Source organism: Streptomyces sp. NBRC 110611 (genome assembly GCF_001590865.1).
In the GTDB taxonomy this organism is placed as follows: Bacteria; Actinomycetota; Actinomycetes; order Streptomycetales; family Streptomycetaceae; genus Streptomyces.
Map to the genome: position 1 here is coordinate 3,814 of NZ_BBUY01000001.1, position 54,968 is coordinate 58,781.

The 54,968-nt window shown below is 70.7% G+C and carries 55 protein-coding genes and 1 pseudogene; 22 read left to right on the forward strand and 34 right to left on the reverse strand.

Annotated features, from left to right (window positions below; genetic code table 11):
• The 6 genes and pseudogenes from AZE13_RS37710 to AZE13_RS00050 form a co-directional block, all read right to left on the reverse strand.
• Positions 1-690 (reverse strand): annotated as a pseudogene (locus AZE13_RS37710) (hypothetical protein); the annotation flags it as partial.
• Positions 687-2,144 carry an ATP-binding protein gene (locus AZE13_RS00030; RefSeq protein WP_066925107.1) on the reverse strand — a complete coding sequence of 486 codons (1,458 nt, stop codon included), beginning with the start codon at positions 2,142-2,144 and terminating at the stop codon, positions 687-689. The pseudogene AZE13_RS37710 and the gene AZE13_RS00030, both read right to left, overlap by 4 nt.
• A 22-nt stretch (positions 2,145-2,166) precedes the next feature.
• On the reverse strand, positions 2,167-3,720 hold the full coding sequence (locus AZE13_RS00035; RefSeq protein ID WP_398780093.1) for an SCO6880 family protein: 1,554 nt from the start codon (positions 3,718-3,720) through the stop codon (positions 2,167-2,169).
• 17 nt (positions 3,721-3,737) lie between these two features.
• Positions 3,738-5,051 carry a hypothetical protein gene (locus tag AZE13_RS00040; RefSeq protein ID WP_066925113.1) on the reverse strand — a complete coding sequence of 438 codons (1,314 nt, stop codon included), beginning with the start codon at positions 5,049-5,051 and terminating at the stop codon, positions 3,738-3,740.
• Positions 5,041-5,898, reverse strand: a complete 858-nt coding sequence (locus tag AZE13_RS00045) for a hypothetical protein (protein ID WP_066925117.1) — start codon at positions 5,896-5,898, stop codon at positions 5,041-5,043. The genes AZE13_RS00040 and AZE13_RS00045 overlap by 11 nt, the downstream gene beginning before the upstream one ends.
• 616 nt (positions 5,899-6,514) lie before the next feature.
• Positions 6,515-6,823, reverse strand: a complete 309-nt coding sequence (locus tag AZE13_RS00050; protein WP_046930918.1) for a hypothetical protein — start codon at positions 6,821-6,823, stop codon at positions 6,515-6,517.
• Between the two features lie 450 nt (positions 6,824-7,273).
• On the opposite strand from AZE13_RS00050, the gene AZE13_RS00055 reads away from it, so the two are divergent.
• Both AZE13_RS00055 and AZE13_RS00060 read left to right on the forward strand, forming a co-directional pair.
• Complete coding sequence (locus AZE13_RS00055; RefSeq protein WP_066925121.1) at positions 7,274-8,278, forward strand: NlpC/P60 family protein; 1,005 nt, start codon at positions 7,274-7,276, stop codon at positions 8,276-8,278.
• Positions 8,279-8,492: 214 nt separating this feature from the next.
• A complete protein-coding gene (locus AZE13_RS00060; protein ID WP_066925124.1) occupies positions 8,493-9,254 on the forward strand; it encodes a phosphatase PAP2 family protein in 762 nt (253 codons plus the stop codon).
• A gap of 145 nt (positions 9,255-9,399) precedes the next feature.
• On the opposite strand, the gene AZE13_RS00065 is transcribed toward AZE13_RS00060, so the two are convergent.
• The gene (locus tag AZE13_RS00065) at positions 9,400-10,989 is read right to left on the reverse strand and encodes an FAD-binding oxidoreductase (protein ID WP_066925127.1); all 1,590 of its coding nucleotides are present in this window, start codon (positions 10,987-10,989) and stop codon (positions 9,400-9,402) included.
• A 227-nt stretch (positions 10,990-11,216) separates the two neighbouring features.
• Positions 11,217-11,402 carry a hypothetical protein gene (locus tag AZE13_RS00070; RefSeq protein ID WP_066925129.1) on the reverse strand — a complete coding sequence of 62 codons (186 nt, stop codon included), beginning with the start codon at positions 11,400-11,402 and terminating at the stop codon, positions 11,217-11,219.
• A 188-nt stretch (positions 11,403-11,590) separates the two neighbouring features.
• Here AZE13_RS00070 and AZE13_RS00075 point away from each other — a divergent pair, with 188 nt between their 5' ends.
• Complete coding sequence (locus AZE13_RS00075) at positions 11,591-12,502, forward strand: hypothetical protein (protein ID WP_066926979.1); 912 nt, start codon at positions 11,591-11,593, stop codon at positions 12,500-12,502.
• Between the two features lie 129 nt (positions 12,503-12,631).
• On the forward strand, positions 12,632-12,925 hold the full coding sequence (locus AZE13_RS00080; protein ID WP_147264577.1) for a hypothetical protein: 294 nt from the start codon (positions 12,632-12,634) through the stop codon (positions 12,923-12,925).
• 13 nt (positions 12,926-12,938) lie between these two features.
• Here AZE13_RS00080 and AZE13_RS00085 read toward each other — a convergent pair whose 3' ends face one another.
• Positions 12,939-13,355 carry a metal-sensitive transcriptional regulator gene (locus AZE13_RS00085; protein ID WP_066925132.1) on the reverse strand — a complete coding sequence of 139 codons (417 nt, stop codon included), beginning with the start codon at positions 13,353-13,355 and terminating at the stop codon, positions 12,939-12,941.
• A gap of 194 nt (positions 13,356-13,549) precedes the next feature.
• On the opposite strand from AZE13_RS00085, the gene AZE13_RS00090 reads away from it, so the two are divergent.
• Both AZE13_RS00090 and AZE13_RS00095 read left to right on the forward strand, forming a co-directional pair.
• Complete coding sequence (locus tag AZE13_RS00090; protein WP_066925135.1) at positions 13,550-14,170, forward strand: DUF47 domain-containing protein; 621 nt, start codon at positions 13,550-13,552, stop codon at positions 14,168-14,170.
• 9 nt (positions 14,171-14,179) lie between these two features.
• Positions 14,180-15,178 (forward strand): inorganic phosphate transporter, encoded by a 999-nt coding sequence (locus tag AZE13_RS00095; RefSeq protein ID WP_066925138.1) that lies wholly within the window; start codon positions 14,180-14,182, stop codon positions 15,176-15,178.
• Between the two features lie 137 nt (positions 15,179-15,315).
• Here the strand turns inward: AZE13_RS00095 and pstB are convergent, their stop codons facing one another.
• The 4 genes from pstB to pstS form a co-directional block, all read right to left on the reverse strand.
• Positions 15,316-16,092 (reverse strand): phosphate ABC transporter ATP-binding protein PstB, encoded by a 777-nt coding sequence (pstB, locus tag AZE13_RS00100; RefSeq protein ID WP_066925141.1) that lies wholly within the window; start codon positions 16,090-16,092, stop codon positions 15,316-15,318.
• A 33-nt stretch (positions 16,093-16,125) separates the two neighbouring features.
• A complete protein-coding gene (gene pstA, locus AZE13_RS00105; protein ID WP_107288203.1) occupies positions 16,126-17,205 on the reverse strand; it encodes a phosphate ABC transporter permease PstA in 1,080 nt (359 codons plus the stop codon).
• The gene (pstC, locus tag AZE13_RS00110) at positions 17,202-18,266 is read right to left on the reverse strand and encodes a phosphate ABC transporter permease subunit PstC (RefSeq protein WP_258527506.1); all 1,065 of its coding nucleotides are present in this window, start codon (positions 18,264-18,266) and stop codon (positions 17,202-17,204) included. Before pstC ends, pstA begins: the two co-directional genes overlap by 4 nt.
• A gap of 104 nt (positions 18,267-18,370) precedes the next feature.
• A complete protein-coding gene (gene pstS, locus AZE13_RS00115; RefSeq protein WP_066925144.1) occupies positions 18,371-19,495 on the reverse strand; it encodes a phosphate ABC transporter substrate-binding protein PstS in 1,125 nt (374 codons plus the stop codon).
• Positions 19,496-20,166: 671 nt separating this feature from the next.
• Between pstS and AZE13_RS00120 the strand changes: the two genes are divergently transcribed.
• A complete protein-coding gene (locus AZE13_RS00120) occupies positions 20,167-21,255 on the forward strand; it encodes an NlpC/P60 family protein (RefSeq protein WP_258527507.1) in 1,089 nt (362 codons plus the stop codon).
• 444 nt (positions 21,256-21,699) lie between these two features.
• A complete protein-coding gene (locus AZE13_RS00125) occupies positions 21,700-23,190 on the forward strand; it encodes a PP2C family protein-serine/threonine phosphatase (RefSeq protein WP_066925150.1) in 1,491 nt (496 codons plus the stop codon).
• 391 nt (positions 23,191-23,581) lie between these two features.
• Here the strand turns inward: AZE13_RS00125 and AZE13_RS00130 are convergent, their stop codons facing one another.
• The 5 genes from AZE13_RS00130 to AZE13_RS00150 all read right to left on the reverse strand — a co-directional run bounded on the left by AZE13_RS00130 (position 23,582) and on the right by AZE13_RS00150 (position 27,410).
• The gene (locus tag AZE13_RS00130) at positions 23,582-23,923 is read right to left on the reverse strand and encodes a DUF2516 family protein (protein ID WP_181690244.1); all 342 of its coding nucleotides are present in this window, start codon (positions 23,921-23,923) and stop codon (positions 23,582-23,584) included.
• A 243-nt stretch (positions 23,924-24,166) separates the two neighbouring features.
• Positions 24,167-24,859, reverse strand: coding sequence for a hypothetical protein (locus tag AZE13_RS00135; RefSeq protein WP_066925153.1), 693 nt, complete (start codon positions 24,857-24,859; stop codon positions 24,167-24,169).
• Positions 24,860-24,891: 32 nt separating this feature from the next.
• On the reverse strand, positions 24,892-25,374 hold the full coding sequence (locus tag AZE13_RS00140) for a helix-turn-helix domain-containing protein (protein WP_066925156.1): 483 nt from the start codon (positions 25,372-25,374) through the stop codon (positions 24,892-24,894).
• A 22-nt stretch (positions 25,375-25,396) separates the two neighbouring features.
• Positions 25,397-26,020 carry a DUF2752 domain-containing protein gene (locus tag AZE13_RS37420; RefSeq protein ID WP_066925159.1) on the reverse strand — a complete coding sequence of 208 codons (624 nt, stop codon included), beginning with the start codon at positions 26,018-26,020 and terminating at the stop codon, positions 25,397-25,399.
• 367 nt (positions 26,021-26,387) lie between these two features.
• Entirely contained in the window at positions 26,388-27,410 is a 1,023-nt protein-coding gene (locus AZE13_RS00150) for a putative protein N(5)-glutamine methyltransferase (protein WP_066925162.1), read from the reverse strand.
• Positions 27,411-27,742: 332 nt separating this feature from the next.
• Here AZE13_RS00150 and AZE13_RS00155 point away from each other — a divergent pair, with 332 nt between their 5' ends.
• From AZE13_RS00155 to AZE13_RS00170, 4 genes are all read left to right on the forward strand, one after another.
• Positions 27,743-28,195, forward strand: coding sequence for a hypothetical protein (locus AZE13_RS00155; RefSeq protein ID WP_066925165.1), 453 nt, complete (start codon positions 27,743-27,745; stop codon positions 28,193-28,195).
• Complete coding sequence (locus tag AZE13_RS00160) at positions 28,192-28,509, forward strand: winged helix-turn-helix domain-containing protein (protein ID WP_066925167.1); 318 nt, start codon at positions 28,192-28,194, stop codon at positions 28,507-28,509. The genes AZE13_RS00155 and AZE13_RS00160 overlap by 4 nt, the downstream gene beginning before the upstream one ends.
• A gap of 259 nt (positions 28,510-28,768) precedes the next feature.
• Entirely contained in the window at positions 28,769-29,782 is a 1,014-nt protein-coding gene (locus AZE13_RS00165; RefSeq protein ID WP_066925169.1) for an aldo/keto reductase, read from the forward strand.
• Between the two features lie 121 nt (positions 29,783-29,903).
• On the forward strand, positions 29,904-30,314 hold the full coding sequence (locus AZE13_RS00170; RefSeq protein WP_066925172.1) for a VOC family protein: 411 nt from the start codon (positions 29,904-29,906) through the stop codon (positions 30,312-30,314).
• A gap of 116 nt (positions 30,315-30,430) precedes the next feature.
• Here AZE13_RS00170 and AZE13_RS00175 read toward each other — a convergent pair whose 3' ends face one another.
• Positions 30,431-30,844: a VOC family protein gene (locus AZE13_RS00175; protein ID WP_066925175.1), complete on the reverse strand. Its 414-nt coding sequence runs from the start codon at positions 30,842-30,844 to the stop codon at positions 30,431-30,433.
• A gap of 140 nt (positions 30,845-30,984) precedes the next feature.
• On the opposite strand from AZE13_RS00175, the gene AZE13_RS00180 reads away from it, so the two are divergent.
• Complete coding sequence (locus tag AZE13_RS00180) at positions 30,985-31,572, forward strand: TetR/AcrR family transcriptional regulator (protein WP_066925178.1); 588 nt, start codon at positions 30,985-30,987, stop codon at positions 31,570-31,572.
• Between the two features lie 54 nt (positions 31,573-31,626).
• On the opposite strand, the gene AZE13_RS00185 is transcribed toward AZE13_RS00180, so the two are convergent.
• The 4 genes from AZE13_RS00185 to AZE13_RS00200 form a co-directional block, all read right to left on the reverse strand.
• Positions 31,627-32,193 (reverse strand): NADPH-dependent FMN reductase, encoded by a 567-nt coding sequence (locus AZE13_RS00185; RefSeq protein ID WP_066925182.1) that lies wholly within the window; start codon positions 32,191-32,193, stop codon positions 31,627-31,629.
• A gap of 333 nt (positions 32,194-32,526) precedes the next feature.
• Entirely contained in the window at positions 32,527-32,973 is a 447-nt protein-coding gene (locus AZE13_RS00190) for an ankyrin repeat domain-containing protein (protein ID WP_066925185.1), read from the reverse strand.
• 141 nt (positions 32,974-33,114) lie between these two features.
• A complete protein-coding gene (locus tag AZE13_RS00195) occupies positions 33,115-34,086 on the reverse strand; it encodes an asparaginase (protein ID WP_066925188.1) in 972 nt (323 codons plus the stop codon).
• A 140-nt stretch (positions 34,087-34,226) separates the two neighbouring features.
• Entirely contained in the window at positions 34,227-34,772 is a 546-nt protein-coding gene (locus AZE13_RS00200) for an ABC transporter substrate-binding protein (protein WP_066926985.1), read from the reverse strand.
• 571 nt (positions 34,773-35,343) lie between these two features.
• On the opposite strand from AZE13_RS00200, the gene dtd reads away from it, so the two are divergent.
• Positions 35,344-35,769, forward strand: a complete 426-nt coding sequence (gene dtd, locus AZE13_RS00205; RefSeq protein ID WP_066926987.1) for a D-aminoacyl-tRNA deacylase — start codon at positions 35,344-35,346, stop codon at positions 35,767-35,769.
• A 32-nt stretch (positions 35,770-35,801) separates the two neighbouring features.
• On the opposite strand, the gene AZE13_RS00210 is transcribed toward dtd, so the two are convergent.
• The 3 genes from AZE13_RS00210 to AZE13_RS00220 all read right to left on the reverse strand — a co-directional run bounded on the left by AZE13_RS00210 (position 35,802) and on the right by AZE13_RS00220 (position 38,084).
• Entirely contained in the window at positions 35,802-36,782 is a 981-nt protein-coding gene (locus tag AZE13_RS00210) for a YgfZ/GcvT domain-containing protein (RefSeq protein ID WP_066925191.1), read from the reverse strand.
• Between the two features lie 111 nt (positions 36,783-36,893).
• Positions 36,894-37,394 carry a Fur family transcriptional regulator gene (locus AZE13_RS00215; protein WP_079123546.1) on the reverse strand — a complete coding sequence of 167 codons (501 nt, stop codon included), beginning with the start codon at positions 37,392-37,394 and terminating at the stop codon, positions 36,894-36,896.
• 102 nt (positions 37,395-37,496) lie between these two features.
• Complete coding sequence (locus tag AZE13_RS00220; RefSeq protein ID WP_066925194.1) at positions 37,497-38,084, reverse strand: FABP family protein; 588 nt, start codon at positions 38,082-38,084, stop codon at positions 37,497-37,499.
• A gap of 271 nt (positions 38,085-38,355) precedes the next feature.
• Between AZE13_RS00220 and AZE13_RS00225 the strand changes: the two genes are divergently transcribed.
• Complete coding sequence (locus AZE13_RS00225; RefSeq protein ID WP_066925196.1) at positions 38,356-38,721, forward strand: DsrE family protein; 366 nt, start codon at positions 38,356-38,358, stop codon at positions 38,719-38,721.
• A gap of 7 nt (positions 38,722-38,728) precedes the next feature.
• Here the strand turns inward: AZE13_RS00225 and AZE13_RS00230 are convergent, their stop codons facing one another.
• The 7 genes from AZE13_RS00230 to AZE13_RS00255 form a co-directional block, all read right to left on the reverse strand.
• The gene (locus AZE13_RS00230; protein WP_066925199.1) at positions 38,729-39,016 is read right to left on the reverse strand and encodes a DUF3099 domain-containing protein; all 288 of its coding nucleotides are present in this window, start codon (positions 39,014-39,016) and stop codon (positions 38,729-38,731) included.
• A 273-nt stretch (positions 39,017-39,289) separates the two neighbouring features.
• The gene (locus AZE13_RS00235) at positions 39,290-39,577 is read right to left on the reverse strand and encodes a DUF1416 domain-containing protein (protein WP_066925202.1); all 288 of its coding nucleotides are present in this window, start codon (positions 39,575-39,577) and stop codon (positions 39,290-39,292) included.
• 34 nt (positions 39,578-39,611) lie between these two features.
• Positions 39,612-40,457 (reverse strand): sulfurtransferase, encoded by an 846-nt coding sequence (locus tag AZE13_RS00240; RefSeq protein WP_066925205.1) that lies wholly within the window; start codon positions 40,455-40,457, stop codon positions 39,612-39,614.
• A 261-nt stretch (positions 40,458-40,718) separates the two neighbouring features.
• Positions 40,719-40,826: a putative leader peptide gene (locus AZE13_RS39185; RefSeq protein WP_398780068.1), complete on the reverse strand. Its 108-nt coding sequence runs from the start codon at positions 40,824-40,826 to the stop codon at positions 40,719-40,721.
• A gap of 164 nt (positions 40,827-40,990) precedes the next feature.
• Entirely contained in the window at positions 40,991-41,692 is a 702-nt protein-coding gene (locus AZE13_RS00245; RefSeq protein WP_066925208.1) for a DUF2993 domain-containing protein, read from the reverse strand.
• Positions 41,693-41,823: 131 nt separating this feature from the next.
• Entirely contained in the window at positions 41,824-43,293 is a 1,470-nt protein-coding gene (locus AZE13_RS00250; RefSeq protein ID WP_079123547.1) for a hypothetical protein, read from the reverse strand.
• Positions 43,294-43,303: 10 nt separating this feature from the next.
• Positions 43,304-43,609: a MoaD/ThiS family protein gene (locus AZE13_RS00255; RefSeq protein ID WP_066926989.1), complete on the reverse strand. Its 306-nt coding sequence runs from the start codon at positions 43,607-43,609 to the stop codon at positions 43,304-43,306.
• A 201-nt stretch (positions 43,610-43,810) separates the two neighbouring features.
• On the opposite strand from AZE13_RS00255, the gene AZE13_RS00260 reads away from it, so the two are divergent.
• The 7 genes from AZE13_RS00260 (at position 43,811) to AZE13_RS00290 (ending at position 53,642) form a co-directional block, all read left to right on the forward strand.
• Positions 43,811-45,544, forward strand: coding sequence for an ABC transporter ATP-binding protein (locus tag AZE13_RS00260; RefSeq protein WP_066925214.1), 1,734 nt, complete (start codon positions 43,811-43,813; stop codon positions 45,542-45,544).
• A 185-nt stretch (positions 45,545-45,729) separates the two neighbouring features.
• Positions 45,730-47,625: an ABC transporter ATP-binding protein gene (locus AZE13_RS00265; RefSeq protein ID WP_066926992.1), complete on the forward strand. Its 1,896-nt coding sequence runs from the start codon at positions 45,730-45,732 to the stop codon at positions 47,623-47,625.
• Positions 47,626-48,055: 430 nt separating this feature from the next.
• On the forward strand, positions 48,056-48,922 hold the full coding sequence (locus AZE13_RS00270; RefSeq protein ID WP_066925217.1) for a response regulator transcription factor: 867 nt from the start codon (positions 48,056-48,058) through the stop codon (positions 48,920-48,922).
• 24 nt (positions 48,923-48,946) lie between these two features.
• Positions 48,947-49,972: a LacI family DNA-binding transcriptional regulator gene (locus AZE13_RS00275; protein WP_066925220.1), complete on the forward strand. Its 1,026-nt coding sequence runs from the start codon at positions 48,947-48,949 to the stop codon at positions 49,970-49,972.
• Between the two features lie 165 nt (positions 49,973-50,137).
• A complete protein-coding gene (locus AZE13_RS00280) occupies positions 50,138-51,352 on the forward strand; it encodes a S1C family serine protease (RefSeq protein WP_066925223.1) in 1,215 nt (404 codons plus the stop codon).
• 86 nt (positions 51,353-51,438) lie between these two features.
• Entirely contained in the window at positions 51,439-52,176 is a 738-nt protein-coding gene (locus tag AZE13_RS00285; RefSeq protein ID WP_066925227.1) for a response regulator transcription factor, read from the forward strand.
• Entirely contained in the window at positions 52,173-53,642 is a 1,470-nt protein-coding gene (locus AZE13_RS00290; protein WP_066925230.1) for a sensor histidine kinase, read from the forward strand. The genes AZE13_RS00285 and AZE13_RS00290 overlap by 4 nt, the downstream gene beginning before the upstream one ends.
• A 14-nt stretch (positions 53,643-53,656) precedes the next feature.
• Here the strand turns inward: AZE13_RS00290 and AZE13_RS00295 are convergent, their stop codons facing one another.
• Positions 53,657-54,958, reverse strand: coding sequence for a DUF2993 domain-containing protein (locus AZE13_RS00295; RefSeq protein ID WP_258527509.1), 1,302 nt, complete (start codon positions 54,956-54,958; stop codon positions 53,657-53,659).
• Positions 54,959-54,968: the final 10 nt, after the last annotated feature.

The window sequence follows — 54,968 nt, forward strand, 5'->3', positions numbered from 1 at the left end:
GGCGGGCGGGTTCCCGGCGGTCGCCGGTACGGGCGTCGCGGGGGCTTCGGTGGCGGTGTCCTGTGCCGTTTGCCCGGCCTGCCCGAGAGTCCCGGCCTGCCCGACGTCTCCGGCCTGCCCGATGACTCCGGACTTCCCGACGTGCCCGGCCTCGCCGAAGCCACCAGCCTCGCCGAAGCCCCCGGCCTTGCCCAGGCCACCGACCTTGCCGAGGCCCCCGGCCCCGCCGCGGCCGCCGCCGGCCCCCCGGGGCTTCGCCCGCCGCGCCGCCCGTACGGCGCGGTAGCGGGCGATCGTCCCCAGGGCGAAGAGGGTCAGCACCAGCAGCACCATCACCTCGCCGATGAGGATGCCCCAGAACAGGCCGTAGCCGGGGAGCTGCCCCCTGGGGGTGCCGGGCCAGGCCGCGGCCATGTCGTGCGGTGCGGAGACCAGATGCCGCAGCGCCATCGGCGTACCGGGGTAGTCGACCCCGTCGGGCCAGGCGCCGTGCGCGAACAGACCGGCCAGCCCGGTCGCCGTCCACACCAGCAGGGTCAGGCCCAGCAGGAAGGCGAGCAGTCCGACCAGCAGGGAGTCGGGGATGCCGCGCTCCCGGCCGCCGGACGGCCGGTCGTGGTAACCGTCGCCTGCGCGCCGCCGGTCGTGGCCGCGGCTCTCGCGCCGTTCGTCGTCGTATCCGCGTCTCACGCCACCGTCTCGCTCGACTCGTCCCGCCATCTGCGCTCCATCGCGAGGGCCTCGGCGCGCGCCTCGGCCTCCGCGTCCGCCGCCGCCTCCAGGGCGTGCGCCTCGTCCGTCGGCACCGGGGCCGCCTCGGTCATCGCCCGGTCGGTGTAGACCAGCGGGCGCTCGGCCTCGGTGACCAGGTGTTTGACGACCTGGACATTGCCGTTGACGTCCCAGACCGCGATACCGGGGGTGAGGGTCGGGATGATCTCGACCGCCCAGCGCGGCAGGCCCAGGACCTGCCCGGTGGCCCGCGCCTCGTCCGCCTTCTGGGCGTAGATGGTCCGGGTGGAGGCCATCTTGAGGATCGCCGCGGCCTCCCGTGCCGCCGCGCCGTCGACCACGTCGGAGAGGTGGTGGACGACCGCGACGAACGACAGGCCCAGCCGCCGGCCGAACTTCAGCAGCCGCTGGAAGAGCTGGGCCACGAACGGCGAATTGATGATGTGCCAGGCCTCTTCTACCAGGAAGATGCGTTTCTTCCGGTCGGGCCGGATCCAGGTGTGCTCCAGCCACACGCCCACGATCGCCATCAGGATGGGCATCGCGATGGAGTTCCGGTCGATGTGGGAGAGGTCGAAGACGATCAGGGGGGCGTCGAGGTCGATGCCCGCGGACGTCGGCCCGTCGAACATGCCGCGCAGGTCACCGTCGACCAGCCGGTCGAGGACCAGCGCCACGTCCAGGCCCCAGGCCCGTACGTCGTCTATGTCGACGTTCATCGCCTCGGCCGACTCCGCCTCCGGGTGCCGCAGCTGCTCGACGATGTCGGTCAGGACGGGCTGGCGGTCGGTGATCGTCTCGTTCCCCTCGGCGGAGCCGAACTCGTTCAGCACAGCGGCGTGGGCGACCTTGAGGGCGAAGCCGGAGCGTTCGTCCAGGCCGCGGCCCATGGCGACCTCGATGATCGTGCGCAGCAGGGCCAGCTGGCCGGTGGTGGTGATCGACGGGTCGAGGGGGTTGAGGCGGATGCCGCCGTTGAGGGCGGCGGTCGGGTCCAGGCGGATGGGAGTTATCCCCAGCTGACGGGCGATCAGGTTCCATTCGCCGACGCCGTCCTCGCCCTGCGCGTCCAGCACCACGACCTGCCGGTCGCGGAACCGAAGCTGCCGCAGGACGTAGGTCTTCTCCAGCGCGGACTTGCCGTTGCCGGACTCGCCGAGGACGAGCCAGTGCGGGGCCGGCAGCTGCTGCCCGTACAGCTGGAACGGGTCGTAGATATAGCCCTTGCCGCTGTAGACCTCACGCCCGATGATCACGCCGGAGTCGCCGAGGCCGGGCGCCGCGGTCGGCAGGTAGACCGCCTGGGCCTGGCCGGTGGAGGTGCGCACGGGCAGGCGGGTCGTCTCCACCTTCCCGAAGAGGAAGCCGGTGAACGCCTCGGTGAGCGCTCCCAGCGGATCGAGCGTGGCCATGTCGTGCGCGCCTCCCAGCGGCTTAGCGGCGGATCCCGGTCGCGAACGGCAGGGTGTTGACGAACGCCCGGTGGTGCTCCCGGTCGCACCACTCCAGCTTCAGATAGGACTTGCCGGCCGAGGCGCGGATGGTGCGCTTGTCGCGGGCGAGCGCCTCGGGCGAGCGGGAGGAGACCGTGAGGTAGCCGACGAGGTTGACGCCCGCCGCGCCGGACGCCAGGTCCTCGCCGCGCTGGTCCACCCGCCCGTGGTGCGCCACGTCCCGGGGGTCGACCACCCGGTTCATCTTCGCCGCCCGGCTGGCCTCGGCGTCGTCGTTGGTCTTCTCCGTCAGCATCCGTTCGATCGCGACCTCGGTGGGCTCGAGGTCCATGCAGACCGCGACCGTACGGATCACATCCGGGGTGTGCACCAGGAGGGGCGCGAGGAAGTTGACGCCCACCGGGGTCAGCGGCCACTCCTTGACCCAGGCGGTGGCGTGGCACCACGGGGCGCGGGTGGTCGACTCCCGGGTCTTGGCCTGGAGGTAGGTCGGCTCCGTCGCGTCCAGCTCGGCCGGCCAGGCGTTGCGCTTGCTCATCGCCTGGATGTGGTCGATGGGGTGGTCCGGGTCGTACATGGAGTGCACCAGCGAGGCGAGCCGGGCCGGTCCGAGGGGCTGCCGCACCCGGATGTCGGCCTCGGCGAGCCGGGCGCAGATGTCGGTCAGCTCACGGGCCATCACCACGGCCAGCCCGGCGTCCCGGTCCAGCTTCCGGCGCAGCAGCCCGCCCTGGTGCATCCGCGCGGCGCGCGCCATGGTGTGCGCCTCGGCGGCCAGCTCGCGGGTGTAGTGCATACAGGCGACGAGGTAGGCCCGGTGCTGTTCGCTGCTGGTCGACACCATCGACTGCAGCTGGTCGTAGGAGTCCCGCAGCCAGCGGGGCGCGTGGGCGTCGCCGCGCTGGGCGACGTCCTTGGCGTGCGCGTCCGGGTCGGCCGGCAGCGTACGGGCCAGCATCTGCAGCCGGGTCACGAAGCCGTCGCCGTTGGCGACGTGCTTGAGCAGCGTCCCGAACCGGTCGACCAGGGCTTCCTGGTCCTCGCTGTCCCGTAGCCCGACGCCCGGGCCCTCGATCTCGATGGCCGCGGTCACCGTCCGGCGGTCGGCGTGCAGCAGCACCGCGATCTCGTCCGGCCCGAACGGGGCCGACAGCCAGGTGATCCGCCCGATGCCGGGCGGCGGTCCGATCTCCACCTCCCGCCCGTCCAGCCGGGTGCCCGCCTCCGCGGCGCCCGAGCGGTAGACCGCGCCCTGCCGGACCGTACGGCGGAAGCTGCGCCGGATCTCGAACCACCGGTAGAACGTACGGCCCTTGTACGGCACGTAGACGGCGGCCAGCCCCAGCATCGGGAAGCCGGTGAGGGTCACGATCCGCAGCGACAGCACGGGCACCAGCAGCCCGCACATCATGCCGAGGAACGCGCCCGCGATGATCAGCGCGATCTCACCGGTCTCGCGGTTCTTGCCGACGATGGCGTTGGGCCGGGCGCGGCCGATCAGGTACGTGCGCCGTGGCGTGATCGGGTGGGACATCGAGTGGGACTGGGTGCTCAACGCCCGTCACCTCCTGCTGTCTTGCCGGTGCGGGCGCTGCTGCCGGAGCCGGGCTTCGTACGGGGAGCGGGGGCGGCGGGGGACGGGGCGCCCGAGGCGCGCGAGCTGTGGGCCGCGACTCCGCCGGACACCGCGTCGGCCGGCCGGGACGGGCCGCCCTGTCCGCTCTGCGCCTGGGCGCCGCCGTCCCCGTCGGACCGGCGGGAGCTGTGCGTCTTGATGCCCTGCGACACCAGCGCGGCGGGGGAGCTGAGCACCGCCGCCGCGGCGTTCTCCGCGCCCCGGCTCATGCGGTTGTTGCGGGACGCCGCGATCTCGTCGCCGAAGCCGGGGACGAAGCGGTAGATCACCGCGCTGGCGAAGATGGCCAGCAGGATGATCGCGAGGCCGGAGACCACGGCGGAGATGGCGTTCGGGCCGGAGTTGCCGGACAGCGCACCGGCGATGCCCAGAACGATGACGATGACCGGCTTCACCATGATCACCGCGATCATGATGCCCGCCCAGCGGCGCACATGCCCCCACATGTTCTTGTCCACCAGCCCGGCGTACACCACCGTCCCGAGCAGCGCCCCGACGTACAGCAGCGCGGCCCGGATCACCAGCTCCAGCCACAGCACGCCGGCGGCCAGCACGGAGACCAGCGACACCACGATCAGCATGATCGGCCCGCCGCCGATGTCGGTGCCCTTGGTGAGCGCCTGCGCGAACCCGCCGAAGAACGTGTCGGTCTGCGCGCCCGTGCCCTTCGCGATGATCTCGGTGACGCCGTCCGTCGCCGAGACGACGGTGTACAGGATCAGCGGGGTGAACGCGGACGCCAGCACCGTCAGCCACAGGAACCCGACGGCCTCGCTGATCGCCTCCGTCAGCCGCACCCCGCGCACCGCCCGTTTGGCCACGGCCAGCAGCCAGAGGACGAGCGTGAGGACGGTGGAGGCGGCGAACACGACGGCGTACTGCCGCAGGAACGTCGCATTGGTGAAGTCCACCTGCGAGGTCGCGTTCACCGCGTCGGACAGCTTGTCGACGATCCACGCGGCGGCCTTGGCACAGCCTTTGGCGAGGGAGGACAGGGGGTCGAGGGGGTTGTTGTCGAGGGGGTTGGTGGGGGCCTTGGGGGCCGAGCCGCTGTCGCCCGACTGGCAGAAGTCCCTGGCGCGGCCGGGGACCAGGTCGCAGACCCCGGAAGGGGAGGGGCTGGGCGTCGGCGGTGCGGCCAGCGCGCGGGTGGCCAGCAGGAGGACCGCGGCCTGTACGGATGCCAGCACGGCGGCGACGGTGAGGGCACGCCTCGGATTACCGCGCATAAGTGAACCCTCCGTACTGCTCCACGGCCTTGGCGATCTGGTCCGCACTGGACGTCTTGTCGTCCCCGTTGACCGGGGCCGGGCCGTCCTGCTGGGAGAAGCCCGCGACCTTCCAGTCCCCGTCCGCCCACTTCAGCTGAAGGCGCAGGGTGAACCAGTCGGTCGTCACCGGGGTTGTCGACTTCACGCCTGCCGTGCCGAAGAGCCCCGTGCACCACACTTCGAGGTCCGCGGTGTCGCCCTGGAGCTTCACGAGTTTGGTGCCGACGGGGACGGTGCGGGAGATGTAGGTCATGCCCTGAGCCGCGTTGCCCTCGGCGTCGAGCCCCAGCTTCTTCAGGAAGGCCGTCGAGTAGGCGGCGTCGAGCCTGGTCTGCATCTCACCGGCCTTGGCGGGGACGAAGACCTGCTGGACGATCGCGTGGCGTTCCTTGGGCTTGAGGATGTTGGCGGAGACCAGCGCCACCGCGTAGTTCGCCGCCGCTGATTCCGCGCCCTGCTTCGTCCGGGGGAACCCCGCGGCGATCCCCCCGCCCTTGCCGCTGACCGGCTTGGTGCCGGTGGGTGCCGTCGGCTGGGCGGCCGCGGCGTCGGCGTCCTTGGGGGCGCCGGCGGAGGGGGACTCGTTGTTGCCGCTTCCGCTGCGGTTGGCGAACGCGATCGCCGCGAGCAGCAGGACGATCACCCCGACGATCGTGACGAGGTTACGGCTGGACAGCCCGGACCGCGGCCGCCGCGGCGAGCCGTAGAGGTCGCCTTCGCTCTCGGGAAGTCTGGTCCGGGTCTGGCCCGTCCCGGTACCACGGTGGCCGTCGCCGCCGTAGCCGCCGTCCTCACCGGTACTCATCGCGCCTGTGCCCCCTCTGCCTCTGCCGCCGTCGCCGTCGGTGTCGTCGTTGTGCCGCCCTCATATGACCGTAGCCGCGTGGGCGGCGGCTCGGGTGCAGTGGTACGAGTACATCTCACCGTGACGGTTCCTCAGGTGCGGTATGGCGAAGGCGAATGGGGGACTCCGGGTGGTTTGTGATCATTGCCCGCTCCGCATCCGCTGTCGCCCTCTTGCGCCGTCCGGCGCCTGCCTGCTCCCTCCGGAACCACCTGTCCCCGCACAGCGGGCCGCCCAATCGGTCCGCTGGTGGCGGCGGTGCCGCGGGCATGGCGCGGACCCCGTCGGGCCGGGGTGAGGGGGCGTCAGCATGGGGCCTCGGCAGGGGAGGTGCGGCCGGGTGGGCGGCCGGGTGGGAGCGAGTGGGGGCACGGGACGGCGGAGAGAGGCGGGGAACAGGTGGGCGGGGCGCATGGGGGACGGCGCGGGGACGGACGCATGCCCGGGTGCGCGGGCGGTGCCGCGGCAGGGGGTGTCGCGGGGGCGGGCCGCGGTGATGGGGTGGTGGCGGTCACCGGGGGCAGGGACCGCCACCCGGGCCGCCGCCTCGGGCCGGCCTGGGCCGCCGTCCCACCGCCTAGACCGCCATGCCGTAGACGATGGTGAACAGCGTTCCCAGGGAGCCGATGATGAAGACGCCGGTCAGACCGGCCACGATCAGGCCTTTGCCCTGTTCGGCGCTGAAGGTGTCGCGCAGTGCGGTGGCGCCGATGCGCTGTTTGGCGGCGCCCCAGATGGCGATGCCGAGGCAGAGCAGGATCGCTACCGCCATGACCACTTCGACCATCACACGGGCTTCGTTGCCCAGGCTGCCGAACGGGCCCCAGTCCGGGGCGATTCCGCCGATGATGGTGGTGATGTCGCCCTTTTCGGCCGCAAGGAACATCTGTGACATGTGCGCCATGTGTGAACTCACCGCCCTCTCATGGGTAGTTGACCATATTGACCATGTTGGCTATGGGATGGGTCGGGGGGTTGGATGTGGGGTGACTGTGAGGTGGAGGGATATGTCGTCGATCCCCGTCGGATGCGGCACGGGTTTCGGTCTCTATCTTGTCCGACGGAGGCGCCGGAGGCACCGTCAGAAGCCGACTCGGAGCCTTTCTTTGACGCCTTCGAAGTCTTCGGCCGGGGATCCGAGCGGGATTCGACCGGGGAAGCGGGTGCGCCAGTGGGTGCACGCCGCCCATTGAACTGATTACTCTCACCGTGTGTATCACGAGTGATAACCCTGAGCAATGATCATCGGGGTGGCGGCGACGGTATCGGGTGCGGGGATCGGCCGAGCGGCCGGAAAGCAGCGGTGAACCGGGCCTGAATGGGGGAGGGTTGTGGCGTGCGGAAATTCTGGGTGGCCGGCGGGCTCGGGGCGGGGATGCTCTTCTGCCTGCTCGGGCTGCTGGTGATCGGTACGTACGTGGCGGCGGCCGGGCTCGCCGGTGCCGGCGGCCGGGCGGTCGGGCTGGCGAAGGGCGCGGTGCCGGCCGCGTACCAGTCGCTGGTGCAGAAGTGGGGGACGCTCTGTCCGGCGATAAACCCCGCGCTGCTGGCGGCCCAGCTCTACCAGGAGAGCGGCTGGAACCCGAAGGCGCAGAGCCCGGCGTCCGCGCAGGGCATCGCGCAGTTCATCCCGGGTACCTGGCAGACCCACGGCATCGACGGGAACGGCGACGGCCGGCGGGATGTGTGGGATCCGGCGGACGCGATCGCCTCGGCGGCGTCGTACGACTGTGAGCTGGCCGGCTATGTGAAGAAGGCGTCGGGCGACGCCACGCACAACATGCTCGCCGCGTACAACGCCGGGGCCTACCGCGTCCTCCAGTACGACGGCGTGCCGCCCTACCGCGAGACCCGGAACTACGTGAAGACGATCACGACCCTGGCGAAGAGCTTCGAGGCGCCGACCGCCCCGGTGGCGCCGTCCCGGCAGGCCGCGGGCGCCATCTACTACGCGCAGGACAAGCTCGGCACGCCCTATCTGTGGGGCGGGAACGGGACGTCCGAGCAGGGCGGGCGGTTCGACTGCTCCGGGCTGACCAAGGCCGCGTACCACTCGGTGGGCATCGAGCTGCCGCGGGTGGCCAACGACCAGTGGAACGCCGGACCGCACCCCAAGCGGAGCGAGCTGCTCCCCGGGGACCTGGTGTTCTTCGCGCACGACCTGAACGATCCGAGGTCGATCCACCATGTGGGGATCTATGTCGGCGGCGGGTACATGATCAACGCCCCCTACACCGGTGCGGTGATCCGCTTCGACAAGATCGATACGCCCGACTACATCGGTGCGACCCGGGTCACATCGGATGGCGCAAAAGCGCTCCCGACCGCCGACGCTGCGTGAAAATTGGCTCTGAACTGCGGCGATGAGCCAGGATGAGTCAAGCTTCGATAACGTCCTGGTGATCATCCGGTGGAGAGTGGAACGCCCGGGCGGCCGATCACGTTTCCTAAGCGTGGTGACGTAGCAGCGCTCGCAGCAGCACACGCTCGACGACCACGGGGGCCGACAGCAGACGAAGGCGCTCGCGCGCGCGAAAGATAAGGGGCCGCGGCAGATGGCTGGACTCGCACTCGAGGGGCCGAACCCCGACGTCGACGTGCTCGACGGCATCAACGGCCTCGCGAAGGACGCCCCCGCCTGGGTCAACAGGGCCATGGAGTACATCGGCGAGTACGGCATCATCGCCGGCCTCGCGGTGCTGTGTCTGATCGCCTGGTGGTTCGCGCGCCGCAGGCCGGACGCGCCGTCCGCGGTCGCCGGTCTGGTCTGGGCGCCGCTGGCCGCCGGCGTCGCCCTGCTGGCCAACATCCCGATCCGGGCGTTCGTCGAGCGGCCACGGCCGTTCAAGGACCATGCCGGGCTCGAGGTGCTGATCCCCGGCAAGAGCGACTTCTCGTTCGTCAGCGATCACGCGACGCTGACGATGGCGGTCGGCGTCGGGCTGTTCATCGCCCACCGGAAGTACGGCCTGATCGGGATCGCGCTGGCGCTCGCCGAGGGCTTCTGCCGCGTCTACATGGGCGTGCACTACCCGACCGATGTGATCGGCGGATTCGCGCTGGGCACCGCCGTCGCGCTGCTGCTCGCGCCGCTCGCCCAGGCGCTGCTGGTCCCGCTGACGACCGCGATCGGCCGGTCGAAGGCGGCGTGGCTGGCGTGGCTGGTACGGGCGCCGGGCGTGGTGGTGGACGGAGCCGGCGACGGCGACGGTGCGGCCGGCCGCACCGGACGGGACGCCGAGGGCGGCCCGGTGATGGCCGCGGGGACGGCGGTGCCCCACGGGCACAAAGGACGGGACAAGGACCTGGCGGCCTGAGGGCCGGCCGGGACGGGAACCCGACTGACGGATCGACCGGGACGGCCCGGGCCTGTGGAGGCCCGGGCCGTCGCCGTGTCCGGCTGCGGTGTCCGCTGCGGTGTCCCGGCTGCCGTGTCCAGTCGCCGCCGCGTCCCGCGCGCGCTCAGAGCGCCTGCGGGAAGGTGCTGAACAGCCGCTGCGGGTCGTAGGCCTTCTTCACCCGGGCGAGGCGGTCGGCGGCGGCCCCGTAGTAGGCGGACTTCCAGTCGGTCAGACCGGGGTCGGCGTAGTTCTGGTACGCGGCGCCCGACGCGTACCGGCGCATCGCGTCATGGAACGCGTTCAGCCATGCCGTGCGGGAGGCCGGCGAGCCCTTCTCCGGCCAGGACGTCAGGTACTGGGCGAGGAACCGGGAGCCGCGGTGCACAAAGGCGGTGTCGGTACGGCCGACCCGGTTGATCGCACCGCCCAGCGCCGTCAGTGCCACATTGCCGGCGATGCCCTGGCGGCCGCCGCGCTCGATCTGCTGCAGCATGGCCTGGATACCGGCCGCGGGCAGCGAGCGGTCGTAGAAGTGCGAGCGGGCCGCGTACGTCTCCCGGCCCAGCTTCCCGTCGCCGGTGTGCCCGGGCAGCGAACCCGGCATATGGCACTGCGCGGACGACTTGGACGAGCAGCCCGCATAGGACTCCATCGCGTCCAGGTAGCCGGTCGGCGTGAGGCGGACGGACTTCGCGGGGCCGGGGCCGCCCGGCTGGTCGGCGAGCTTGTCGAGGGCGTTCTGGAGATCGGCCTTCGAGCCCAGGGAGAAGGCGGCCACGGAGACGCCGGGGGTGCCCCCGGGCCGGGCGTCGAGGTGGCAGGCGGACCAGATCTCGTCGGCCTGCGCCGGCCCCCACCGCTGCCAGGAATCCACCACCTTCGCCGCCTTGGCCCACGGCCAGGTCAGGTACGCCATCACCGCGCGCGGCGCCGGATGCGTACGGAAGCGGAGCCCGGTGACCACACCGAAGTTGCCGTTGCCGGCCCCGCGCAGCGCCCAGAACAGGTCGGGGTGGTGCTTGGCCTCGCAGTCGACGGTCTTGCCGTCGGCCGTGACCACGGTGGCGCCGACCAGGCTGTCGCAGGTCAGGCCGTAGGCGCGGGAGACCACGCCGTGGCCGCCGCCGAGGGTGAGGCCGGATATGCCGACGGTGGGGCAGGAGCCCCCGGGTATCGTCACGCCGTGCGCCGCCAGCCCCTGGTACACGTCGATGAGCTTGGCGCCGGCCCCTATGCGGGTGATCCCGCCGGACGGCGCGCCGACCTCGGCGAGGGCGGAGACGTCGATGATGAGCCGCCCGTCGCCGCTGGACCAGCCCGCGTAGGAGTGGCCGCCGCTGCGGATGGCGACCGGGGTCGCCGTACGCCGGGCGAAGGCGAGGCATTCGGCGATGTCCGACGGGTGCTCGACGTAGGCGACGGCCGACGGCTTCAGCGTGTCGTAGCGGGTGTTGTAGAGGCGGCGGGCGGCCGCGTACGCGGCGTCCGAGGCCCGTATCAACTGCCCGTCCAGGCTCTTGCCGAGCGCGGTCCAGCCGGCCTCGGTGGCCTTGCCCCGGAGGGCGGTGGTGGCCGCGGCGTTGGTGCCGGACGCGGTGCCGGCGGCGGAGGCGGAGGACGCCGCGCCGGTCTTGGTGTCGCAGCCGGTGACCACGGCGGCCGAAGCCGCCGCCAGTCCGGTGCCGGCCTGCAGGAGTGTGCGCCGCTTCACTGGGATGGGTCCCCCTCGATGTCGTACCCACGGCACCGGGTGGCGCGGCCGCTGCTTCCCCCGCAGGCCGCCCGCCCGGCATCCGCCGCGCTGTCCGGAACTGTCCGATTTCGCTCTTGCGTTCCGCGCCGAGGCGGTGCCGTTGCTTGTCTGACTACCCAGATGCCGAACGGGTGTTGGGGGTTCCAGGAACGGACTTCCGGATTCCTTCGGTGCCGGCCGGGCGTTCAGTCCCGCGGGCGCTCGGCGGCGGATCCGGCCCCGGTCCCGGCGTCGGCCAGGTGGCGCTGTGCGTCCGTCCGCGCCTGGGAGCGGGCGCGCCGGGCCGGCCCCCGCCAGCCGCAGGCGCAGTGGGCCGTGCAGAAGGAACCGCGCTCGGCGGTGGAGGTCGCATGGGGGGCTTGGTCGGGCACGCGTCCACGCTACGTGCCGCGGGTGCCGTTGCGTGACGAGGCTTCGTAACGGTCGTTGAACGGATCGGTCGACGGAACGTCAGGTGCGGTGAACGTCAGGTGCGGTGTGGGCGGAACGTTCGACCCTCCCGAGCGGACCGGCCGCCCAGGCCGGTTCCGAAGACAGCGGCCGAGGGGGCTCGTACGCGATGGTGGTGCAGGGCAGACGGGGCGGCGCGGCGGCCGTGGCCGTGGCGTGCGGGACGGGCCTGGCGATGGGCCTGCTGGCGACGGGCTGTTCCCCGGACGGTGCCGCGGCCGACGATCAGGAGTCGTCCGGCCGGACCGCCGACGCGGCCGCCGCGCGCGTCCGCGACAGCGCCGACGCCCTGATCCGGGCCCACTCCGCCGCGGTCCGTACGGCCCTGGAGACGGTGAGCGGCGGCACCCGCCTCGCCATCCGGGGCACCGGCGGCTACGACTTCACCACCAGCAGCGGGCAGCTGCGGGTGGTACTGCCCGATCCGGCGGGCGCGCCCGGCGGCGGCCGCCAGCCGATCACCGAGATCCTCGCGCCCGGCGCGCTGTTCATGAAGAACCGCGGGGCGGGGGTGCCCGCCGACAAGTGGGTGCAGGTGGAGACGGTCTCGCTGGCCGACGGCAATCTGGTCACCGGCGGTGCCACCGACCCGCTGGCCGCCGCGGAACTGCTGCGCGGCGCACGGGAGGTGACGTACCTGGGCGAGGAGCGGCTGGATGGTGGTGCCGGTGGTGACGGTGGCGACGGTGGTGTCGTCGTACGGCACTACCGCGGGACGGCGGACATCGGGGCGGCGGCCCGGGTGGCATCGCCGCGTACCGGTCCGGCGCTGGCCGTCGCGGAGAAAGGGTTCACCACCGCCCTGGTGCCGTTCGACGCGTACCTCGACACGGCCGGCCGGCTGCGCAAGGTGCGCCTGCGCTTCCACTTCGCCAACGGCACGCCCAAGGGGGCGTCGGTGACCTCCACGACGGAGCTGTCCGGCTTCGGCACACGGGTGGCGGTACGGCTGCCGGACCGGCGGGACATCTACACGGGGAAGATCGCGTCCACCGCTCAGCAGACGTCCGCGACCCCGTAGCGCGCGACTCCCTGGCAGGGGCCCCGTAGCGGGGGTTCGGCCCCATGGGGAGGCGCCACCCGGAAATGGTCCTTCCGTGCCATGCGCGCGGCGCGCGCCCGTCCTTACGCTGGCGGTGACCACCAGGGCGTGCGAAGGCGCTCGAAGGAGGAGGTGTGGTACGTGGCCGGCCAGCGCCATACGACGGTTCAGGACCACATAGCCCTCGTCGAGATCGACCTGACCGGTGAATTGATGATCGCGGCCGCGGCGGCCAGCGAGGACCGGCTCAGCCCGGCCCGTATCGACGAGGTGCTGGCCGTGGTGGATCGTTCCGGGGGCGGCGACGAGCGGAAGGGCGGAGGTGACAGGGGCGACGAGGACGACGACGAGGACAGGGGCGGAGGCCGCGGTGGGCCGTCCGGCGCGCCGGAGTCCGGGTAGCGGCCGCCGGACGTCAGGTGCGCAGCATCCGCTCGATCGCCTTGGTCGCCTCCTTGACCTTGGCGTCGATGGCCTCGGGGCCCTTGACCGCGGCGTCGGCGACGCAGTGCCGCAGATGCTCGTCCAGGAGCTGGAGGCCGAAGGACTGCAGGCCCTTCGTGCTCGCCGAGACCTGGGTGAGTATGTCGATGCAGTAGACGTCCTCTTCGAGCATCCGCTGCAGTCCGCGGATCTGGCCCTCGATCCGGCGCAGTCGCTTGAGGTGCGCGTCCTTCTGCTGTGCGTAGCCGTGGACGCCGGTGGCCGGGGGAGTCTCTGCGGTATCGGTCACGGTTTGGGCTTTGCCTCGGGGGTCGGTTTTCGGCTGCGGGGCATGGCCGGCCGCGGCGGCTGCGGTGTTGCCGGTGGTGTCGGCGTCCATGGTCGTCATGGCCGTCTCCCCTGGAATCTAGGCGATTTATATACCCCTAGTGGGTATATGTTATCGAACTTCGCGGGCACTGGCGGTACCCCGTGCAGAGCATGGTCTCCCATCGGCGACACTGAGGGAATGCCGGTTAGCAGTGGCCGGATGATGCGCCTAGCATCAACTCGACCGAATCCGATGCACCCCGAGGATTTCACGTGCGCTTTCGTCTGACCCCCAGGGAGACGAGCTTCTACGACATGTTCGCCGCCTCCGCGGACAACATCGTGACGGGCTCCAAGCTCCTGATGGAAATGCTCGGGGCGGACGCCTCCGCGCGGTCCGAGATCTCCGAGCGCATGCGCGCGGCCGAGCACGCGGGAGACGACGCGACACACGCGATCTTCCACCAGCTGAACTCCTCGTTCATCACGCCGTTCGACCGCGAGGACATCTACAACCTCGCCTCGTCGCTCGACGACATCATGGACTTCATGGAGGAGGCCGTCGACCTGGTCGTCCTCTACAAGATCGAGGAGCTCCCCAAGGGCGTCGAGCAGCAGATCGAGGTGCTGGCCCGGGCGGCCGAGCTGACCGCCGAGGCGATGCCGAACCTGCGCACGATGGCGAACCTCACCGAGTACTGGATCGAGGTCAACCGCCTGGAGAACCAGGCCGACCAGATCCACCGCAAGCTGCTCGCGCACCTCTTCAACGGCAAGTACGACGCCATCGAGGTCCTCAAGCTCAAGCAGATCGTGGACATCCTCGAAGAGGCGGCGGACGCTTTCGAGCACGTCGCCAACACCGTCGAGACCATCGCGGTCAAGGAGTCCTGAGCCCCGGCCATGGACACCTTCGCACTCGTCGTGACCATCGCGGTCGCGCTCGGTTTCACCTATACCAACGGCTTCCACGACTCCGCGAACGCGATCGCGACCTCGGTCTCGACGCGCGCGCTGACCCCGCGGGCCGCCCTGGCGATGGCCGCCGTGATGAACCTCGCCGGTGCCTTCCTCGGCAGCGGCGTCGCCAAGACGGTCAGTGAGGGGCTGATCGCCACCCCCCATGGCAGCAAGGGCATGGGCATCCTCTTCGCCGCGCTGGTCGGCGCGGTCGTCTGGAACCTGATCACCTGGTACTTCGGGCTGCCGTCGTCGTCCTCGCACGCCCTGTTCGGCGGCATGGTCGGCGCCGCGCTCGCCGGCGGTACGACGGTGATCTGGTCCGGGGTGATCGAGAAGATCGTCCTGCCGATGTTCATCTCCCCGGTCATCGGCCTGCTGATCGGCTACCTGGTCATGGTCGTCATCCTGTGGATGTTCCGCCGGGCCAATCCGCACAAGGCCAAGCGCGGCTTCCGCATAGCGCAGACCGTCTCCGCGGCCGGTATGGCGCTCGGCCACGGCCTCCAGGACGCCCAGAAGACCATGGGTGTGGTGGTCATGGCGCTGGTCATCGCCGATGTCGAGGACCAGAGCGCGGCCATCCCGGTCTGGGTCAAGCTGGCCTGTGCGCTCACCCTCTCGCTCGGTACGTACGCCGGCGGCTGGCGCATCATGCGGACCCTCGGCCGGCGGATCATCGAGCTGGACCCGCCGCAGGGCTTCGCCGCGGAGACCACGGCCGCCTCGGTCATGTACACCGCGTCGTTCATGTTCCACGCGCCGATCTCCACGACCCACGTCATCACCGCCGGAATCATGGGCGTCGGCTCCACCAAGGGCCCGCGCGCGGTGCGCTGGGGCGTCGCCAAGAACATCGTGACCGGGTGGTTCATCACGATGCCGGCGGCGGCGCTGGTCGCGGCGCTCGTGTACTGGCTCGTCCTGCTGGCCTTCGGCTGACGGACGGCCGCCGCAGGCCGTACGGCACGGAAAAGGGGCCCGCCCTCCGGGAAGGAGGGCGGGCCCTTCGCCTTGCGGTGGCACCGCCATGCAGCACCGCAGGACGTTCAGGGGGCGGGCGTCGGCCGGGTCGGGGCCTAGCCGAAGCGGCCGGAGATGTAGTCCTCGGTGGCCTGGACCGAGGGGTTGGAGAAGATCCGCTCGGTCTCGTCGATCTCGATCAGCTTGCCGGGCTGCCCGACGGCCGCGAGGTTGAAGAACGCCGTACGGTCCGAGACCCGGGCGGCCTGCTGCATGTTGTGCGTCACGATGACGATCGTGAAGCGCTCCTTCAGCTCGCCTATCAGGTCCTCGATGGCGAGGGTGGAGATCGGGTCCAGCGCCGAGCAGGGCTCGTCCATCAGCAGTACCTGCGGCTCGACCGCGATGGCGCGGGCGATGCACAGCCGCTGCTGCTGGCCGCCGGAGAGGCCCGAGCCGGGCTTGTTCAGGCGGTCCTTGACCTCGTTCCAGAGGTTGGCGCCCCGGAGGGACTTCTCGACGATGTCCTTGAGGTCGCTCTTCTTGTACGAGCCGTTCAGCCGCAGGCCGGCCGCGACATTGTCGAAGATCGACATCGTGGGGAACGGGTTGGGGCGCTGGAAGACCATGCCGACGGTGCGGCGGACGGCCACCGGGTCGACACCGGAGCCGTAGAGGTCCTCGTCGTCCAGCATCACCTTGCCCTCGACGCGGCCGCCGGGGGTGACCTCGTGCATCCGGTTCAGGGTGCGCAGGAAAGTCGACTTGCCGCAGCCGGACGGGCCGATGAAGGCCGTCACGGAGCGCGGCTCGACCGTCATCGAGATGTCGTCGATGGCTTTGTGGGCGCCGTAGTACGCGGAGAGGCCGCTGACGTCGATGCGCTTGGCCATGGGGATCACTGCTTCTTTCTGTCGCCGTCTTGGTCAGCGGCCGGTCTTGGGAGCTTTCCAGCGGGCGATGCCGCGGGCCACCAGGTTGAGGATCATGACGAAGGCGATGAGGACCAGTGCCGCCGCCCAGGCGCGGTCGTAGGAGGCCTCGGAACCCTGCTGCCACTGCTGGAACACGTACAGCGGAAGTGACTGCTGGGCGTCTTCGAAGGGGTTGTTGTTGATCGTCTTGGCGCCCCACACCAGGAGCAGCACGGGCGCGGTCTCACCGGTGATACGGGCGATGGCGAGCACCACGCCGGTGGTGATCCCGCCGATCGACGTCGGCAGGACGACCTTGAGGATGGTGCGCCACTTCGGGACGCCGAGGGCCAGCGAGGCCTCGCGCAGCTCGTTCGGGACGAGCTTGAGCATCTCCTCGGTGGAGCGGACCACGACCGGCATCATCAGGATCGCCAGGGCCATCGCCCCGGCGAAGCCGGACGGACCGAAGCCGAGGATCAGGATCCACACGGAGAGGATGAACAGGCCGGCCACGATCGAGGGGATACCGGTCATCACGTCGACGAAGAAGGTGACGGCCTTGGCGAGCCGGCCGCGCCCGTACTCGACGAGGTAGATCGCGGTGAGCAGACCGATCGGCGCGGCGATCAGGGTGGCCAGGCCGACCTGCTCCAGCGTGCCGATGATCGCGTGGTAGATACCGCCGCCGGGCATCGCGTCCGGGAGGGTGCCCATCGAGTGGGACAGGAAGTAGCCGTCGAGGACCGTGCTGCCGCGGGCGGCGGTCTCCCAGAGGAGGGAGGCGAGCGGGACGACGGCGAGTACGAAGGTGACCCAGACCAGGCTGGTGGCCAGCCGGTCCTTGGCCTGCCGGGCCCCCTCGACGGCCGTGCTCAGCGCGAAGGTGCCGAGGAGGAAGAGCAGGGCGGCGAGCAGGCCCCACTGGATCCTGCTGTCCAGGCCGGCGGCCAGCCCGATGCCGCAGCCGGCGCCGGTCGCGGCCAGCGCGAGGGCCGGTACCGCCCAGCGGGGCAGCCGGGCCTGCTTGAGGGAGACCGGGAGCGGGTGGCCGGCCTCGGCGACCGCCCGGCGGTCCGTCACGGTGGTCATGCTGCGGCTCCCGAGTACTCCTTGCGGCGGGCGATGATCAGGCGGGCCGCGCCGTTGACGAGCAGCGTGATCACGAAGAGGACGAGGCCGGAGGCGATCAGGGCGTCCTGGCCGAACTGGTCGGCCTCGCTGAACTTGCTGGCGATGTTCTGGGCGAACGTGCCGCCGCCCGGGTCCAGCAGGCTGGCGTTGATCAGGAAGCCGGGCGAGAGGACCGTCGCCACGGCCATCGTCTCGCCGAGCGCGCGGCCCAGGCCCAGCATGGAGGCGCTGATGACGCCGGAACGGCCGAACGGGAGCACCGCCATGCGGATGACTTCCCAGCGGGTGGCGCCGAGGGCGAGCGCGGCCTCCTCGTGTGTCTTCGGGACCTGGAGGAAGACCTCGCGGCTGACGCTGGTCACGATCGGCAGGATCATGATCGCGAGCAGGATGCCGACCGTGAAGAGGGAGCGGGCGGCGCCCTCGGAGTAGCTGAAGACGCCGGTCCAGCCCAGGTAGTCGTCGAGCCAGCGGTACAGGCCGGACAGGTGCGGGACGAGGAAGAGTCCGCCCCAGAGGCCGTAGATGATGCTGGGCACGGCGGCGAGCAGGTCGATGACGTAGCCGAGCGGCGAGGCCAGCCTGCGCGGCGCGTAGTGCGAGATGAACAGTGCGATGCCGACCGCGACCGGGACCGCGATGGCCATCGCGATCACCGAGCTGACGACGGTGCCGAACGCGAGCACCGCGATGCCGAACTTCGGCTCCGTGCCGGTGGCGTTCCACTCGAGCGTGGTGAGGAAGTTGGCGTGGTCGCCGGAGATGGCGAGCACGGACCGGTAGGTGAGGAAGACCGCGATGGCGGCCATGATCACCAGCAGGGCTATGCCGGAGCCCCGGGAGAGCCCGAGGAAGATCCGGTCACCGGGGTGGACCGCCTTGCCGGACACAGACGGGGACACGGATGGGGACGGGGACGGCGGGAGCGGGTCCGACGGGGACGGGCGGCCGTGGCTCGCCGGGCGGTTGCCGTTCACCCGCGCCTGCGGGCTGTCGGATATCGGGGAGGCTTCAGTCATGGGTTCTCCGGTCTGCGGAGCCGGTGAGGGCTCCGAGTGCGGCGGTGCACCGGACGGGCGGCGGCCGGGGAAGGGCCGGGCCGCCGCCCGGGGTTCGTCCTTCGTCAGGAGAGCGAGGCGACGGTCGAGCGGACCTTCGCGGCGATCTCGGCGGGCAGCGGGGCGTAACCCAGTTCCTTGAGGGCGTTCTGGCCGTCCTTGCCGGCGACGTAGGTCAGGAAGGACTTGGTGGCGGGCAGGGTCTCGGCCTTGTTGCCCTTGTCGCAGACGATCTCGTACGTCACCAGGGTGATCGGGTACGCGCCCTCGGCCTTGGTGGCGTAGTTGAGCTTCAGGGCCAGGTCGTTGCCCTTGCCGACCTGCTGCGCCTCGGCGATGGCCTTGGACGCGTTCTCGACGGTGGCCTCGACCGGCTCCTTGGCGCCGGTGTTCAGCTTGACCGTGGGGATCTTGTTGGAGGTCGCGTAGGACAGCTCGAAGTAGGAGATCGCGCCGTTGGTCTGCTTGACCTGGGAGGAGACACCGGCCGAGCCGGACGCGGCCTGGCCGCCGGAGCCCTCCCACTTCTTCGCCGGCTCGTACTTCCAGTCGGCGGGGGCGGCGCCCTTGAGGTACTTGGTGAAGTTGTCCGTCGTACCCGAGTCGTCGGAGCGGTGGAAGGCCTGGATCTTGAGGTCCGGGAGCTTGGCGTCCGGGTTCAGCTTCTTGATCGCCTCGTCGTCCCAGTTGGTGATCTTCGAGTCGAAGATCTTCGCCAGGGTCGGGGCGTCCAGGACGAGGCTGTCCACACCGGGGACGTTGTAGCCGACCGCGATCGGGCCGCCGACCATCGGCAGGTCGATGGCCTGGCCGCCCTTGCAGACCTGCTTCGACTTGGAGACCTCGTCGGGCTTGAGGGCCGAGTCGGAGCCCGCGAAAGCGGTCTGGCCCTGGAGGAAGGTGGTGATACCGGCGCCCGAGCCGGTCGGCTGGTAGTTGATCTCGGTGTCCTTGCAGGCGCCCGAGTAGTTCTGCACCCAGGCGTCCATGGCGTTCTTCTGCGCGGACGAGCCGGACGCGAGCAGCTTGCCCTTGCCCTCGCACTTGATGTCCGACGCCTTGGCGGAGCTGCCGCCGCCACCGCCGCCGGTGGTGTCGTCGGAGCCGCACGCCGTCAGGGCCAGGGCACCGGTGACGGCCAGAGCGCCAACCGCGAGGGCGCGAACCCGGTTCTTGCGCTGAAGCTTCACTGTCGGGAATTCCTTCCTGGGGCGCGCCGCGTGGCCGGCGTGCTGAGGGATGTGATGGGCGGTGTTGCGGTCCGTACTGCGGTCCGTGTTGCAGTCCGTATTGCGTTGCAGTCCGTATTGCGGTCCGTGTTGCGGTCGTGATCGTGATGCGGTGCTGCTACGGGTGGTGACCGCTGTGGGGGCGCGGTGCCAGCTAGCCGCGTCGCGCTCGCTCCGTGGGCAGGGCGCGCACTCGGTACGGCCGAAATTAGGCAGATCAGGTGAAGCGGCCGATGGAGGGGAGTGAACGCGAGGTGAACCTCGGCCGTCAGATGAGTACGGGATGAGAGCGGGGTGAGAACTGTTCGCCCGCTCGTACTAAAGAGCCCGTCGCTCTGTCGAATGGCTGATCGGTATGGCAGCATCCGCGCGGGGACACGACGCGAATACGGCGCGAATCGGTGCGGAACGACCGGAGGTGGCTGGTGGGGAGCCAGGGGGCACGGCAGGACGTTCAGGGCGTACGAGATGTAGCGGGCGTACGGGGCGTACGGGGTGTACGGGGCGTAGGGGGCGCGGGAGAGGGGCGAGGGGCCACGGAGGCACCTCGCGCACACACCACGCACCACGCGCATCGCGTACGCGACGGCCGGGCGACCCGGCTGTTGACCTGCACCGCCTTCGTCCTCTGTGTGACGGGCCTGCTCGGCACGACGGCCGGCACCGCCCACGCCGACGGCCCCACGGCCGCCCCCGCCCCCGGTGCCGGCACCAGTACCGGCACCGGGGGCGGGGGCGGCACCGGAAGCGACTCCAAGTCCACGGCCCCGAATTCCGACGCGCGGCGTCTCGACGACGTCCGTAAGAAGATCGACGCCCTTTACCACAAGGCCGAGCAGGCCACCGACGCCTACAACGCCGCCGAGGAACAGGTCGAGCGCCAGCAGAAAGAGATCGTCAAGCTGGCCCGCAGTATCGACAGCACCCAGCGCAGGCTGGCCGCCCTCAAACAGCAGGCGGGGGTGTTGGCCAGCGCCCAGTACCGGGGTGGCGGGCTGCCGGTCGAAGCGAAACTGGTGCTCGAAGCCGATCCCGAGGCCTTCCTCGAGAATGCCACGCTGGCCCGGAAGGGGCAGCTCGCGGCCAAGCGCGTGGTCAACCAACTCACGAATCTCAAGAGCGACTTGGAGGGCTATTCCCACTCCGCCACCGAACGCTGGGAACGGCTGGAGACGCATCGTAAGAAGCAGGAAAATGCCCGGCGGGACATCGAGAAAAAGATCGACGAGGCAAAGCAGCTGGAATCCCGGCTGGCCGCCAAGGAAAAGGACCGGCTGCGGAAGCTGGAGGAGGAAGAGGCATTCCGGCAGCAGCAGAAGTGGCTCGATTCGGGTGCCCTGAAAGACATCAGCGACACCGCGTCGGAGCTGGGCAAGAAGGCGATTTCGTTCGCCACCGCACAGATCGGCAAGGATTACGTCTGGGGCGCGGAGGGGCCGGACACCTTCGACTGCTCCGGGCTGACGCTGCGGGCCTGGGGGCACGGCGGCCGGACGATCCCGCGCACCTCGCAGGAGCAGTGGCGGCGACTGCCGCACATCGCCCTACGGGATATGCGGCCGGGCGACCTGATCATTTACTTCTCCGATGCCAGCCATGTCGGGATGTATCTCGGCGATGGCGCGATGGTGCACGCGCCGCGGCCCGGCCGGCAGGTGACCATCGCCGGTGCGGGCTCGATGCCGATCCTCGGCGTGGTGCGCCCTGATGCCCGCTCGTGACGTATCCGACAATGACCGACCTGATGGTTACCGCTGGGGTGACCGACCTTGACCGGCCTCACGGCCTTGACCGGCCTCACGGTGACCGCCGACACAATGACGCAGATCACTCCGGCGATAAATGACCGGATTGCTTGCTATCCGAGGGTTGTCGCGGTGTAGCGGAATGCACTCAAGCGAGGTGATGTTCGTCATTCCCCATTTGGCCCGCCCCAGGTCAAATGGCTTATTGAGTGCGGCATATGACGGTGGCCGAATGCCGTCGGCCATTCCCTCCTTGTCCGTACTGGCGCTATCGTCGCCTGTCAGTGCCGGAAACACGCCCGCTCAATTGACCTACCGGCCACGCGGCCCCGGACACGAGGCCCCCCGGCCACGAGCTACTGGCCACCAGCCACCAGCGCGCCCATCGCGCCCCTCGGGGGGAGGGAAGGAAGCAGACCGATGTCCGTACCCGTACCGCAGCAACAGCAGCGGTCGGCCGAGCTGCCGCGGCCGGCAGGACCGGCGGATGACGCCTGCGCGGACACCGCGCCGCTCCCCGGCGCCCCGGGCACGGCCGCGGCAGCCGCGGGTACTCCGGGCACGGAGGTCGACGGGCAGCGACTTTCGGCCGACCCTGCACCGGTCCCACAGGGCCTGACCCTGCTTCTCATCGGCGAGGACCCGAACAGCCAAGTTCCCGATATGTGGGACTGGGCGGGCCGCAAGGCGCGCGTACGCACCGCCCGCAACCTCACCGAGGCCGAGCGGCTGCTCACCGACGATGTGCACTGCATCCTGCTCGACCTCCCCCCAGCCGAGCGCACCGACCGCACGGACCGCACGGACCGCACGGAAGCATCAGAGCGCCCCCCAGGACGCATAGGAGCCCCGGTCGGCCCGGTCGATCCGGTCGCCCCGGGCAACCCGACCCCCCAAGCCGTCAACCCCGCCGACGAACTGGGAATACTCCGCGACGTCCTGCGGATGGCGCCCTCGCACGCCGTCCTCGTCCTCACCCACGAGACCGATGCCGAGCGCGCCGCCGACGCCGTCCGCGTCGGCGCCCAGGACTACCTCTTCCACGACGAGCTGGACGGGGCGGTGCTCAGCCGCGCGGTCCGCTACGCCGTCGAACGCAAACGTGCCGACCTCGCACAGCGCCAGCTCACCGAGTCCCGGATGCGGGCCCAGGAGAACGCCCGCCTGGAACGCGGCCTGCTGCCCACCCCGCTGCTCGACGGCTCCGACCTGCGGTTCGCCGCCCGCTACCGGCCGGGCCGCAGCCGTGCACTGCTCGGCGGCGACTTCTACGACACCGTCCGGACCCCTGACGGCACGGTCCACGCGATGATCGGCGACGTCTGCGGCCACGGACCCGATGAGGCGGCCCTCGGCGTCGAACTGCGCATCGCCTGGCGCGCACTGACCTTCGCCGGGCTCTCCGGGGACGAACTGCTCGCCACTCTCCAGAAGGTCCTGGAGAACGAGCGCGCCGACGACGAGATCTTCGCGACCCTCTGCACCGTCGACATCTCCGCCGACGGCCACCACGCCGGCCTCTTCCTGGCCGGCCATCCGGCCCCGCTGCTGGCCCGCGCCGGCGAGCGCCCCCAGCTGCTGCCGTACGAATTCGGCGGCCCGGCTCTCGGCCTGCTGCCCCATGCCCGCTGGCCGCGCCGACAGGTCGAGCTGGGCAGCGCCTGGAGCCTGATGATGTACACCGACGGCCTGATCGAGGGCCGCATCGGCCAGGGCAACCGGCGCCTCGGCCAGGAGGGGATGGCCGAGCTGGTGAGCCGTCGGATGGAGTCCGGCCTCAGCGGCGAGGCCCTGCTGGAAGCGTCGGTCCAGGAGGTCCGCGACCTGAACGGCGGCGAACTCACCGACGACGTGGCCGTCCTGCTCCTGGACCGCCCCACCCGAAACCCCACACCCCACAACCACCCCTGACCCCACCCCACACCCGCGCAGTTCCGAAACCCCGCCCACGACGCCCGCGCGGTTCCGAAGCCCTGCCCACGACGCCCGCGCGGTTCCGAAGCCCTGCCCACGACACCTGCGCCGATTCCAAAACCCTGCGCACCGCGCCCGCGCCTTCTCCGGAACCGCGCGCACGGCGCCCGCGTGGTTCCGAAACCCTGCCCACGGCGCCCGCGCCGTTTCCTAAACCACCCGCGCCGCGCCCGCGCCGTTTTCGTAAATCCGCACACCGGACACCGCACACGGCACACCGCCCCGCGCCCTTTACGGGAACAACGCGCACCACGCCAGCGTTGTGGCCCGCAAGGGGCCCGCGCATCCCCTAGGGAATCTGTTCGACCGTCCCCTAAGGGCCGCCGGATCAGCGCCCGCCGTTGTACGGCCCGTACGGCCCGTCCGAGCTGGAGCCGCCGCGCCACCGGCCGCTTCCGCCGGCGACTTCCCGCAGCGCCGGCCGCACATCGACGGTGTAGACGATCACCGCGATGATGCCGATGATCGGCAGGAACGACATGACCGGCAGGATGAACAGCAGCGCCGTCGCAATGGCCAGGAAGACCAGCCACATGCCCTTGGTCTGTTTGTTGGCGGCGCGGTAGGCGTCCTCGCGGCGCACGGCCGCATCGATCAGCATCACGGCGGCATAGACCCCCAGGCCGAGCTGCACCCAGCTCAGAATGCTCTGGAACCCGTAAATCAGCACGCCGTCCACCGCCCGTTCGCCGTTCGTCTTGTCTTCGCCAGTTGTCTCGTAATCGGCCCGGTCCGGCCCGTACGTCGGCCCGTACGTCGACCCGTCCGTCAGTTCTTCGTCCGTGCGGCCCCACCGTACCCGGGCAACGGGACCGTACCCGGACAACGGGCCGGGCACGTCCAGTGTGCCCGGCCCGACCGGTGAACCGGCGTTCTCAGCTGATTCGGCGCTGTCAGCGAAGAGTGATCCGGGTCACTTCGTGGACGGCGGGGTGCTCTTCTTGGCCGGAGCCGGCTTGCGCTGTGCGACCGGCTTCTTGCCCGCGGCCGCCTTGGTCTGCCCCTGCCCCTGGCCCTGGCCCTGGCCCTGGTCCTGAGGCTGGGTCTGGGTCTGGGGCTGCGTCTGGGTCGACGGCGTCGCCTTGGCCTCCGCCTTGGCCCCGTTGGCGACCTCGGTCCCGGTGCCGCCCTTGGTGGCGGCCGGCTTCGGCTCCGGCTCGATCGCGACCGCGACCTCCTCGGCACGGTCGGCGGCGTCGCCGCGCCAGGTCTCCACCGCGTTCCGCCCGCGCTCGGCCAGTCCCTCATAGCCCTCGCGGACCTGCACGGCGCTCTCCGCGATCACGCCCACGCCCTGCAGCGCCAGCTCCTGCGTGCGGTCGCGGAACTTCTTGAAGTCGCCGTCGAGCGAGTCCCGCAGCCCCGCCAGTTTCTCCTTGGCCTCCTTGGCCTGCTTGGCGACCAGTGCCTGGATGTCCTTGGGGTCGGTGCTACGTACCGACTCGAAGCGCTTGGGTGCCTCGGCCTGGACCTTCTTGACGAGCTGCGGCACCTCGCCGAGCTTCTCGGTGGCCAGGTCGAAGCCGCCGGCCAGGGCGTACAGCGGGGTCGGGTCGGTCAGCGCCTCGGTCAGGGCCTTGCGGAGGTCATCGGTCTTGATGGCCATGGCGTTCTTCCTCCTGGAAACGATTCGGTTGCTCAGGTGGCGTGCGGGCCGCCGTCGGCCTCTGTCTCACGGGAGTCCATACCGTGTGTCTCGCGGGAAACCGGGCCGCTCCCGTCTCCACGCCCGTCCCCGCGCCCGCTCGCAGCGCCGTCCTTGCCGCCGCCGACGAGCCCGTTCTCCTTGCGGAACGACTCGTAGATCTGCAGCAGGACCTGCTTCTGCCTCTCGTTCAGCGCCGGGTCGGTGAGTATCGCGGTCTGTACCTCGACCCCGTCCAGACCCCGCCGCTCGTCCAGAATTCCGGCCTGGACGTACAGCGTCTCGGCGGATATCCGCAGCGCCTTGGCGAGCTGCTGCAGGATCTCCGCGCTCGGCTTGCGCAGTCCGCGCTCGATCTGGCTGAGGTACGGATTGGACACCCCGGCGGCATCCGCCAGCTGCCGCAGGCTCAGCCGCGCCGTGCGCCGCTGCTCCCGCAGGAACTCGCCGAGATTGCCGACGTTGAGTGATGCCATGTGTCGATACTGCCCCTTCGTGCTAACTATTGCAAGCAACCGCTAGCAAAAGTGGTTCATGTGTGTGCGGCTGAGTGAGGCGGAGCGCGAAGGGAGGCGGCGCTCTGCCGGCCTCAGGCTGCGTGACCAGCTGAACGTACTCGACCGGCGTGGTGCCGACCTGGAGGCGGCGCGCCACCTGCTGCGCCGGACGATCGCCGTCACGGAACGCGGGGTCGTGAGGTAACCCGCGGTGGGGTAATCCGTAGTGGGGCAAACCGTGGTGAGGTAATCCGCCGTGGGGCGAGGCGTGGTGGGGCGACTCGGCGTGCGTCTCGTTGTGCGGGGCGACTCGTAGCAGGTCGGCGTAGGCCTGCTGGCGTACCGTCAGCGCGACGAGCAGGACCAGGGCCAGCACCGTCATAGGGCGACGGCGTACCCGTAGGTTCAGCCAGCGGCCGCCGAGGCGTCCGAGGGCCTCGCGGACCACGACGGTCAGGGCGCCGGCGACCAGGACCACGCTGAGGGGGTTGTAGCGCCAGGCCTCGCCGAAGTGTCCGAGCATGGCCGCGTGCACCCCACGGGTGCCGCCGCACAGCGGTCCCATCACTCCCGCGCGATGCGGCGGCCCGTGGAGGTCGACCGGGGGCAGTCCGAAGAGGGCCATCGCCGCGCCCGCGATCAGGCCGGCCGCGGCCAGCGGGCCGGCCCAGCGGTGCCGGTCATGGTCCTCCCAGACCGCTCGGCACGGAAACCATCGCTGCCGGATTCTGTTGTCCGCTCCGTCCGCTGTGCTGTCTTCCGTCTTGTCCTCCCGCTCGTCCTCCGTGCCGCCGCTGCCTCGCCGCCCGTCTCGCCGCCTGTCTCATCGTCTGTTTCGTCGTCTGTTCGGTTCAGTGTCGGCTCTGCCGGTCACGGCCGCACTTACCCGGCGGCCTGGCGGCGGCCAATCGGGCGATTGGTGGAGTGACCGGCAGAGCGTCGCAGAGGGGATGGGAAGGGAAGGGAAGAGAAAGGGGCGGGGTGGGGAGTCGTCAGCGTCCCGTTCCGTCGTCTTGCGGGCGGGTCCCGATGACGACCGTGGCGTACAGCTCGTCGCAGGTGGCCACCCGGGGGAGCAGGCCGTTGCGGGCGAAGGCCTCGACTGCCTGCGGGGCCTGACGTTCGCTTGTCTCGACGAGCAGGTGCCCGCCCGGCGCCAGCCATTGCGGGGCGGCGGCGGTCACCCGGCGCAGCACGTCGAGCCCGTCCGCGCCGCCGTCGAGCGCCACCAGCGGCTCGTACTCGCGGGCTTCCGCGGGCAGCAGTCCGACCTCTTGGGTCGGTACGTAGGGGACGTTGGCCACCAGGATGTCGATACGGCCGCGGAGCCCGGTGGGCAGCGCGCCGAAGAGGTCGCCCTCGTAGACCTGGCCTCCTACGGCGGTGAGGTTGCGGCGGGCGCAGCGCGCCGCGGCGGGGTCGATATCGGCCGCGTACAGCTCGACTCGCTCCGGGCCGTCGGCGGCCGGCGCGGTGGCAAGCCCAGTAGCCAGTTCGGTGGCAAGTTCGGTGGCCAGTGCGGTGCCTACCGCGCCGGAGCCGCAGCACAGGTCGACCGCGATCAGGGGCTGACCGGGATGGCCTGGATGGCTGGGGCGGTCTGGATGGTCGGGGTGGTCGGGGTGGACGCGGGAGGAGCGGTCGGAGCGGCAGGAGCAGGGGAGGTGGCGGTTCCTGGCCCGGAGGCCGAGCGCGACGGCCTCGCCCAGCAGGAATTCGGTGCGGCGGCGGGGCACGAAGACACCGGGATCGACGGCGATCCGCAGCCCGTGGAACTCGGCCCAGCCGAGGACGTGTTCCAGAGGCAGGCCGGCAACCCGCCGCTTCACCATGGCGGCGAGCTGACCCGGCGTCTGGGCGGTGGAGAGGAGCAGCTCGGCCTCGTCCTCGGCGAAGACGCAGCCGGCGGCGCGCAGTGTGGTGACGAGGGTGGAGTGGGAGGGCGGTGAAGCGGGCCGCGGAGTGGCGACCTGGGCGGGGCGGAACGAAGAACGGATCTGCGGTGACGACGACATGCTGTGAGCCTTTCGGGGCGCCGAGGGCGCTTCCCGGGTCACTTGCTCCGGACGGTCACCTGCATCGGATGGGCCGCACGGCGTGAGACGGGAGCGCCTGCCTGATCTGGCGGGGTATCGGTCTCACCTCCTCGGTCGGTCCACTGCCGGAAGTGGTCACAGTACCTGACCTGGGGCGCGGCGCTGCAGCGGGGCTGAACACCGGTATTGAGCCAACCATCGGCCGGAAAATACTTGTCGAGTTGGAAAGTACTTGCCATGATGAATGTGTGAAGCCGGGAGAAGGCCCGGCGGAGGGGGAAGAGCTGATGAATCGGTCAGGGGAGACTGGAATGCCGGAGTACGCATTCGAATCAGCGTCATCAGCGTCGTCATCGGCATCCGAGGACGCGGCTGCTGCACTGGCACGGGCGCAGGAGCTGAGCTCAACGGTCCGGGACAGTTCGCGATGGTACGTCTGGTACCAAGTGGTCTACGGCTTCGCGTCCGGCCTCGTGGTTCTCGCCATCGGGCTGCTGGACCATCCGTACGGAGTGGCGGTCGGCATAGGCTTCTGGTGCGCCGTCATCGCCGGGCTGACGGCGTATTCGGCCCGGCAGCGTGTTGCCCGGCGCGGGTTCGGCCGCTGGCATGCGAGCCTGATCATCGCCTGGGGGCTGCTCTACCTTGCGGTGCTGACTCCTGGCACCATCTGGTTTGAGGGTGCTACGGAATGGTGGGTGACCGGTGCCCTGGTGGTGTCCCTTCCTGGGCTGATAGGCGGTTACCTGGAGGCCCGGCGGTGACGGACCCGCAGCGGGGAACCCATCCGCGCCATGGACTCGACGAGGTGATTCACGCCCCGGTCCGCTTCTCCATCGTGGCGACGCTGGCGGCTGCCGACAGGGCGGAGTTCGCCTTTGTCCGCGACACCGTCGAGGTGAGCGACTCGGTCCTGTCGCGTCAGGTCGCCACCTTGGAGAAGGCCGGCTATGTCGCCGTCACCAAGGGGTACGTCGGCAAGCGCCCGCGTACCTGGCTTGCTCTCACGGCGGATGGCCGCGCCGCCTTCGCCGCGCACTGCCAGGCTCTGCGGGCCATTGCGGGGGACACCGACTGACGGAGCTCTGCCTCTGCCTCGCCTTGCCTTGCCTCTGCCTGTTTCTGCTTCTGACTCGGCGTCGGCGTCGGCGTCGTGCGACCGCCACCGGAGCCTTGTTGACTTCGAGTGCACTCCAACTCATAACGTCCCGGCCGGGATTCCGCTAAGTCCCAGGCTAGGAGGCACCAGCAGCATGACCACAACGAAGCCGTCCGCAACGACGTCGACCACAACGACGTCGACCACAACTAAGTCAACCGCAACGCATCGGACCGCAATGCACCCGACCGCAGCGCACCCGAATGCGTCGAGCATCCCTTCGCGCAAGCTCGGTGAGCTGATCGTTTCCGCGCAGGGGATGGGCTGCATGGGGATGAGCCACGGCTACGGGGAGTCGGACGACGCACAGTCGATCGCGACCATCAACCGCGCGCTCGACCTCGGCGTCAGTCTCCTGGACACCTCCGACTTCTACGGGGCGGGCCACAACGAGGAGTTGATAGGCCGGGCCATCGCCGGACGGCGGGACGAGGTGGTGCTGGCGACCAAGTTCGGGTTCGTCAACCGGCTCGGTGAGCCGACCGTGATCCGTGGCGATGCCGCCTATGTACGGCAGGCCTGCGACGCCTCGCTGCGCCGGCTCGGGGTCGACCACATCGATCTCTACTACCAGCACCGCGTCGACCCCGACGTACCGATAGAGGAGACCGTCGGTGCGATGGCGGAGCTGGTCGCGGCCGGTAAGGTGCGGCACCTCGGACTGTCCGAGGCGAGCGCGGCGACGCTGCGTCGGGCGCATGCGGTGCATCCGATCGCCGCGCTGCAGAGCGAGTGGTCGCTGTGGACGCGCGATCTGGAGCAGGAGATCGTGCCCGTATGCCGTGAACTCGGCATCGGCCTGGTGCCGTTCTCCCCGCTGGGGCGTGGCTTCCTGACCGGTCGCTACACCTCGCTGAAGGGGCTGCCGGAGTCCGATATGCGCCGCACCCAGCCACGCTTCGCCGAGGGCAACCTGGAGCAGAACCTGGCCATCGTCGAGAAGCTGCACGACCTCGCCGAGGAGAAGGGTGTCAGCGCAGGTCAGCTCGCTCTGGCCTGGGTGCAGCACCGTGGCGACGACGTCGTGCCGATCCCCGGCACCCGGCGGCGGGAGTACCTGGAGGAGAACCTCGCCGCCGTCGCGATCGACCTCACCGCCGACGAGCTCGCAGCCATCGACGCGGTGGCCCCGGCCACCCTGATAGCCGGGACCCGCTACGACAAGGTGAGCATGACCTTCGTCAATAGGTGAGCCCGCCGGTCGGCGCCCGTGGGATCACCTGCGCTTCAGGGGGAGCAGCCAATGAGCGCATCTGTTCCGCGCTTCCTAGACTTTGTGCAGTGGGCGTCCTCGTACGGAGGGACGGTGCGCCATGGACTGGAAGCTCGAACTGGTGCCGGTTCCGGTGTCCGATGTGGAGCGGGCGAAGCGCTTCTACAGCGAGCAGGTGGGCTTTGTCGTCGATCATGACGTATGCGTCGGCGGTGCGGCGCGCATTGTGCAGCTGACGCCTCCGGGGTCGGACTGTTCGATCGTCATCGGGGCGGGCGCGGGTGTCTCTGAAGTGCGGCCGGGATCCGTGCAGGGCCTGCAACTGGTGGTGTCCGATGTCGCGGCCGCCCGCGCGCAGTTGCTCGAACGGGGCGTCCCGGCCAGCCCCGTACAGCATGTGGAGAACGGCGTGATGGCTGAGGGCCCGGGCGGGGCGTGGAACTCGTTCGTCTATTTCAGCGATCCGGATGGGAATGGCTGGGCGCTTCAGGAGCGGCCGGGAGAGGACTGAAGGTTGAGGGAGGGAGAGGGGGGAGGGAGGGGGGACGGGGGAGGGGAGGGCTGAAGGTTGGCGGAGGGGCGGGGGAGAGAGTGTGGTTGTGGGTGGGGGAGGGGGTGGTGCGGCGTTCACAGGCCCTGGGCGGTCAGCCATTCCGGGGCGGGGGCGATGGTCTGGAGGACCTCGATGAGGGTGCCTTCGGGAGCCCAGACGTTGAAACGGCGCTGTCCCCAGGGTTCGTCGCGCACCGGTACGGCGATCGGCACGCCCTGGGCGCGCAGTGCGGCTTCCTCGGCTTCGGCGTCCTCGACGAGGAAGCCGAGGAGTGCGCCGCCGGTCTCCTGGGTGCGGAAGTCGGCGGGCATGGCCTCGTGGCCGCGCAGGACGAAGTCAAGGTGGTAGTCCGGGTGTTGGGGGTGCTGGAGGCTGGCGTACCAGTCCATTTCCACGACCCGCTGGAAGCCGAAGTGGTCGGCGTAGAAGCGGGTGCTGGCGGCGACGTCATCGGTGAGCAGGGCGGTGCCGAGTTTGGTGACATGCATGGGGGCGTTGGTCCTCTTCGTTCGGGAGAGCGGCCGGTGTGGCCGCGGCAACAACTCCAGTTGTAGTACTCTAGGTGTAGTGGTTGCAAGTCTTTTTGTGGATTTGCCGAATCGGGATGGGGAAGGCGGAAGGGTGAGGGATGGCGCGTAATCCTGAGCGGCGGGCGGCGTTGGTCGATGCCGCGATCGAGGTGCTGGCGCGGGACGGTGCGCGCGGGCTGACCTTCCGGGCCGTCGATGCGGCCGCGGGCGTGCCCAATGGCACCGCGTCCAACTACTTCGCCAACCGGGACGACTTGCTGGCCCAGGTCACTGGGCAGATTCACCAGCGGATCGCGCCCGATCCCGATGAGGTCGCCGAGGTGCTGGCGGCGCCACGGGACCGGGCGCTGGTCGTCGAGCTGATGGGCTGGCTCGACCGCCGGGTGGCCGAGAACCGGACCGGCTACCTGGCGATGCTGGAGCTGCGCCTGGAAGCCACCCGGCGGCCCGAACTGCGTGCGGAGCTGACCCGGGTCATCCGGGCGGTACTCGACGAGAACGTCCGCTTCCACCTGGACAGCGGACTGCCGGGGGACCGTACGGCGGTGATGCTGATGTACCTCGCGATGACCGGGCTGATGCTGGAGCAGCTCACCCTGCCCGGCGTGGTGCCGGACGAGGAGATCGACGGCCTGATCACGGCGCTCGTCGACCGTGCGACCGGCCTGGAGGGGGGCGTGGGGTAGGGGGGTAGGGGTGGCCGGTGTCTGTTCGTCGCTCTGCGCCGTACGGGTTTTTCGCTATGCGCCGTACGGGCGGGCGGCGCGGGCCTCGCGGAGGGTCACGGCCCACCAGCTCAGCTGCGCGAGGAGGGTGTCGGCGGCCTGGGCGGCCGGGGCCGGGTCGTGCAGGCCGCCGGCGTCGTCGAAGAGCGCGCCGGCGAGCGGGAAGGACACCGTTTCGCGGACCGTCGTGGCGTGCAACTCGGCGAACACCAGCCGCAGTTGCTCGACAGCGCGGAGGCCGCCGGAGATTCCCCCGTACGAGACGAAGCCGACCGGCTTGGCATGCCACGGGGAGTGCAGCAGGTCGATGGCGTGCTTGAGCGGGGCCGGGAAGGAGTGGTTGTACTCCGGGGTGATCACGACAAAGGCGTCCGCTGCGTCGACGCGCTTGGCGTAGGACTCGTACTCCTCGCTGCCGTGGCGGAGTTCGTACGGGCGGACCGCGTCCAGGTCGATGACGTCGAGGTCGATCTGGGGGTGACGTTCGGCCTGCCGGGTGAACCAGTTGGCGATGACGGGCGCGAACCGGCCCTCCCGGGTGCTGGCGACGATCACTGCGAGGCGGTAGGGGTGCTGGGACATGTGCGGCCCTTCGTGGCATGGCGGACGAGTCGGTGGCGGCGTGGGGGTGGTGCTTCGCCGTCGGGCTCGACGCTAGGACCTCAAGAAAGGTTGAGGTCAAGGGGGTGTCGAGGAGAAGGGGTGGGGGCAGTTGCCGCGAGGGGAAGGGGCAAGGGGTATGGGGTAAGCGGCAAGGGGTAGGCGGCAACCGGCGTGTGGTGTGCGGCGTGTGGCGTGCCGCGCGCCCCCCGCCGGTCGATCCGCCTCGTCGATCCGCCCTGTCGATCCGCCCTGTCGCTCCGCCTCGTCGATTCGCGCCGTCGCACCACCCGTCATTTCACCCTCATGTCACCGTCACTCCACCCCGAACAGCTTCAGCAGTTCGGTCTTCTGGAACATCCGGGCCGTTTCGATCGCGGAGGGTGTGCCCGCTGCCGGGTCCGCGCCATGCGCGACCAGTGCCTTGACGACCTCGTCCTCGCCTTTGAAGACCGCACCGGCCAGCGGTGTCTGGCCACGGTCGTTGGGCCGGTTGGCGTCGGCGCCCCGCTTCAACAGCGCCTCCACGGTGGTGAGATGGCCGTGGTAGGCGGCCAGCATCACCAGCGAGTCGCCCTTGTCGTTCGTCAGGCTGGCGGGTACGCCCGCGTCCACGTACGCGGCGAGGGTGTCGGTGTCACCGTGCCGTGCCAGGTCGAAGACCTTCGCGGCGAGCTGCAGCACCTCGGGGTCGTGCGCGTGCTCGATCGTCTCGGGCCTCTGCGTCTCGGGCCTCTGCGGCTCGGGCTTCGCGTCGCTCATGGTCGCCGGCCTCCTGCTGTGGTGGGTGGTGCGTATGTGCCCTGTCAGCGCCACTTTATGCAGGCCATGGCCGCTGTGACAGCGGTGGCGAGGCCGGTGGTGGGGCTGACGGTGGGGTTGGTGCGGGCCGGTGTGGGCCGGTCAGAACGCGGCCCGGATCTCTCCGACGCGTGCGCCGCCGCCCAGCAGCGGTACGTCCGCCAGCCGCGCCAGCACATCGGACTCGACGCCCATACCGCGCAGGACGCGGGCCAGGACCGGGCCGAGAGCACGGGGCGCCCCGTCATCGATCTTGAAGGCCAGGGCGCGGCCGTCCGGCAGGGCCACCGCCTGGACCGCCTCGGCGCCCGTCTTCGACAGCGTCCCGGGCAGCGCCCGCATCAGCCAGGTGTCGGGGCGGCGGGTACCGGCGACGTACTCCGGGTGGGCGCGCATCGCGTCCGCGACCCGCCGCTCCCGGGTACCCGGCTCCGCCAGGACGAACTGCCGGAAGGCGCGGGCCAGACCGGTCAGCGAGAGCGCGAACAGCGGGGCGCCGCAGCCGTCGGTGCCCACGTGCGTGACGTCCTCGCCGCTCGCGTCGCGTACGCACTCGGCCACCAGCTGCTGCAGCGGATGGTCCGGATCGAGGTACGAGGCCAGCGGCCAGCCGTTGAGCGCGGAGGCGGCCAGCATCGCGGTGTGCTTGCCCGAGCAGTTCATGGCGAGGCGGTCACGGGCCCGCCCCGCGGCGAGATACGCCTCCGCCTCCACCGGGTCCACCGGCAGGTCCGGCGGCGTCTGCAGATGGTCCGGGGTCAGCCCGTGCTCGTCGAGCATGGTCCGTACGAGGTCCAGGTGGAAGGCCTCACCGGCGTGGCTCGCGGCGGCCAGGGCCAGGCGTTCACCGGACAGGTCCAGGCCCGCGCGCAGCGCCGCGGCGGCCTGCATCGGCTTGTTCGAGGAGCGGGGGAAGACCGGGGCCGTCACGTCACCCCGCGCCGTCTCCACACCACCGTCGGCCGCCAGCACCACCAGTGAGCCGTGGTGCCGGCTCTCGACGAAGCCGGAGCGCACGACCTCGGCGAGGACGGGCGAGGGTGTGGGCGAGGACGGGGGTGAGGACGGGGTCATCGGCGGCCTTCCGGGGGATGGTGTGGGGGCGCCACTGTCCCGGAGCCGGGCCGAGACGGGCCGAGACGGGCCGAGACGGGCCCGGGGCGGGCCGGGCCGGGGGTGGGCCGGGCCGGTGGGACCGGAGGCCTGTGGCCAGGTCAGGACAGCAGGTCGTCTACTTGCGCTTCGCCTTCGCGGTACCTGCGGGTGATTTCCGCACTGCAATCGTCGGTGGTGCGCTGGAGCGACTGGCGGCGTTGCGACACTTCCCGTTCGTGGCGGATCAGCCGGCCCATCGCGTCGTGCAGCTCCTCGTCGGTGCGCGCGGTGAGGTCGGACAGTTCCACCTCACCGAGCATCTCCTCGGCCAGCCTGCGGTACTCCTCGCTGTGCGGTGTGCCGAGCGTCACATGCCGTGCCGAGGAGCGGTGCCGCGACGGCAGATCCGTCAGGATCTCCGGCAGCCGGTCGAGCAGCGGCGAGTGCTGGGCGCTCCGGCGGGCGATCTCGGCCCGCAGAATGTCGATCCGGCCCTGCAGCAAACGCCGTAGGTAGCTCAGATCGGCCTCCTCCTGCTGCGCGTCCCGCCGCAGCACCCGCAGCTCGGGCAGCCTCAGGCCGGAGAGGTCGGGGCCGGCGGCCGGGCGGCAGCGGTCGCGCTGCTGCGGGGGGCGGGGGTGCTGCGCCTGGCCTGCCTGGGGCATGGGCTCGTCCTTGGTGCCGGCCGGCTCGCCGTGAGCCGGTGCCGTGGTCGTGGTGGTGGCCGCGGAGGCCGCAACCGGAGCAGTGGCCGGAGCAGTGGCCGGTGCCGTGGTCGGGGCCGTCACGGGGGCTGCGGACCTGGTGGTGCTCGTCGTGGACGCGGACGGCGGTGCCGGTGTGGGGGAGGCCGATGCGGATGCCGTCGCAGGGTCCGGCACGGCCCGTCCGTCCGGTGCTGTCCGTCGATCAGGTACGGCAGGTCCGTCCGGTGCGGCGCGTTCATCCGGCACCGCCCGTCCGTCACGCGCCGTACAGGCATCCGGTGTCGCGCTGACATCCGGTGTCGTACGAGCGGTTGGTACGGGACCGGGTGTCTGTCCGGTGCCGACAGTGCTCATGGATGGTTCCGTCCCCTCGTCCGGTACCGCGTCCAGGGCATGTTGTCCCTGAAACGCACCGCGTGCACGCATCGTGCCACTCTGTGCGGTCCTTCCGCAGGGCCATGGCACCCGAACGGCCCCCGGGAAGGTACGGCTGTCCGAAGCCGTCCGGCCGCCCGGCATCATGGCGGGTATGCGAGCTGTGGTGCAGAGAGTCGATGGCGCACGTGTCGAGGTGGCGGGAGAAACGGTCGGGGAGATCGTCGGGGAGGGCCTGTGCGTGCTGGTGGGGGTCACCCACGACGACACCCCGGAGAAGGCGGCCCAGCTCGCCCGCAAGCTGTGGTCGGTGCGGATTCTTCAGGGCGAGAAGTCCTGCTCGGACACCGGAGCGCCGCTGTTGGTGATCAGTCAGTTCACTCTCTACGGTGACGCCCGCAAGGGCCGCCGTCCCACCTGGAACGGCGCGGCCCCCGGGCCGGTCGCCGAGCCGCTGGTCGACGAGGTCGTCGCACAGCTGCGGACGCTGGGCGCCCAGGTGGAGACCGGCCGCTTCGGCGCGCAGATGAAGGTGTCGCTGACGAACGACGGACCCTTCACCGTCCTCGTCGAGGTCTGAGAGGTCTGAGGGTGCGCGACGTACCGCGCGACTTACGGCTCGACCACGACCTCCTGTGCCGCCGCCGTGCCTCCCGCCAGCAGCGCGGCGTCCACCGGCACATTCCGCTTGACCAGCGCCAGCGCGATCGGGCCGAGCTCATGGTGCCGGGCCGAGGTGGTGATGAAGCCGAGTTGGCGGCCCTCCTCGCCGTCGGCGGCCAAGCGTACGGGGGTGCCGTGCGGCGGCAGATGCACCTCGCTGCCGTCCAGGTGCAGGAAGACCAGCCGGCGGGGCGGCTTGCCCAGGTTGTGGACCCGGGCGACGGTCTCCTGGCCGCGGTAGCAGCCCTTCTGGAGGTGTACCGCGGTGCCGATCCAGCCCACCTCGTGCGGGATGGTGCGGTGGTCGGTCTCCAGCCCCAGGCGGGGGCGGTGCGCCTCGACGCGCAGCGCCTCCAGCGCCAGCACGCCGATCGCCGGACCGTGCGCGGCGGCGAACGACTCCAGTTCGGTGCGCGGCAGGAACAGGTCGCGGCCGTGCGCGGTCTCGCGTACGACGGTGTCCGCGGGCGACTCGGTGATCGAACCGGCCGGCAGATGGACGATCGCGATCTCGTCGGTGCGGTCGGCGACCTCGACCTGGTAGAAGAACTTCATGCTCTCCAGGTAGGCGATCAGCGCTTCCTGGTTGCCCGGTTCGGTGTGCATCCAGGTCGTCCGGCCGTCGTCGACGAGGTAGACGGCGTGCTCGATGTGCCCGTGCGCGGAGAGGATCAGCGCCTCGGTGGCCTGGCCGGGCGGGAGATCGCTGACGTGCTGGGTGAGCAGCAGATGCAGCCAGCTCAGCCGTTCGGGCCCGGAGACGGTGACCACACCGCGGTGCGAGAGGTCCACGAAGCCGGAGCCGTCGGCGAGCGCGCGCTGTTCCCGGAACAGGTCGCCGTAGTGCGCGGCGACGCCTTCGTCGGGGGCCTCGGCGGGGACGGCGCCGGGCAGCGACAACAGGGGGCTGGCGGGTGAATGTCGCAGCATGAGGCCCAGCCTACGACTCGGGCGCCAGGGGCTCAGCCGTCGGGCCGGGCGACCTTGGTTCGAGCGTGGGCGGCCCTCGCGTGGGTGTCCCTCGCTTCGGGGGCCTTCACCTCAGGGGCCTTCACTTCGGTGGCTTGTGCTTCGGCCTTGGCGGTCGCGTGCTTCGGCCTTGGTGGTCGCGGCGGCCTCGGCGGCCTTGGTGTGGCAGGCGGCACAGCGCCCGAAGATCGCGAAGTGCTTCATGTCCGTGTCGAAACCGAACTGTTCGCGCAGCGTCGCGGTGAACGGTTCGGCCACCGACAGGTCCGCCTCGATGACGTCCGTGCAGTCCCGGCACACCAGATGGATGTGGTGGTGGCGGTCGGCGAGGTGGTACGTCGGTGCCCCGTGCCCGAGGTGCGCATGGCTGACCAGGCCGAGCTCCTCGAGGAGTTCGAGGGTGCGGTAGACGGTGGAGATGTTCACCCCGCCCGCGGTCTTGCGGACTTCGGTGAGGATGTCGTCCGGAGTCGCGTGCTCCAGCCTGTCCACGGCCTCCAGCACGAGCTGGCGCTGCGGGGTCAGACGGTATCCGCGCTTGCGGAGGTCGCTCTGCCAGTCGGTGGTCACCACACCCCCCAGTGTAGGAGGGCGACCGCCCGCAGACGGGCGATCGGCCCGGCCGGGCCGTACCCCGTCCGAGGGCGTGTGGGACCGCGAGCCGCCCAGGAGTGGTCAGCCCTGGTAGGGCGTGCCGTCCGGGTTGAAGAAGGAGACCCCGTCCGGCATGTCGTCGGGCAGGCTCTCCGCCCACTCCCGCAGGTCGGTGACCTTCTTCAGATGCGCCGACATGTACGGGCGCAGCGGCACGTCCGGCGTGGACTTCTCGCCGACCCACATCAGGTCGCTCTTGACGTAGCCGTAGAGCCGCTTGCCGCCGCTGTACGGGCCGGACGGGGCGGTACGCGCCACGGCGTCGGTGGCCAGGTCGATCTGCGGCTTCTGATCGGCCAGCTCGCCGTACCAGACCTCCGCGACGCCCTGATCGCGGATCATCACGACCTCGACCTTGCGGTCCTTGTCGATACGCCAGTAGCCGGTCTCGGTCTCCAGCGGGCGGATCTTGTTGCCCTCCTCGTCGAGCACCCAGCTGCGCGAGACGTACTCGAGGAAGTCACGGCCGTCATGGCTGAACGTGACCTCCTGTCCGAAGTTGCACTTCTCGGTGCCGGGGAAGTCGTACACGCCCGCGCCCTGCCAGTCGCCGAGGAGGAAGGCGAGCGGCACCAGGGACGGGTTCAGGTCGGACGGAATCTCGATCATGAGTGCTCAGGCGATCTATAGAGAGGGGAGGGGTTGCTCAGGAGTTCAGCGCTGGCCCTGGTACAGCTTCTTCCAGGTCAGACCGGCGAACGCGATCACGGCGATACCGACCAGAACCAGCAGGGAGGTGAAGAATGCCTCAAGCACGAGCGCGCTCCTTGGGCGGAGTGAGGATGTATGGATGTATCGGACCGCCTGCGAGTCTAGTCGGCACCGCTGACAACGGCGCTGTGAGGTCTGCCGCCCACCCGTGCGCCCTACTCTTACCTGCATGGCGAAGAAGCTCGTGATCAAGGTGACGGCGGGCGCCGATGCGCCCGAGCGGTGCTCGCAGGCGTTCACGGTGGCGGCGGTGGCGGCGGCCAGCGGCGTCGAGGTGTCGCTGTGGCTGACCGGGGAATCGGTGTGGTTCGCGCTGCCGGGGCGGGCGGCCGAGTTCGAGCTGCCGCACGCCGCGCCGCTGCCGGACCTGATCGAGGGGATCCGCTCGGGTGGCGGGGCGATCACGGTCTGTACCCAGTGCGCGGCCCGGCGCGGCATCGAGGAGAAGGATCTGATCGAGGGGGCGGGCATCGCCGGCGCCCAGCTCTTCGTCAGCGAGATCATGCCGGACGACGTCCAGGCGCTGGTCTACTGAGGCGGCCCTAGCGCGGGTGCTTGGTGTCGCCGCGGTCGTCCAGCTCGCGCCACCAGCGGTCGGACTCGGGGTCGCCCGATTCGTCCCACCAGCGCTCACCGGGCTCCCGCCGGTTGCCGATGAACGCCGCGATCGGCGGGATGACCATGGCGACGACGCACATGGCCACCGCGGCCGGCACCGACCACAGCCGCACCACGCCCCAGGCGAGCACGAACAGCACGAGGCACGCGCCCATCAGCATGAAGTACCGGCGATGACGGCGCTCTACGGGCGACCGGCGGTGCGCGTACATAAGTCCACGGTAAGTCCGCGGCGCGTGGGAAAGAAGCGTGCCGGGCGGGCAGCAGAAGGGCCGCACCCCCCGCACAAGGTGTCCAAACCTCTGGGGTGCGGCCCTCCGGCCGTACGGAAGGTACATACCCCCGGCAGGTACGTACTGCCACCGACCGCCGGTCACCGATCACCAGTGACCAGCCACCGACGGCCGGTCACCGACCACCGGCCGTCGGTCACCGGTCACCGGCCACCGCCCGTGGTCACCGGTAACCGGCCACCGGTCCCACCGTCAGACGGTGATGGCGACCTCCGCCAGGCCGCCCTGCTGGGCGACGACGGTGCGGTCCGCGGTGGCGCCCGGGATGAGGGCGCGCACCGTCCAGGTGCCCTCGGCCGCGTAGAAGCGGAACTGTCCGGTCGCGGAGGTGGGGACCTCGGCGGTGAACTCGCCGGTGCTGTCCAGGAGTCGGACGTAACCGGCGACGGGCTCGCCGTCGCGGGTCACCTGGCCCTGGATCGTGGTCTCACCGGTCTTGGCGGTCGAAGCGTCGGGGCCGCCGGCCTGTGCTCCACACATGTGTACTCCTAGGGAAAAGAAAGGTCGGGGTGGCCTACTTGCCGGCGCCGAGCTCGATCGGCACGCCGACGAGCGAGCCGTACTCGGTCCAGGAGCCGTCGTAGTTCCTGACGTTGGCCTGGCCGAGCAGCTCGTGCAGGACGAACCAGGTCAGGGCCGAGCGCTCACCGATGCGGCAGTAGGCGATGGTGTCCTTCGAGAGGTCGACGGACTCCGCCTCGTAGAGGGCCTTGAGCTCGTCGTCCGACTTGAAGGTGCCGTCGTCGTTGGCGTTCTTCGACCACGGGATGTTGCGGGCGCTCGGCACGTGGCCGGGGCGCTGCGACTGCTCCTGCGGGAGGTGCGCGGGGGCGAGCAGCTTGCCGCTGAACTCGTCGGGCGAGCGCACGTCGACCAGGTTCTTGGTGCCGATGGCCGCCACGACGTCGTCACGGAAGGCGCGGATGGCGGTGTCCTGGGCCTTGGCCTGGTACTCGGTGGCCGGGCGGTGGGGGACCTTGGAGCCGTCGACCAGCTCGCGCGAGTCCAGCTCCCACTTCTTGCGGCCGCCGTCGAGCAGCTTCACGCTGCCGTGCCCGTAGAGCTTGAAGTACCAGTAGGCGTAGGAGGCGAACCAGTTGTTGTTGCCGCCGTAGAGGATGACGGTGTCGTCGTTGGCGATGCCCTTTTCCGAGAGGAGCTTCTCGAACCCCGCCTGGTCGATGAAGTCGCGGCGCACCGGGTCCTGGAGGTCCTTCTTCCAGTCGATCCGGACCGCGTTCTTGATGTGGTTCTTGTCGTAGGCCGAGGTGTCCTCGTCGACCTCGACGATGACCACCTTCGGGTCGTTGATGTGGGCCTCGACCCAGTCGGCGTCTACGAGGACGTCGCTGCGGCTCATGATCCTTCTCCTCCGGGGCAGTTGCGGATGGGGGTGCCCCCTGCTCGTCGAGAACTCGGGGGGAAGACGGGGAGTGGGTGTGCGGGTATGCCGACTGCGCGCCGGTCGGTTCCCGGCGTTGTCACTTCCGTACGGTGCCCAAGTGGCGCGGTGCGGACACATGGGATCCGGCCCGACGGGCCGGCTGGGGACGGGGCCGCCCCGCTCCTCGGAGAGCCTGCTGCTCCTCAAGGGCTTGGGGGGTGAGGGTGCGGAAGCCCGTCAGACAGGGCGACAGAGCATGGCGGCAACGCGGCACAGGTCGACTGCCCGCCGCTTGGTGAGTACCGCCAGTCCCCGTGGGTGGGGACGGCTCAATGCGCTCCGCATGGGCCCGATCGTAGGGACGCGGAGCCGGGCATGTCACCGGTGTGTCATATGGCGAGACGCAATTGTCTGCATGGTGATATGGGCGGCCCTCGTGGGGCGCGTACGGGCGCCTACGGACGCCCCGGGGCGGGCCGGTGGGGCGGCCCGCCCCGGGCGGGCGTCCGTCAGCCGGTGAGCTTGACGTCCTTGCCGGAGGCGGAGATCGAGATACCGTCCGCCTGCGTCGTGACCTTGTCCAGCTTCAGGTTGCCGGGCAGCTGGTCCAGCTTCCAGTCGTGGTCGGTCTCGGCACGCACCTTGGCCTGGCACCCCGGGAGGGCCCGGCACACCACCGGAAGCTCGTCGGCGCGCAGCCGGACGGTGTTCCCGTCCACGACGGTGACCGAGCCGGTCACCTCCAGCGAGTCGAGGAGCGGAACGTTCGGCGAGATCTTGACCTGGCTGCGGCCGTCCTTCTCCCCGGCGTAGGCGATCTTGACGTTGCGGCCCGACGCCTTGGTCAGGTCGGCGTAGCTGATCCGGGCCGTGGCGGTCGCCGAGGCGGCACCCTTGATGGACCCGTAGTCGCTGGTCAGCTCGACATCGTGGAACGTCGCGGACATCTGGTCGATGCGCAGCGTGTGTCCCTCGGCCCGAGCCTCGACGCTGCCGAGCTTGGCGTCCACCTCGTCGAGGCTGCGGCCGGCGACCTGGGTCAGGAACGGGAAGCCCTTGATGGAGACCTCCGGCGTCCGGTCCAGCCCCCGGCTGGCGCGGAGCTTCTCCGCGGCCTTGTCCTCGGCCAGGCTCACCAACAGCCGGTCGGCGGCCACGAACAAGCCGCCGAATATGACGATGATGACCAGCAGCACACGCAGTGCTCGCATCGAATCACTACCCCCACACCTGGGCCGGGATCACCGGCCGATTCGTCCGCGCAGGTCCCCTTCCTGTGCCTGCGCCCCCGACCGACCCTAGACGACCCGGCCGGAGGACGGCGGATATGACGTGACAGGCCCTAGCCCAGCGCCCGCCCCAGGACGTACACCGCCGGCGCGGCCAGGGCCAGCGGCAGGGCGACACCGGCCGTCATATGGACGAACCGCGACGGATAGTCGTAGCTGGCCACCCGCAGGCCGATCAGCGCGCAGCCGCCGGCCGCCAGGCCCAGCAGCGCACCGGACGCCCCCAGGCCGGTCAGCTGACCCGCCCCGATGCCCGCGCCCGCGGCGGCCACCAGCGAGACACCGAGCGAGACGGGGGAGGGCAGCGGCAGCGCCCGGGCGAGCGTGGCCACCGCGACCGCGGCGGCGCCGACCACCACCGCATGCGGATTGGCCGCGAGCTGCCCGGCGGCGAGTACCGCCAGCGCGGTCGAGGTCATGCCCGCGGTCAGCGCGTACATCCGCTCGTCGGCGCTGCTGCGGTTGCGCAGCTGCAGGATCAGGACGAGCAGACACCACACCCCGAGCGTGCCGATGGCCACCAGTGGCGCGCTGGCCCGGTCCGTGGCCAGTAGCGCGGCGTCGGTGGTCAGGCCGGCCAGGAACGCCAGCGCGATGCCCTGGCGGGCCGGCCACATGCCGTTCAGCCGGAACCAGCCGGCCGCGGTGACCGCCTGCAGCAACACGACCGGCAGGGCGAGTGCCGGCTGGGCCAGCGGTGCGGTCAGCGCGAGCAGGACGGCGAGCCCGGCGGTCAGCGCGGCCGGCTGGATGCCGGGCGGGATGATCGGCGAGCGGCCTTCGAGGCGGGCACGCTGGTTGGGCGCCAGCGGCGCGCTGGGGATGGCCGGGCGGGCGGTGGCCGCCGCGTCGGCCGTGGTGGCGGCGACGGCGGCCGGTGCGGGCCTGGCCTGCGGGGGGTGCTGGCGGGGGTACGACCCCTCGGCCGACGGCGCGCTCTGATGCGGGCCGGGCGGCTGCGCCGGATGCCGGGCCGGCGGCTGGGCGTAGTGCGGTTGCTGCGGCGAGGCGGGCCGCGGCTGCGGTTGTGCCTGGGCCTGTGCCTGGTGCCCGTGGCCCGGTCCGTGGCTCTGCCCGTGGCCGTGGCTGTGCCCGTGACCGTCGTACCCGTACTGGGTGCGCGCGTACGGGTGGTTGTTCTGCGGTGGCGGTGGCTGCTGCTGCGTATGCGGCTGCTGCTGCGGATAGGGGTCCGTATACGGGCTGTACGCCTGCTGCCCGTACGGGGCGTCCGGGGCGTCCGGGGCGGCCGGGGTGCCCGGGTCGCCGTACGCGGGCCGCGGGTCGTACGGCGGCTGTCCGGACTGCTGGGCCTGGTAGGCCTGTTGGGCGTACGAGTCCGGCTGTGCGTACGGATCCGGTGACGGGTACGCATCCCGTGACGTGTACGGGTCCGGGGCCGGGTCCCGTGACGTGTACGGATCCACTGCCGGATACCGATCCGCTGCCGGATACGGATCCGCTGCCGGATACGGATCCTGTGACGGGTAGGGACGGTGGCCCTGCGGCTGCTGGTCGTTCATCGTCTGCTGCTCACCCTCCCGCGAACGGTGGCAGGACCTCGACGGTGCCACCCTCGGCCAGCGGCACCGCCGCGTGGTCGCGGGTGCCGACCGGATCGCCGTCCACCAGGAAGGAGGAGCGCTGCAGGACGCGCGCGAACTCGGGGTTCGCGGCGTGCGCCGCGCGTGCCGCGTCGAGCGCCTCGGCGAGCGTCGCCGCCGCATAGGGCTCCTCCGCCGTGCCGGCGGCGGCCTTGGCCGCGGCCCAGTAGCGCACGGTGCCAGTTCTTGTCACGGCGCCCTCTTCGTCGTGTGGTTCGTCGTTGCCGCCCTCCATCATGGCCTACGCGGCGGCCGGTCCGGTCGTGGGCGAGCGCCGGCGCCTGGCCGGTTCCGCCCCGCGTGCGGTATGCGTCAGTCTTCGGACGTACTGCGCGGGTCCCGTTCCGCTGCGACAGGAGTCTGAATTCCGCTGAGTTCCGCTGTGTTCCTCCGGGAATTCGATTGCCGAAGGCAAGCGTTCGATTAGTCTCCTTGTGTGTTGGTCCGACTCGCGTGGGCGCATTTGCGGCCCCACAGGCACTCGATATCCCTGATCGTCCTCCTCCAGCTGATCCAGACCCTGGCCACCCTCTACCTGCCCAGCCTCAACGCCGACATCATCGACAACGGCGTCATCGAGGGCGACACCGGCTACATCCTCCGTATCGGCGGTTTCATGACCGCCGTCACCCTGCTGCAGATCGCCTGCGCCATCGGAGCCGTCTACTTCGGTGCCCGTACGGCCATGGCACTCGGCCGGGACATCCGCGCCGCGGTCTTCGACCGGGTGCAGTCGTTCTCCGCGCGGGAAGTCGGCACCTTCGGCGCGCCGTCCCTGATCACCCGCACCACCAACGACGTCCAACAGGTCCAGATGCTGGTCCTGATGACGTTCACGATGATGGTCGCGGCACCGATCATGATGATCGGCGGCCTCGTCATGGCGCTCAATCAGGATGTGCCGCTGTCGGGCCTGCTCCTGGTCATCGTCCCGGTCCTCGGGATCCTCGTCTCACTCTTCGTACGCCGGATGCGTCCGCTCTTCCGTGGGGTGCAGGAGCGCATCGACACCGTCAACCGTGTCCTGCGTGAGCAGATCGCCGGTATCCGCGTCATCCGGGCCTTCGTCCGCGACCGGCACGAGCGGGAGCGGTTCGCCGCCGCCAACACCGACCTCTACGACGTCTCGGTGCGCGCCGGCCGGCTGATGTCGATGATGTTTCCGCTGGTCATGCTGGTCGTGAACGTCTCCAGCGTGGCCGTGGTCTGGTTCGGCGGGCTGCGCATCGACAGCGGCGCCATGCAGATCGGCGCGCTGACGGCGTACCTCAGCTACCTGATGTACATCCTGATGTCGATCATGATGGCGACGTTCATGGTGATGATGTTGCCGCGCGCCGAGGTCTGCGCCGAGCGCATCCAGGAAGTCCTGACCACGGACTCCAGCGTCACCCCGGCCGCCCACCCCGTCACCGAGCTCCGCCGCCACGGCGAACTGGAGCTCCGTCACGTCGAGTTCCGCTACCCGGGCGCCGAGCAGCCGGTCCTCAAGGACATCTCCCTGATCGCCCGCCCCGGGGAGACCACCGCCGTCATCGGCTCCACCGGCAGCGGCAAGTCCACCCTCCTCGGGCTGGTCCCCCGTCTCTTCGACGCGACCGGCGGTGCGGTCCTGGTGGACGGCGAGGACGTCCGTACCCTCGACCAGGAGACGCTGGCCAAGGCCATCGGCCTGGTCCCGCAGAAGCCGTACCTCTTCTCCGGCACGGTCGCCAGCAACCTCCGTTACGGCAACCCGGACGCCACCGACGACGAGCTGTGGCACGCCCTGGAGACCGCCCAGGCAAAGGACTTCGTCGAGCGGATGGACGGAGGCCTGGACGCCCCCGTCGCCCAGGGCGGCTCCAACGTCTCCGGCGGCCAGCGCCAGCGCCTGGCGATCGCCCGCGCGCTGGTCCGCCGCCCGGAGATCTACCTCTTCGACGACTCCTTCTCCGCCCTGGACTACGCCACCGACGCCGCCCTGCGCGCCGCGCTCGCCCGCGAGACGGACCGGGCCACGGTCGTGATCGTCGCCCAGCGGGTCTCCACCATCCGCGGCGCCGACCGGATCGTCGTCCTGGACGAGGGCCGGGTCGTCGGCACCGGCACCCACACCGAGCTGATGGCCGACAACGAGACCTACCGGGAGATCGTGCTCTCCCAGCTCACCGAGCAGGAGGCGGCGTGACACCCCCGGACAAGGCGGCGGCCACCAAGGACCAGGCACCCGCCACGCAGCACCGGACGGCGGCCCCGGAACAGGCCGCTGCAGCACAGCCCACGGAAGCCCAGGCCACTGACACGGCCACCGGCAAGTCGCCCTCGGCGACCCCGGCGCGGGGCCCGGCCCCGGCGTCCGGCCCGGCCCGCTTCATGGGTGGCCAACCCACCGAGAAATCCCTCGACTTCAAGGGCTCCGGCATACGCCTGCTCGCCCAGATGCGCCCCGAGCGCGGCATCATCTCCGTCGCCCTGCTCCTCGGCGTCCTCAGCGTGGCCCTGACCGTCATCGGCCCCAAGGTCCTCGGCCACGCCACCGACCTGATCATGTCCGGCATCGTCGGCCGCCAGCTGCCCGACGGACTGACCAAGGCCGAGGCCGCGGCCCGGCTGCGCGCGCAGGGGCAGGGCGGTCTGGCCGACCTGCTCGGCACGATGCCGGTCGTGCCCGGGCACGGCATCGACTTCGGCGCGGTCGGCGTGGTCCTGCTCTGGGTCACCGCCATCTACGTCGGTGCCTCCGTCTTCGGCTTCGTCCAGGCCCGGATCGCCACCAAGGTCGTCCAGCGCACGGTCTTCCGCCTCCGCGAAGAGGTCGAGGAGAAGCTGGCCCGGCTCCCCCTCAGCTACTTCGACAAACAGCAGCGCGGCGAGGTCCTCTCCCGCGCCACCAACGACATCGACAACATCCAGCAGACCCTCCAGCAGACCCTCAGCCAGATCATCACCTCGCTCCTGACGATCCTCGGCGTGCTCGGCATGATGTTCTGGATCTCCTGGCTGCTGGCCCTGGTCGCCCTGATCACGGTCCCGGTCTCGGTCGTCGTCGCCACCAAGGTCGGCAAGCGCGCCCAGCCGCAGTTCGTCCAGCAGTGGAAGACCACCGGCAAGCTCAACGCGCACGTCGAGGAGATGTACAGCGGCCACAGCCTGGTGAAGGTCTTCGGCCGCCAGAAGGAGTCCGCCGCACTCTTCCGCGAGCAGAACGAGGCGCTCTACCAGGCGGGCTTCAAGGCCCAGTTCATCTCGGGCATCATCCAGCCCGCGATGATGTTCATCGGCAACCTCAACTACGTCCTGGTGGCGGTGGTCGGCGGTCTCCGCGTCGCCTCCGGCGCCCTCTCCATCGGTGACGTCCAGGCCTTCATCCAGTACAGCCGCCAGTTCAGCCAGCCGCTGACCCAGGTCGCCTCGATGGCCAACCTCGTCCAGTCCGGCGTCGCCTCCGCCGAGCGCGTCTTCGAACTCCTCGACGCGAAGGAGCAGCACCCCGACCCCGAACCGCCGGCCCGCCCCGAGGCCCCCGTCCGCGGCCATGTCTCCTTCGAGGACGTCTCCTTCTCGTACACCGACGACAAGCCCCTCATCGAGGCCCTCTCCCTCGCCGTCCACCCCGGCCAGACCGTCGCCATCGTCGGCCCCACCGGCGCCGGCAAGACCACCCTGGTCAACCTCCTGATGCGGTTCTACGAGGTCCGCGGCGGCCGGATCACCCTGGACGGCACCGATATCGCCGCCATGTCCCGCGAGGAACTCCGCTCGCACATCGGCATGGTCCTCCAGGACACCTGGCTCTTCGGCGGCACGATCGCCGAGAACATCGCCTACGGCGCCCCCGCCGGCACCTCCATGGACCAGATCGTCGAGGCCGCCAGGGCCACCCACGTCGACCGCTTCGTCCGCACCCTCCCCGACGGCTACGACACCGTCATCGACGAGGAGGGCAGCAACGTCTCCGTCGGCGAGAAGCAGCTGATCACCATCGCCCGCGCGTTCCTCGCCGAACCGGCCATCCTCGTCCTGGACGAGGCCACCAGCTCGGTCGACACCCGCACGGAGGTCCTCATCCAGCACGCCATGGCCCAGCTCCGCACCGGCCGCACCAGCTTCGTCATCGCCCACCGCCTCTCCACGATCCGCGACGCGGACACGATTCTCGTCATGGAGAACGGCGCGATCGTGGAACAGGGCTCCCACGACGACCTGATCGCCTCGGACGGCGCCTACGCGAGCCTCTACGCGGCGCAATTCTCGGCCCCCGTCGTCTAGCCCCGTCCCGCCGGGGGTGTTTCTCGCCGTGCGCCTGCGGCGGGCGTGGGTGGTTCGGGCGCGGGTCCGCTCCTCCGGACGCCAGTCCGGAGGAGCGCACCCGTGACGTACAGCCCCGCGCAGCGGAAAACAGCCCGCCGCCAGGCGACACGGCGGGAAAGCCAACAACGTGGGGAGCAAGCCAAGCGCAGCGATACGGTATCCTGTCGAGCTAAGAAGGATCCGGGCAGCGTTGCCCCCGGGTCCTTTCGTGCTTTCAGCCACGGGGCGTGGTGGAAAGCTACGTGCCCCCCGTCGCAGGGACCGAGGAGGAACCAGACGTTATGGGCGAGCGAAGCAGGCGGGACGACCGCGCGCAGCGGAGTCGGCAGGGCGACCGCGCGTGGCAGAACCGGAAGGAGCGCGCGCAGCACTCGGCAGGTGGTCGGAGGTGAGTTCGCTGCTGCTTCTGACCAATGCCCTTCAGCCGTCGACGGAGGTGCTCCCGGCGCTCGGCCTGCTGCTGCACAGTGTGCGGGTGGCCCCGGCCGAGGGCCCGGCTCTGATCGACACCCCGGGAGCCGACGTCATACTGATCGACGGCCGCCGTGATCTTCCCCATGTGCGGTCCCTGTGCCAGCTGCTGCGGTCCACCGGCCCCGGCTGTCCGCTGATCCTGGTCGTCACCGAGGGCGGGCTGGCCGCGGTCACCGCCGACTGGGGCGTCGACGACGTCATGCTGGACACCGCGGGCCCCGCCGAGGTGGAGGCGCGGCTGCGGCTGGCGATGGGCCGCCAGCAGATCTCCGCCGACGACGGCCCGATGGAGATCCGGAACGGGGATCTCTCCGTGGACGAGGCGACCTACAGCGCCAAGCTCAAAGGGCGGGTCCTGGACCTGACCTTCAAGGAGTTCGAGCTGCTGAAGTACCTGGCGCAGCACCCGGGCCGGGTCTTCACCCGCGCCCAGCTCCTCCAGGAGGTGTGGGGCTACGACTACTTCGGCGGTACGCGGACCGTCGACGTCCACGTACGGCGGCTGCGCGCCAAGCTCGGGCCCGAGCACGAGTCGCTGATCGGTACGGTCCGTAACGTCGGCTACCGCTTTGTGACGCCGGAGAAGGTGGAGCGTGCCGCCGAGGCCAAGGCGAAGGCTGAGGCCGGGAGGGACGCCGCGGAGGCGAAGTCCCCTCAGGGCGGGCGGCCGGAGCGGGGGCGGGGCGCGGAGAGCGGCAACGGTTCGGGCAAGGCGCCTGCTGCCGGAAAGCCCGTGGCCGCGGCCCCGGAATCCGCGGCCGTACGCCCTGCCTCCCGGTAGGACCACCCGCGTAGACTGCCGCGCGTGGCCAAGGTGACGCGGGATGATGTGGCAAGACTGGCGGGGACATCCACCGCTGTCGTGAGTTACGTCATCAACAACGGACCCCGGCCGGTCGCCCCGGCCACGCGCGAGCGGGTACTCGCCGCGATCAAGGAGCTGGGCTACCGGCCGGACCGGGTCGCGCAGGCCATGGCGTCCCGCCGTACCGACCTCATAGGCCTGATCGTGCCGGACACCCGGCAGCCGTTCTTCGCGGAGATGGCGCACGCCGTGGAGCAGGCCGCCGCCGAGCGCGGAAAGATGGTCCTGGTCGGCAACGCCAACTATCTGGATGAGCGCGAGGTCCATTACCTGCGCGCGTTCCTGGGCATGCGGGTGGCCGGGCTGATCCTGATCAGCCAGGGGCCCAGCGAGCACGCCGCCGCCGAGATCGACGCATGGGACGCGCGCGTGGTGCTGCTGCACCGCCGGCCGGACGCGATCGACGATGTCGCGGTGATGACGGACGACGTCTGGGGCGCGCAGCTGGCGACCCGGCATCTGCTGGAGCACGGCCATCCGTACGTCGCGTTCCTCGGCGGTACGGAGGAGACCCCGAAGTCCGGCGACCCGGTCACCGACCACGTCGAGGGGTGGCGGCGCGCCATGCTGGAGTCGGGGAAGTCGCCGGAGGGCCGCTACTACGAGGCCGATTACAACCGCTATGACGCCTACGAGGTCGCGCTGAAGCTGCTGTCCGGCCCGGAGCGGCCGCCGGCCATCATGTGCGCCACCGACGACCAGGCGATCGGTGTCCTGCGGGCCGCTCGTGAGCTGCGGATCGATGTGCCGGGCGAGCTGGCGGTGGCCGGGTTCGACGACGTGAAGGAAGCCGCGCTGACCGATCCGCCGCTGACGACGGTCGCCTCGGACCGTGAGGCGATGGCGCGGGCGGCGGTGGACCTGGTGCTGGACGACGGGCTGCGGGTGGTCGGGTCGCGGCGGGAGCGGCTGCGGCAGTTCCCGGCCCGGCTGGTCGTCCGGCGGTCGTGCGGCTGCGGCGGCTGACGGCTGCCGGGCGGCCGCCGGACGGCCGGAGGGCGGCCTGACCGGCTCGCCGACACGGCCGTCCTACTGCGTCCGGAGCAGCCTTTATACCGGGCATACCCACTTCTGTCGGGTTCCTCAGGGCGTTCTCAGACAGCTCTCATGCATCGGGCGCAGAGTTTTGACATGACCGAGAGCTACCGCCGCAGCGGCGATGAGATGCCACAGGACCGGCCGTACGCATACGGCACCGAGCAGGGGCAGGGGCCGGCCCAGGGCCCGGCCCAGGGCCAGGGGCAGGGCCAAGGGCACGGGATTGTGCCGCCTCCGCCCCCGTACGCACCGTGGACGGACGGGGCGAACGGAGCGAACGGGACGGCGGCCTGGGCACACGGGGCACACGGGGCACACGGGGCGGCCGGGACAGCCGGGACAACCGGTATGGCCGGCGACGGCGAGGCGGCCGGCGGCGGCACTGTCCGGCGGCGGGCCCGCCGGCCGGTCGCGCTCATCGCGGCGGTGGCCCTCGCCTCCGGTCTCATCGGCGGCGGCAGCGCGGCGCTGATCGCCGGCGCGACCCAGCGCGCCACGCAGAACAGCGCCTCCACCCCGCTGGTCAACGCGGGCCAGAAGAGCGGCGGCGGGGTCGCGGGGGTGGCCAAGGCGGTCAGCCCGGCGATCGTGGAGATCAAGGCGCGGACCGGCAGCGGCCAGTCCACCGGCTCCGGAGTCGTCATCACCAGCGATGGCGAGATCATCACCAACAATCACGTGGTCGCGGGCGCGAGCACGGTGACCGTCACCTTCAGCGACGGCAGCCGCAAGACGGCCAAGGTCGTCGGTACCGACCCCGACAAGGACCTGGCGCTGATCAAGGTCCAGGGCGCCAAGAACCTGACCGCGGCCCGGCTCGGCGACTCCGACAAGATCACGGTCGGCGACCAGGTGGTGGCGATCGGCTCGCCCGAGGGCCTCACCGGCTCGGTGACCAGCGGAATCGTCTCCGCCCTGAACCGGGAGGTCACCGTCCCCAAGGAGGACGGGCAGCGGCAGCGGCAGTGGAACCCGGGCGACGGGGGCGGCTGGCCGTTCGAGTTCGGCGGCAACGAGTACAACGGGGACACCGGCTCGTCGAAGACCTCGTACAAGGCCATCCAGACCGACGCCTCGCTCAACCCGGGCAACTCCGGCGGCGCCCTGATCAACATGCAGGGCGAGATCATCGGCATCAACTCCGCGATCTACTCGCCGACATCGGCGTCGAGCAGCACCGCGGGCAGCGTCGGCCTGGGCTTCGCCATACCGGTCAACACCGTCAAGGCCGACCTCGACTCGCTGCGCAGCGGCGGCAGCGGCGGCAGCGGAAGCGGCGGAAGCGGCAGCGGCAGCAGCGGGGTCTGACTACTGTCCCGCCACGCCGCCGTGCCACGCTGTGAGGAGGAACCAGCCGTTCGTCCGTATCCATCCCCTCCGAGGTAACCACGCAGATGAGCCCCGCCGAGCACGGTGATCAGCCCGCCCGCATCCTGATCGTCGACGACGAGCCCGCCGTCCGCGAGGCGCTGCAGCGCTCGCTCGCCTTCGAGGGGTACCGCACCGCGCAGGCGGTCGACGGTCTGGACGCGGTCGAGAAGGTCGCGTCCTACGACCCCGAGCTGATCGTGCTGGACGTCCTGATGCCCCGCATGGACGGGCTGACCGCCGCCCGCCGGCTGCGGTCGAACGGGGTGACCGTACCGATCCTGATGCTGACCGCCCGCGACACCGTCGGCGACCGCGTCACCGGCCTGGACGCCGGCGCCGACGACTACCTCGTCAAGCCCTTCGAGCTGGACGAGCTGCTCGCCCGGATCCGCGCGCTGCTGCGCCGCAGCTCGTACGCGGCGGCCGCCGGTGCACAGCCGGAGGACGGCGAGACGCTGTCCTTCGCCGACCTGCGGATGGACCTGACCACCCGCGAGGTGACCCGGGGCAGCCGGCGGGTCGAGCTGACCCGCACCGAATTCACCCTGCTGGAGATGTTCCTCGCGCACCCGCGCCAGGTCCTCACCCGGGAGCAGATCCTGAAGGCCGTCTGGGGCTTCGACTTCGAGCCCACCTCCAACTCCCTCGACGTGTACGTGATGTACCTGCGCCGCAAGACCGAGGCGGGCGGAGAGCCGCGGCTGGTGCACACCGTGCGCGGGGTCGGCTACGTCCTGCGGGCGGACGGCGGGCCGGAATGAGCGACCGCGCCGGGACGACGGCACGGAGCGGCGGGCGCCCGTGGGGCCCCCTGGAGCGCTTCCGGCGGCTGCCGCTGCGCGCGCGGCTGGCGCTGCTCACCACGGTGGCGGTGGCCTTCGCGGTCGCCCTCTCGGCCGCCGCCTGCTGGCTGATCACCCGGGACCGGCTCACGGACCAGCTGGACGACACCCTCAGCTCGGTCAACGTGGACGATGTCTCGAAGCTGTACGCGTACTGCCAGGGGCAGCCCCAGCCCTACCCGCCCTCGCCGTACACCATCCGGCTGATCACGGCGGCCGGCGAGGTCTGCAACGACCCGCGCAAGCCCAAGATCCCGGTGCAGCGGGCGGACGTGCTGGTGGCCGAGCGGCGGCTGGGCAGCAATGTGCGCACCACCCGGGACCAGCACGGCACCGAGATGCGGGTCTACGACAAGCCCGCCGTCGACGCCGCGGGCAACCAGCTGGCCATCTCCATCGCCACCCCGATGGACCAGGTCACCGAGCCGCTGAACCAGCTGGCGCTGGTGCTGCTGATCGTCGCCGGGGTCGGCGTGCTGGGCGCCGCCACGGCCGGTATGTGGGTGGCCCGCGCGGGCCTGAGACCCGTCGACCGGCTCACCGACGCCGTCGAGCACGTCGCCCGGACCGAGGACCTGACCCTCCGCATCCCCGCGGAGGGCGACGACGAGATCGCCCGCCTCTCCCGCTCCTTCAACGCCATGACCGCGGCCCTGGCCGCCTCCCGGGACCTCCAGCAACAGCTCATCGCGGACGCCGGACACGAGCTGCGCACCCCGCTCACCTCCCTCCGCACCAACATCGACCTGCTCGTACGCAGCGAACGGTCCGGCCGCGCGATCCCCGCCGCGGACAAGGAAGCGCTGCTGACGTCGGTGAAGGCGCAGATGGGCGAGCTGGCCGCGCTGATCGGCGATCTGCAGGAGCTGTCCCGGCCGTCGGCCCCCGGGCAGTCCGCCGTGGACGTCGTCGCCCTGCACGACATCGTCGGCACGGCGCTGGAGCGGGCCCGGCTGCGCGGCCCGTCGCTGACCCTGACCGCGTCCGTCGACCCCTGGTACGTACGGGCCGAACCGGCCGCGCTGGAGCGGGCGGTGGTCAACCTGCTCGACAACGCGGTGAAGTTCAGCCCGCCCGGCGGCACCATCGAGGTCCGGCTGTCCGGCGGCGAGCTGACCGTCCGCGATCACGGGCCGGGGATCCCGCAGGACGAACTGCCGCACGTCTTCGAGCGGTTCTGGCGCTCGCCGTCCGCCCGCAGCCTGCCCGGCAGCGGCCTGGGCCTGTCGATCGTGGCCCGCACCGCCGAGCAGGCGGGCGGCACGGTACGGCTGCGCTCCGCGGACTCCGGCGGCACCGAGGCGATCCTGACCCTGCCGGGCGCGCCGACGCCCCCGCCGGCCATGCCGAACGGCCCGCCCGGCCCGGCGAACGACCAGCACTGACGCCGCCACGTCGTCTACTGGTGCGTCTGCTTCGTCGTGGTGTCGCCGACCGGCAGGTTGGATCCCGAGATCTCGGCGCGGATGCCGTCCGAGACGACCGAGATATTGCGCAGCCGCACATCGCCGGGCGACTTCGGCAGCTGGAAGGAGAGCGACAGCTGGTCGGCGATCTGTGGCTTGGTCAGCCCGATCAGCTCGCCGAGGATCTTCGGGTCGACCCCGACCTTCTGCAGCAGCCAGGGGTGGTCCAGCACCACATCGACGAGGTTGACCTTCATCAGCTCGTGGACGAGGCGCGGCGAGCCGGTCAGCTGGTGCAGCTTGTCCTCGCTGCGCAGCGCGTCGTCGATGTACTCCTTCGGTATGCCGATCCGCTCCGCGATCGCCGGGATGCTCAGCATCGCCTTGACCCGGGCCGCCTGCCGGCTCAGCTCGGCGGCGGCCTTCTGGGTCAGCCGCAGCCCGTCGTCCTTGCCGGTGCCGGGGCGGTAGACGGCGACATCGCCGATGTCCAGGCGCATCCGGCTGATATCGGTGGAGATACCGCGGTCACCGGCCCGCTGGATACGGGCCTCGGCGTGCACCCGCAATTCGTGTCCGGCGATGGGGAGTTGTCCCTCGGCCCGGACCGTATTGGGCCCCACCTCGCTGAATTTCACCTGTGAGGCGCCCAGCTCGCGGTTCATGTCCTCGAAGGCGAGCAGCACGCTGCCGCGCATGCTGCCGATCGTGGCGCCCTTGATGGAGGCGGGCAGATCGCCGTCGATACGGATGTCGTTCGCCGTCGCCTCGAACTTCGCCAGCGACACCCGGTCGGCGGCCAGGTCGGGGATGGTCACCCGCACCTGGTCGATCCGCTTGCCCACCACCTGGGTGAGGAACGGAAATCCCGCGATGTCGACTTCCGGAGTGGCGTTGAGATGCAGCGCTTCCTTCAGCTTCTCCGCCGTCTTGTGCTGTGCGTAGAGCACCGCGAACCGGTCCCCCAGCGCCAGGAACGCGCTGCAGACCACCACCGCCACCAGCAGCTTGAGGGTGATCGGCACGGCGGCGAACCGGCTGACTCCGCGCTTCATCCGCCGGTGGTTCGGCGGCGCCCAGGCTCTCCCCTCGTCCTCGTCGTCCGAGCGCAGCCCGAGGCCCAGCGGGTCGTCGCTGTCGTCGCGCTCGTTGAGGTAGGTACGGCGCCGAGTGGCGCCCGGGACGCCGAAATCGCCGTGCTCCGGCCCTGTCCCCGGCCCGGGTTCGGGGTCGGCGAGAGCCGCCAGGTCGTCGTACGGATTGACCGGGGCGAGCTTTCTGGTGTCGCCGTTCATGGCGCTGGAG

What these genes read in the sequence shown, in the direction of transcription:
- AZE13_RS00030 (WP_066925107.1), bottom strand. Translation starts at nt 2,144, where the DNA reads ATGGCCACGCTCGATCCGCTGGGAGCGCTCACCGAGGCGTTCACCGGC.
- AZE13_RS00035 (WP_398780093.1), bottom strand. Translation starts at nt 3,720, where the DNA reads ATGTCCCACCCGATCACGCCACGGCGCACGTACCTGATCGGCCGCGCC.
- AZE13_RS00040 (WP_066925113.1), bottom strand. Translation starts at nt 5,051, where the DNA reads ATGCGCGGTAATCCGAGGCGTGCCCTCACCGTCGCCGCCGTGCTGGCA.
- AZE13_RS00045 (WP_066925117.1), bottom strand. Translation starts at nt 5,898, where the DNA reads ATGAGTACCGGTGAGGACGGCGGCTACGGCGGCGACGGCCACCGTGGT.
- AZE13_RS00050 (WP_046930918.1), bottom strand. Translation starts at nt 6,823, where the DNA reads ATGTTCCTTGCGGCCGAAAAGGGCGACATCACCACCATCATCGGCGGA.
- AZE13_RS00060 (WP_066925124.1), top strand. Translation starts at nt 8,493, where the DNA reads ATGGCTGGACTCGCACTCGAGGGGCCGAACCCCGACGTCGACGTGCTC.
- AZE13_RS00075 (WP_066926979.1), top strand. Translation starts at nt 11,591, where the DNA reads ATGGTGGTGCAGGGCAGACGGGGCGGCGCGGCGGCCGTGGCCGTGGCG.
- AZE13_RS00085 (WP_066925132.1), bottom strand. Translation starts at nt 13,355, where the DNA reads ATGACGACCATGGACGCCGACACCACCGGCAACACCGCAGCCGCCGCG.
- AZE13_RS00095 (WP_066925138.1), top strand. Translation starts at nt 14,180, where the DNA reads ATGGACACCTTCGCACTCGTCGTGACCATCGCGGTCGCGCTCGGTTTC.
- pstB (WP_066925141.1), bottom strand. Translation starts at nt 16,092, where the DNA reads ATGGCCAAGCGCATCGACGTCAGCGGCCTCTCCGCGTACTACGGCGCC.
- pstA (WP_107288203.1), bottom strand. Translation starts at nt 17,205, where the DNA reads ATGACCACCGTGACGGACCGCCGGGCGGTCGCCGAGGCCGGCCACCCG.
- pstC (WP_258527506.1), bottom strand. Translation starts at nt 18,266, where the DNA reads ATGACTGAAGCCTCCCCGATATCCGACAGCCCGCAGGCGCGGGTGAAC.
- AZE13_RS00125 (WP_066925150.1), top strand. Translation starts at nt 21,700, where the DNA reads ATGTCCGTACCCGTACCGCAGCAACAGCAGCGGTCGGCCGAGCTGCCG.
- AZE13_RS00135 (WP_066925153.1), bottom strand. Translation starts at nt 24,859, where the DNA reads ATGGCCATCAAGACCGATGACCTCCGCAAGGCCCTGACCGAGGCGCTG.
- AZE13_RS00140 (WP_066925156.1), bottom strand. Translation starts at nt 25,374, where the DNA reads ATGGCATCACTCAACGTCGGCAATCTCGGCGAGTTCCTGCGGGAGCAG.
- AZE13_RS37420 (WP_066925159.1), bottom strand. Translation starts at nt 26,020, where the DNA reads ATGGCCCTCTTCGGACTGCCCCCGGTCGACCTCCACGGGCCGCCGCAT.
- AZE13_RS00150 (WP_066925162.1), bottom strand. Translation starts at nt 27,410, where the DNA reads ATGTCGTCGTCACCGCAGATCCGTTCTTCGTTCCGCCCCGCCCAGGTC.
- AZE13_RS00155 (WP_066925165.1), top strand. Translation starts at nt 27,743, where the DNA reads ATGCCGGAGTACGCATTCGAATCAGCGTCATCAGCGTCGTCATCGGCA.
- AZE13_RS00165 (WP_066925169.1), top strand. Translation starts at nt 28,769, where the DNA reads ATGCACCCGACCGCAGCGCACCCGAATGCGTCGAGCATCCCTTCGCGC.
- AZE13_RS00170 (WP_066925172.1), top strand. Translation starts at nt 29,904, where the DNA reads ATGGACTGGAAGCTCGAACTGGTGCCGGTTCCGGTGTCCGATGTGGAG.
- AZE13_RS00175 (WP_066925175.1), bottom strand. Translation starts at nt 30,844, where the DNA reads ATGCATGTCACCAAACTCGGCACCGCCCTGCTCACCGATGACGTCGCC.
- AZE13_RS00180 (WP_066925178.1), top strand. Translation starts at nt 30,985, where the DNA reads ATGGCGCGTAATCCTGAGCGGCGGGCGGCGTTGGTCGATGCCGCGATC.
- AZE13_RS00185 (WP_066925182.1), bottom strand. Translation starts at nt 32,193, where the DNA reads ATGTCCCAGCACCCCTACCGCCTCGCAGTGATCGTCGCCAGCACCCGG.
- AZE13_RS00190 (WP_066925185.1), bottom strand. Translation starts at nt 32,973, where the DNA reads ATGAGCGACGCGAAGCCCGAGCCGCAGAGGCCCGAGACGCAGAGGCCC.
- AZE13_RS00195 (WP_066925188.1), bottom strand. Translation starts at nt 34,086, where the DNA reads ATGACCCCGTCCTCACCCCCGTCCTCGCCCACACCCTCGCCCGTCCTC.
- AZE13_RS00200 (WP_066926985.1), bottom strand. Translation starts at nt 34,772, where the DNA reads ATGCCCCAGGCAGGCCAGGCGCAGCACCCCCGCCCCCCGCAGCAGCGC.
- dtd (WP_066926987.1), top strand. Translation starts at nt 35,344, where the DNA reads ATGCGAGCTGTGGTGCAGAGAGTCGATGGCGCACGTGTCGAGGTGGCG.
- AZE13_RS00210 (WP_066925191.1), bottom strand. Translation starts at nt 36,782, where the DNA reads ATGCTGCGACATTCACCCGCCAGCCCCCTGTTGTCGCTGCCCGGCGCC.
- AZE13_RS00220 (WP_066925194.1), bottom strand. Translation starts at nt 38,084, where the DNA reads ATGATCGAGATTCCGTCCGACCTGAACCCGTCCCTGGTGCCGCTCGCC.
- AZE13_RS00225 (WP_066925196.1), top strand. Translation starts at nt 38,356, where the DNA reads ATGGCGAAGAAGCTCGTGATCAAGGTGACGGCGGGCGCCGATGCGCCC.
- AZE13_RS00230 (WP_066925199.1), bottom strand. Translation starts at nt 39,016, where the DNA reads ATGTACGCGCACCGCCGGTCGCCCGTAGAGCGCCGTCATCGCCGGTAC.
- AZE13_RS00235 (WP_066925202.1), bottom strand. Translation starts at nt 39,577, where the DNA reads ATGTGTGGAGCACAGGCCGGCGGCCCCGACGCTTCGACCGCCAAGACC.
- AZE13_RS00240 (WP_066925205.1), bottom strand. Translation starts at nt 40,457, where the DNA reads ATGAGCCGCAGCGACGTCCTCGTAGACGCCGACTGGGTCGAGGCCCAC.
- AZE13_RS39185 (WP_398780068.1), bottom strand. Translation starts at nt 40,826, where the DNA reads ATGCGGAGCGCATTGAGCCGTCCCCACCCACGGGGACTGGCGGTACTC.
- AZE13_RS00245 (WP_066925208.1), bottom strand. Translation starts at nt 41,692, where the DNA reads ATGCGAGCACTGCGTGTGCTGCTGGTCATCATCGTCATATTCGGCGGC.
- AZE13_RS00250 (WP_079123547.1), bottom strand. Translation starts at nt 43,293, where the DNA reads ATGAACGACCAGCAGCCGCAGGGCCACCGTCCCTACCCGTCACAGGAT.
- AZE13_RS00255 (WP_066926989.1), bottom strand. Translation starts at nt 43,609, where the DNA reads ATGGAGGGCGGCAACGACGAACCACACGACGAAGAGGGCGCCGTGACA.
- AZE13_RS00265 (WP_066926992.1), top strand. Translation starts at nt 45,730, where the DNA reads ATGGGTGGCCAACCCACCGAGAAATCCCTCGACTTCAAGGGCTCCGGC.
- AZE13_RS00280 (WP_066925223.1), top strand. Translation starts at nt 50,138, where the DNA reads ATGACCGAGAGCTACCGCCGCAGCGGCGATGAGATGCCACAGGACCGG.
- AZE13_RS00285 (WP_066925227.1), top strand. Translation starts at nt 51,439, where the DNA reads ATGAGCCCCGCCGAGCACGGTGATCAGCCCGCCCGCATCCTGATCGTC.
- AZE13_RS00290 (WP_066925230.1), top strand. Translation starts at nt 52,173, where the DNA reads ATGAGCGACCGCGCCGGGACGACGGCACGGAGCGGCGGGCGCCCGTGG.
- AZE13_RS00295 (WP_258527509.1), bottom strand. Translation starts at nt 54,958, where the DNA reads ATGAACGGCGACACCAGAAAGCTCGCCCCGGTCAATCCGTACGACGAC.